At 64.6% G+C, this 57,671-nt stretch carries 42 protein-coding genes and 1 riboswitch (2 of these 43 cut by a window edge); of the genes, 24 read left to right on the top strand and 18 right to left on the bottom strand.

The window, feature by feature from the left end; genetic code table 11:
• A protein-coding gene (locus AXW84_RS07345; RefSeq protein ID WP_068230753.1) for a prolipoprotein diacylglyceryl transferase family protein crosses the window boundary here: on the top strand, positions 1-684 show its 3' end. The gene continues 1,245 nt to the left of window position 1, outside the view; only the last 684 of its 1,929 coding nucleotides appear in the window; its start codon lies beyond the left edge, outside the window; the stop codon is at positions 682-684.
• 18 nt (positions 685-702) lie between these two features.
• Here the strand turns inward: AXW84_RS07345 and AXW84_RS07340 are convergent, their stop codons facing one another.
• Positions 703-3,273, bottom strand: a complete 2,571-nt coding sequence (locus AXW84_RS07340; RefSeq protein WP_068230750.1) for a type IA DNA topoisomerase — start codon at positions 3,271-3,273, stop codon at positions 703-705.
• 128 nt (positions 3,274-3,401) lie between these two features.
• Positions 3,402-4,286 (bottom strand): CPBP family intramembrane glutamic endopeptidase, encoded by an 885-nt coding sequence (locus AXW84_RS07335; RefSeq protein WP_068230747.1) that lies wholly within the window; start codon positions 4,284-4,286, stop codon positions 3,402-3,404.
• 358 nt (positions 4,287-4,644) lie between these two features.
• Between AXW84_RS07335 and AXW84_RS07330 the strand changes: the two genes are divergently transcribed.
• The 3 genes from AXW84_RS07330 to AXW84_RS07320 all read left to right on the top strand — a co-directional run bounded on the left by AXW84_RS07330 (position 4,645) and on the right by AXW84_RS07320 (position 6,676).
• Positions 4,645-5,073: a YsnF/AvaK domain-containing protein gene (locus AXW84_RS07330; RefSeq protein ID WP_068230743.1), complete on the top strand. Its 429-nt coding sequence runs from the start codon at positions 4,645-4,647 to the stop codon at positions 5,071-5,073.
• Between the two features lie 57 nt (positions 5,074-5,130).
• Complete coding sequence (locus tag AXW84_RS07325) at positions 5,131-6,021, top strand: YsnF/AvaK domain-containing protein (RefSeq protein ID WP_068230740.1); 891 nt, start codon at positions 5,131-5,133, stop codon at positions 6,019-6,021.
• Positions 6,022-6,238: 217 nt separating this feature from the next.
• The gene (locus AXW84_RS07320; RefSeq protein WP_068230737.1) at positions 6,239-6,676 is read left to right on the top strand and encodes a hypothetical protein; all 438 of its coding nucleotides are present in this window, start codon (positions 6,239-6,241) and stop codon (positions 6,674-6,676) included.
• A gap of 76 nt (positions 6,677-6,752) precedes the next feature.
• Here the strand turns inward: AXW84_RS07320 and AXW84_RS07315 are convergent, their stop codons facing one another.
• Together AXW84_RS07315 and AXW84_RS07310 are read right to left on the bottom strand one after the other, a co-directional pair.
• Positions 6,753-8,216, bottom strand: a complete 1,464-nt coding sequence (locus tag AXW84_RS07315) for an amino acid permease (protein ID WP_068239033.1) — start codon at positions 8,214-8,216, stop codon at positions 6,753-6,755.
• 252 nt (positions 8,217-8,468) lie between these two features.
• Positions 8,469-8,562, bottom strand: a riboswitch (SAM riboswitch).
• A 58-nt stretch (positions 8,563-8,620) separates the two neighbouring features.
• Complete coding sequence (locus AXW84_RS07310; protein ID WP_068230734.1) at positions 8,621-9,355, bottom strand: GAF domain-containing protein; 735 nt, start codon at positions 9,353-9,355, stop codon at positions 8,621-8,623.
• Between the two features lie 111 nt (positions 9,356-9,466).
• Between AXW84_RS07310 and AXW84_RS07305 the strand changes: the two genes are divergently transcribed.
• From AXW84_RS07305 to AXW84_RS07290, 4 genes are all read left to right on the top strand, one after another.
• Positions 9,467-10,147: a response regulator transcription factor gene (locus tag AXW84_RS07305; protein ID WP_068230729.1), complete on the top strand. Its 681-nt coding sequence runs from the start codon at positions 9,467-9,469 to the stop codon at positions 10,145-10,147.
• A 228-nt stretch (positions 10,148-10,375) separates the two neighbouring features.
• A complete protein-coding gene (locus AXW84_RS07300; protein ID WP_068230727.1) occupies positions 10,376-11,782 on the top strand; it encodes a HAMP domain-containing sensor histidine kinase in 1,407 nt (468 codons plus the stop codon).
• A gap of 137 nt (positions 11,783-11,919) precedes the next feature.
• Positions 11,920-13,575: a SulP family inorganic anion transporter gene (locus tag AXW84_RS07295; protein ID WP_082773754.1), complete on the top strand. Its 1,656-nt coding sequence runs from the start codon at positions 11,920-11,922 to the stop codon at positions 13,573-13,575.
• Between the two features lie 180 nt (positions 13,576-13,755).
• Positions 13,756-14,496, top strand: a complete 741-nt coding sequence (locus tag AXW84_RS07290; RefSeq protein ID WP_068230724.1) for a carbonic anhydrase — start codon at positions 13,756-13,758, stop codon at positions 14,494-14,496.
• Positions 14,497-14,588: 92 nt separating this feature from the next.
• Here AXW84_RS07290 and AXW84_RS07285 read toward each other — a convergent pair whose 3' ends face one another.
• Together AXW84_RS07285 and AXW84_RS07280 are read right to left on the bottom strand one after the other, a co-directional pair.
• Positions 14,589-17,114, bottom strand: a complete 2,526-nt coding sequence (locus AXW84_RS07285; RefSeq protein WP_068230721.1) for a M1 family aminopeptidase — start codon at positions 17,112-17,114, stop codon at positions 14,589-14,591.
• 95 nt (positions 17,115-17,209) lie between these two features.
• On the bottom strand, positions 17,210-18,388 hold the full coding sequence (locus AXW84_RS07280) for a hypothetical protein (protein ID WP_068230718.1): 1,179 nt from the start codon (positions 18,386-18,388) through the stop codon (positions 17,210-17,212).
• Positions 18,389-18,554: 166 nt separating this feature from the next.
• On the opposite strand from AXW84_RS07280, the gene AXW84_RS07275 reads away from it, so the two are divergent.
• Both AXW84_RS07275 and AXW84_RS07270 read left to right on the top strand, forming a co-directional pair.
• Positions 18,555-20,537, top strand: a complete 1,983-nt coding sequence (locus tag AXW84_RS07275) for a TonB-dependent receptor plug domain-containing protein (protein WP_068230715.1) — start codon at positions 18,555-18,557, stop codon at positions 20,535-20,537.
• A gap of 204 nt (positions 20,538-20,741) precedes the next feature.
• The gene (locus tag AXW84_RS07270) at positions 20,742-21,164 is read left to right on the top strand and encodes a hypothetical protein (RefSeq protein ID WP_068230711.1); all 423 of its coding nucleotides are present in this window, start codon (positions 20,742-20,744) and stop codon (positions 21,162-21,164) included.
• 3 nt (positions 21,165-21,167) lie between these two features.
• On the opposite strand, the gene uvrA is transcribed toward AXW84_RS07270, so the two are convergent.
• Both uvrA and AXW84_RS07260 read right to left on the bottom strand, forming a co-directional pair.
• A complete protein-coding gene (uvrA, locus tag AXW84_RS07265) occupies positions 21,168-23,705 on the bottom strand; it encodes an excinuclease ABC subunit UvrA (RefSeq protein WP_068239026.1) in 2,538 nt (845 codons plus the stop codon).
• Between the two features lie 287 nt (positions 23,706-23,992).
• Positions 23,993-24,346: a hypothetical protein gene (locus AXW84_RS07260; protein WP_068230708.1), complete on the bottom strand. Its 354-nt coding sequence runs from the start codon at positions 24,344-24,346 to the stop codon at positions 23,993-23,995.
• Between the two features lie 335 nt (positions 24,347-24,681).
• Here AXW84_RS07260 and AXW84_RS07255 point away from each other — a divergent pair, with 335 nt between their 5' ends.
• From AXW84_RS07255 to AXW84_RS07245, 3 genes are all read left to right on the top strand, one after another.
• Positions 24,682-26,856, top strand: coding sequence for a bifunctional alpha,alpha-trehalose-phosphate synthase (UDP-forming)/trehalose-phosphatase (locus AXW84_RS07255; RefSeq protein WP_068230706.1), 2,175 nt, complete (start codon positions 24,682-24,684; stop codon positions 26,854-26,856).
• A 314-nt stretch (positions 26,857-27,170) separates the two neighbouring features.
• Complete coding sequence (locus AXW84_RS07250) at positions 27,171-29,687, top strand: TonB-dependent receptor domain-containing protein (RefSeq protein ID WP_068230702.1); 2,517 nt, start codon at positions 27,171-27,173, stop codon at positions 29,685-29,687.
• 333 nt (positions 29,688-30,020) lie between these two features.
• Positions 30,021-32,699 (top strand): TonB-dependent receptor domain-containing protein, encoded by a 2,679-nt coding sequence (locus AXW84_RS07245; RefSeq protein ID WP_082773753.1) that lies wholly within the window; start codon positions 30,021-30,023, stop codon positions 32,697-32,699.
• A 97-nt stretch (positions 32,700-32,796) separates the two neighbouring features.
• Here AXW84_RS07245 and AXW84_RS07240 read toward each other — a convergent pair whose 3' ends face one another.
• Both AXW84_RS07240 and AXW84_RS24635 read right to left on the bottom strand, forming a co-directional pair.
• The gene (locus AXW84_RS07240) at positions 32,797-34,602 is read right to left on the bottom strand and encodes a glycoside hydrolase family 15 protein (protein WP_068230696.1); all 1,806 of its coding nucleotides are present in this window, start codon (positions 34,600-34,602) and stop codon (positions 32,797-32,799) included.
• A gap of 129 nt (positions 34,603-34,731) precedes the next feature.
• Complete coding sequence (locus AXW84_RS24635) at positions 34,732-34,887, bottom strand: hypothetical protein (protein ID WP_157886874.1); 156 nt, start codon at positions 34,885-34,887, stop codon at positions 34,732-34,734.
• A 233-nt stretch (positions 34,888-35,120) separates the two neighbouring features.
• Here AXW84_RS24635 and AXW84_RS07235 point away from each other — a divergent pair, with 233 nt between their 5' ends.
• Positions 35,121-35,507 (top strand): response regulator, encoded by a 387-nt coding sequence (locus AXW84_RS07235; RefSeq protein WP_068230692.1) that lies wholly within the window; start codon positions 35,121-35,123, stop codon positions 35,505-35,507.
• Between the two features lie 4 nt (positions 35,508-35,511).
• On the top strand, positions 35,512-36,558 hold the full coding sequence (locus tag AXW84_RS07230; RefSeq protein ID WP_068230689.1) for an adenylate/guanylate cyclase domain-containing protein: 1,047 nt from the start codon (positions 35,512-35,514) through the stop codon (positions 36,556-36,558).
• Between the two features lie 133 nt (positions 36,559-36,691).
• Here AXW84_RS07230 and AXW84_RS26295 read toward each other — a convergent pair whose 3' ends face one another.
• From AXW84_RS26295 to AXW84_RS24630, 5 genes are all read right to left on the bottom strand, one after another.
• Positions 36,692-39,916 (bottom strand): cyclic nucleotide-binding domain-containing protein, encoded by a 3,225-nt coding sequence (locus AXW84_RS26295; protein ID WP_068239023.1) that lies wholly within the window; start codon positions 39,914-39,916, stop codon positions 36,692-36,694.
• A gap of 220 nt (positions 39,917-40,136) precedes the next feature.
• On the bottom strand, positions 40,137-41,003 hold the full coding sequence (locus tag AXW84_RS07220) for a YitT family protein (protein WP_068230686.1): 867 nt from the start codon (positions 41,001-41,003) through the stop codon (positions 40,137-40,139).
• 156 nt (positions 41,004-41,159) lie between these two features.
• Positions 41,160-42,896, bottom strand: coding sequence for a tetratricopeptide repeat-containing sensor histidine kinase (locus AXW84_RS07215; RefSeq protein WP_068230683.1), 1,737 nt, complete (start codon positions 42,894-42,896; stop codon positions 41,160-41,162).
• Positions 42,897-43,418: 522 nt separating this feature from the next.
• Complete coding sequence (locus AXW84_RS07210; protein WP_068230680.1) at positions 43,419-43,898, bottom strand: hypothetical protein; 480 nt, start codon at positions 43,896-43,898, stop codon at positions 43,419-43,421.
• 521 nt (positions 43,899-44,419) lie between these two features.
• Positions 44,420-44,563 (bottom strand): hypothetical protein, encoded by a 144-nt coding sequence (locus tag AXW84_RS24630; protein WP_157886873.1) that lies wholly within the window; start codon positions 44,561-44,563, stop codon positions 44,420-44,422.
• A 626-nt stretch (positions 44,564-45,189) separates the two neighbouring features.
• Here AXW84_RS24630 and AXW84_RS07200 point away from each other — a divergent pair.
• From AXW84_RS07200 to AXW84_RS07190, 3 genes are all read left to right on the top strand, one after another.
• Complete coding sequence (locus tag AXW84_RS07200; protein WP_068230672.1) at positions 45,190-46,338, top strand: XdhC family protein; 1,149 nt, start codon at positions 45,190-45,192, stop codon at positions 46,336-46,338.
• A gap of 156 nt (positions 46,339-46,494) precedes the next feature.
• Positions 46,495-47,592 (top strand): alkene reductase, encoded by a 1,098-nt coding sequence (locus AXW84_RS07195; RefSeq protein WP_068230670.1) that lies wholly within the window; start codon positions 46,495-46,497, stop codon positions 47,590-47,592.
• 102 nt (positions 47,593-47,694) lie between these two features.
• A complete protein-coding gene (locus tag AXW84_RS07190) occupies positions 47,695-48,336 on the top strand; it encodes a nucleotidyltransferase family protein (RefSeq protein ID WP_068230667.1) in 642 nt (213 codons plus the stop codon).
• A 108-nt stretch (positions 48,337-48,444) separates the two neighbouring features.
• Here the strand turns inward: AXW84_RS07190 and argH are convergent, their stop codons facing one another.
• From argH to argB, 3 genes are read right to left on the bottom strand one after another with little or no spacing between them, the layout of a single operon-like run.
• Positions 48,445-49,758 carry an argininosuccinate lyase gene (argH, locus tag AXW84_RS07185; protein WP_068230664.1) on the bottom strand — a complete coding sequence of 438 codons (1,314 nt, stop codon included), beginning with the start codon at positions 49,756-49,758 and terminating at the stop codon, positions 48,445-48,447.
• 24 nt (positions 49,759-49,782) lie between these two features.
• Positions 49,783-50,847, bottom strand: coding sequence for a M20 family metallo-hydrolase (locus AXW84_RS07180; RefSeq protein WP_068230661.1), 1,065 nt, complete (start codon positions 50,845-50,847; stop codon positions 49,783-49,785).
• Positions 50,835-51,614, bottom strand: coding sequence for an acetylglutamate kinase (gene argB, locus AXW84_RS07175; RefSeq protein ID WP_068230653.1), 780 nt, complete (start codon positions 51,612-51,614; stop codon positions 50,835-50,837). The genes AXW84_RS07180 and argB overlap by 13 nt, the downstream gene beginning before the upstream one ends.
• A gap of 475 nt (positions 51,615-52,089) precedes the next feature.
• On the opposite strand from argB, the gene AXW84_RS07170 reads away from it, so the two are divergent.
• From AXW84_RS07170 to carA, 6 genes are all read left to right on the top strand, one after another.
• Positions 52,090-52,719 carry a GNAT family N-acetyltransferase gene (locus AXW84_RS07170; protein ID WP_204248434.1) on the top strand — a complete coding sequence of 210 codons (630 nt, stop codon included), beginning with the start codon at positions 52,090-52,092 and terminating at the stop codon, positions 52,717-52,719.
• Positions 52,716-53,909, top strand: coding sequence for an argininosuccinate synthase (locus AXW84_RS07165; protein ID WP_068230650.1), 1,194 nt, complete (start codon positions 52,716-52,718; stop codon positions 53,907-53,909). Before AXW84_RS07170 ends, AXW84_RS07165 begins: the two co-directional genes overlap by 4 nt.
• Positions 53,902-54,879: an N-acetyl-gamma-glutamyl-phosphate reductase gene (gene argC / locus AXW84_RS07160; RefSeq protein WP_068230647.1), complete on the top strand. Its 978-nt coding sequence runs from the start codon at positions 53,902-53,904 to the stop codon at positions 54,877-54,879. Before AXW84_RS07165 ends, argC begins: the two co-directional genes overlap by 8 nt.
• A gap of 11 nt (positions 54,880-54,890) precedes the next feature.
• Positions 54,891-55,259: a hypothetical protein gene (locus tag AXW84_RS24625; RefSeq protein WP_157886872.1), complete on the top strand. Its 369-nt coding sequence runs from the start codon at positions 54,891-54,893 to the stop codon at positions 55,257-55,259.
• Between the two features lie 39 nt (positions 55,260-55,298).
• Positions 55,299-56,438 (top strand): aspartate aminotransferase family protein, encoded by a 1,140-nt coding sequence (locus tag AXW84_RS07155; protein WP_068230644.1) that lies wholly within the window; start codon positions 55,299-55,301, stop codon positions 56,436-56,438.
• Positions 56,439-56,976: 538 nt separating this feature from the next.
• Positions 56,977-57,671, top strand: partial view of a glutamine-hydrolyzing carbamoyl-phosphate synthase small subunit gene (gene carA / locus AXW84_RS07150; RefSeq protein ID WP_068230641.1) — the 5' portion only. The gene runs 400 nt beyond the window's last position; the window shows 695 of its 1,095 coding nt (coding positions 1-695); the start codon lies at positions 56,977-56,979; its stop codon lies beyond the right edge, outside the window.

The raw sequence follows: 57,671 nt of genomic DNA, 5'->3' as shown, positions 1-57,671 counted from the left end.
CACCGCTACCAAACCGTGGGCGGGCAGGTGGCGGTGCAACTCAAGCCCGAAGGCAACAGCCCATTAGGCACCGTGGGCGTGGCTGTGTGGGGCGGCACCGACCGGGTAGCCTTTGCGCCGCAAACGCCCGGCAGTGGGTCGTTGCAGACCAGCGCCCCAACGAGCACCCGCACGTACAACCTATTGGATGTCAACCCTTATGTAGAAGGCAATTTTCAAACCATACGGAACATCAGCGTGGGTTACCACGTGGGCTTCCACGCGGGCCGCTTGCTGAATAACCAGGCCTACCGGAATGACTCGACGCTGGAAGCCAAGCCCTTGCTGCCCGACCTGCAGGTGTGGGTAGGCAACCGCTGGCTGCTGTTTGCCCAGGCCGATGCGGGCTACGGCGCGGGTGGCGTCGGCAACTACCTCTACCGCGTCGGCCTGGGTTCGGGGCTGGGTTCGCGCAAAGGCGGCAGCGTAGTAGCCGGCGTGGCGTTCAGCAGCGTCGATCCACACAGTTTTTCCGTGGGCGACATCGCCAGCAATGAGCGTCCGGCCAGCACCACCATGGGCTTCGCGGCGGCCAATATCCGGCTGGCTAACAGCGGCTTCGCCCTGGAGCCCACCGCCGCTACCGATTTTGGCCGGCGCCACCAACTCAGCCTGCGCCTGCACTACCGCATCGGCCTCAAATAGGGCCCCGGGGCCCTATTCTTAGCTGAATACCGGCACCACGCGGCCCTCGTCCACCTTTAGAGCGGCGTCGTACTTCTTACCGGTTTTGGCTGAGACAAAGCCCTTGATGACGCCCGTTTCGCCGCGGCGCAGCAGCTGCTTTAGTTGCGTGTCGGTCAGCTCCTTACCGCCCCAGGCGAAGGGCACGCGGAACTGGCAGTCCTCGCGGAAGCGCGAGCAGCCGTAGGCGCTGCTGCCGCGCAGCATGGTGCCGAGCTTGCACACCGGGCACGGAATCTGGCCGGGGTCGGTGGCGGTGGTGGGCTTGCTTTCGGCGGCGGGCAGCAGCACCGGCTGGTGCTGCGCGTCGAGGCCCAGGGCGGCGTCGAATTTCTGCCCGTCGGGCCCCACGAAGCCCTTCATGATGGGCGTGCGGCCCTTGGCCAGCAGGGCTTTAACCTGCAGGTCGCTGAACTTCTTGCCCTGCATTTCCGTGGGCAGCCGGAACTGGCAGCCCTCGCGGAAGCGGGCGCAGCCAAAGGCCGTTTTGCCGCGCAGGATGTGGCCGGTTTTGCAGGCCGGGCAGGGCCCCAGGCCGGCCGGGGCATCGGCGGTTTTTTTGGCAGCTGGCGCGGCGGCGCTGGCCTTGCCGACTGCCGCCGGGGCGGGGCCCTGGGGGCCCCGGGCGGCGGCTTGCTCCGCGCTGCCGCTCGTCACGGCGCGGCCGCTGCTGTCGGTTTTTACCTCCTGCACCATCTCGCGCACCAGGCCCGTGAGCTCGCCCAGGAACTGCTCGCTGGTGAGTTCGCCGCGCTCAATCTGGCGCAGCTTGTGCTCCCACTGGCCGGTCAGCTCCGCCGATTTTAGGGTTGGGTTGCGGATGAGGCCGATGAGCTCCACGCCCGTCGGGGTGGGCAGGATGCGCTTTTTCTCGCGCCGGATGTAGTTGCGCTTGAACAGCGTTTCGATGATGGCGGCGCGCGTGCTGGGGCGGCCGATGCCGTTCTCCTTCATCGCCTGGCGCAGCTCCTCGTCGTCGATGTTGCGGCCGGCGGTTTCCATGCCGCGCAGCAGGCTGGCCTCGGTGTAGTCCTTGGGCGGCTGGGTGGTTTTGCTGTCGAGGCGCGGTGCGTGGGGCCCGCTTTCACCCTTGGCGAAGCTGGGCAGCACGGTGCTCACCACGTCGTCGTCCTCGGCGGCGGGGGCCCCGGGCTTTTCACCCGCGGCGGGCGCGGGCTTGGGCGCCGCCTGTTGGGCCGGGTCGCCGTACACCACGCGCCAGCCGGGGCTGAGGATCTGGCGGCCGCGCACCCGAAACGGGCGCTCGGCGGCCTCGGCCAGCACGGTGGTGTTGCTCACCTCGCAGTCGGGGTAAAACGCGGCGATGAAGCGCCGCGCGATGATGTCGTACACGCTGCTCTCCATCCCGCCGCCGGGGCCCGCCGCACCGGTCGGGATAATGGCGTGGTGGTCGGTTACCTTGTTGTTGTTGAACACCTTGCCCGTCTTCGGAATCTTGCCCGCCAGCAGCGGCGCCGTCAGCGTGGGGTACGCCAGGCCGCGCAAAATGCCCGGGATTTTCGGGTACTGGTCGTCGGGCAGAAACGTGGTGTCCACCCGCGGGTAGCTCACGGCCTTCTTCTCGTACAGGGCCTGCACCAGCTTCAGCGTGTCCTCGGCCGAGAGGCCCAACTGGTTGTTGCACTGCACTTGCAGCGAGGTCAGGTCGAACAGGCGCGGCGGCGACTCGCGGCCTTTTTTAATCTCCACGTCGGTAATCACCAGCGGCGCGGGGCGCACGGCCTCCAAGGCCTCGTTGGCTTCCTTCTCGGTCACGAAGTAGCCCAGGGCCTTCAGGCGCTCCTTTTCGTCGGGCGCATCCTCAGCAGCTTTGGCCTGCTTGGGCGGGGCGATGTGGGCGAACATCGTGCCCCGGTACTCCGTCCGCAGTACCCAATAAGGCTCGGGCTGGAAGTTCTGGATTTCGTGGTGGCGGGCCACCAGCAGGGCCAGCGTGGGCGTCTGCACCCGCCCGATGCTCAGCAGCTGCTTGTCCTGGTACGTCGTGTATTTCAGCGTGAACAGGCGCGTGGCGTTCAGGCCCAGCAGCCAGTCGCCCACGGCCCGGCTCTTGCCCGCCTGGTAGAGCTTATCGAACTCTTTACCATCACGCAAGTTGTTGAACCCCTGCCGAATGGCTTCCTCGGTGAGCGACGAAATCCAGAGCCGCTTCACCGGCTTGCGGCACTTGGCCTCCATTAGCACCCAGCGCTGAATCACCTCCCCTTCCTGCCCGGCGTCGCCGCAGTTGATGACCTCCGTGGCCTCGTCCACCAGCCGCTTGATGGTATGGAACTGCTTCACCACGCCCTCGTCGCGCCGCATGAGCTTGATGCCGAACGAGTCGGGCACCATCGGCAGGCTGTGCAGGCTCCAGCGCTTCCACTGCGGGTCGTAGTCGTCGGGCTCCTTCAGCTGGCAAAAGTGGCCGAAGGTCCAGGTCACCTGGTAGCCGTTGCCTTCCATGTAGCCGTCCATGCGGCGGGTGGCGCCCAGCACGGTGGCAATTTCGCGGGCCACGCTGGGCTTTTCGGCAATGCAGACAATCACGGATTCGGGGCGGTTTGGATTGATTCGACCATTTTTCGGCGCGAATAATCAACAAAGGTAACCGCGGAAAAGGTCGGTGCTTGGGCCCCCAGGCCCGGGCAGCGCCGGGGTTCGCCGCCGCGGGGGCCCTACGCGGCCGCCGCGTCCAGATTCACCGCCGTTGCCACTTCGCCGGTCAGTTTGCCCAGGGCCCAAACTGGGGGCGAGGTCGTGCGCTGCACCCACCACAGCACCGCGGCCACTATTAGCGCGCTTAGCCCCACAGCCCCCGCGTACACCCAGGCTGAGCCGAAGGCTTTCGGCAGCGGGTCGGTTTGCCAGGTTACGGGGCCCCAGCGCATCGCAATGAATGCCAGCGAATTATTGAGCGCGTGCATGGCCACGCACACGCACAGCGACCGGGTGCGGTAGTACAGCCAACCCAGCAATAGCCCCGAAAAAAAAGCGTGCGCACTTTGCGCCGGGTTGAAGTGCATCAGACTAAACAACAAGGCCGATTGCCCAATGGCCACCCAGGGCCGGCGGCTGCGCAGCAGGCCTTGCAGCACCACGCCCCGGCACAGCATTTCCTCCAGCACGGGCGCGGCTACGGCCATCCCCACCAAAGCGCTGGCCGGGTTTTTCATCATTTTTTGGAAAGCGCCGTGGGCCCAATTAGGTAAATGCAGGAAATCGAGCAGCGAGAGCACCACAATCGAGGCCAGCACCAGCGCCGGCAGCACCGCGTACAGGCCGGGCGGCGCCTGCCCTTGCGGCCGCAGCGGCAGCCAGCGCTTGCCCGCCCGCCAGCGTAATACCCCTAGCAGGGCCAGGTTGGGCACGGTTGCTAGCAAAACCGTTGCGCTACCCGGGGACGAGGCAAGCGCTTTTTCGACGCCCAAATAAAGCGGCACGCCAACCACCAGCGCTACCAACAGGTACCACCCCAAAATGCCCCAGCTCTCGGCCAGGGTGGGGTACGCCGGAGCGGGGCGTTTGGCAGGGACGGGCGTTTCGGATATGAGTAGTGCCATGCAAGGCGGCGGGCTGAAAGAGAAGGCTGGGCTTTTCGGCAATGCAGACTATCACGAGTTATGCTAAATAATATGCTAAATAAACTGAGCCGCTGATTAACTGAGCAGCGAAGCAACCAGTAAAAGTAACCGCGAAAAAGTCAGTTAGAACCCACCGGTGGGGCCCAAAGGAGAAGTAAAAGCAGCACCTTACCGACAACAAATAATTGATTTACAAAACCTAATGCCGCGCCCACCGGGGCCTATTGCCTGGGGCCTTAACATTTCGATAATATTATGAATGCCAGATGATTATAATATAATTCGGGCTTTTGCGCGTACTACTGAACCCTACTGTAGGCGCCGCGTACTAGCGCTTATGCAGCCCACCGATCCTACCAACGACCCGCTACCGCTCGACTCCGTGCCCTTAGTGGTGCCCGTGATTGAGGAGGTGGTCCGTCTGGAAAAACAAACGGTGGAAACGGGCCGCGTGGTCATCCGCAAGCACGTGCACACGGAAACTCAAACCGTCGACGTGCCTTTGCGCGAGGAACAAGTCAACGTGCAGCGCATTGCCGTGAACCGCTACGTAGACGAGGCTCCGGCCGTCCGCTACGAAGGCGAAACGATGATCCTGCCCGTATTACGGGAAGAAATTGTTATCACCAAGCGCCTGCTGCTGGTCGAAGAACTGCACGTGCGCACGCAGGTATTCAACACCCACACTCCCCAAACCGTGGAGCTGCGCCGCGAAGAAGTGCATTATGAGCGGGTGGCCTCCCCGCCCGCACCTCCGCAGCCCTAATCCTTGCATCGTTTTCACCATTTCCACTTTCCACCCCTTTCCCATTCCTTCTTTCCCATGGCACAAACAGTAGTAGGCTTATTCAACAGCGCTTCCGAAGCGCAGCAGGCCGTTCAGCAACTCACCAGCGCCGGCTTCGTGCGCGACAACGTAGACGTGGCCGCCCAGCAGCAGGGCGGCGCCAGCAGTGCCGGCAGCGGCCGCAACAACGACCCCTCGGATTACCAGAACGCCAGCGGCACGGCCACCGAAGGCGCCGTCGATGCCACGGCCCGCGTGGCCGGCAAGGCCGAGGACGGCATCGGCAACTTTTTTAGTAACCTGTTCGGGGGCGACGACAACGACGACGCCCGGGCATACACCGGGGTGGCCCGCAGCGGCAGCTCGGTGGTGACGGTGCACGCCGCCACGGCCGACGAAGCCGAGCGCGCCCGCGACATCCTCGACCAGTACGGGGCCATCGACGTGCACGAACAGGCCGCCGCCCAGGGCTATGCGGCAACCGGGTCCCAACAGGCCACCGGCGGCACCGCCGAGGGTACCCAGAAGCTGAACATCATCGAGGAGAACTTGCAAGTTGGCAAGCGCGTAGAGCAGACCGGCGGGGCCCGCATCCGCACCCGCATCATCGAACGCCCCGTGGAAGAAAGCGTGCGCCTGCGCGAAGAACACGTGAACGTGAACCGAACCGAAGTGAACCGCCCCGCGACCGAAGCCGATTTTGCGGCCTTCAAAGAAGGCGAAATCAGCGTGACGGAGCAAGCTGAGCGCGCCATTGTGGCCAAGGAAGCCCGCGTGGTGGGCGAAGTCAGCATTGACAAAACCGCCACGGAACGCGTGGAAACCATTCACGACACGGTGCGCAAAACCGATGTGGAGGTGGAAAACCTGGGCGGGGCCCGGACCGCTGCGGACAACGACCAGAACAACAGCACTGGCAAGTTATAAGCTGCTGCGTAAGGCCCCAGGGCCCCAGCAAAAACGGCTGCCAGAAATCTGGCAGCCGTTTTTGCTGGGGCTCGCGCTTTAACCGGTAAATGCCGGCATTGGCGGGCTGGGGAAATCAATTCGTCGGACTGGGCCCACTCCTCGGTGCCCGAGGCCGTACCTAGGTGCAGGCAAAGCAGGCCCGGCGTTTGCATTTTCCCTGGTTTGCTTTTTTATTATGTCCGACGTTGTTCTCATCGCCGAGCCCTACGGCTCCATGCTGTTTGCCCCCGAGGTGCCGTGCCTCATCGTGCAGTGGCACGGTTTCGCAAGGAGCGTCGAGTTGCGCTCCTTGCTGGACCGCGGCTTGGCGCTGTACGAAGCCAAAACCCGCCAGTGCAAGCCGCTGGGATGGCTGGCCGATACTCGCCAACTAGGCGCCGTGCGCGCCGAAACGCAGCAGTGGCTGAAGGACGACTGGAACCCGCGGGCCGCTGCCGCGGGCATCCGCCACGTAAGCTTAGTGGTACCCGAAACGGTGTTCGGGCAAATTTCGGTGGGCACGTATTCCGCCAATGCGGCCGCCGCCGAAGCCTACTGCCTCACCTCCAGCCAACACCACACGCTCGACGTTGCCAAAGCGTGGCTGCGCGAGCAGTTGCAGCAAAAGAAGTGAGCCCCCTGGGGCCCCCGCGCCGCCGAACAAGGCCGCGTGGGGCCCCTGGAAAAGGCAACGCGCGGCCCGGCGCCGGCTACTGCGAATCGGCGTCGCCGCGCTCCTGGGCCTGGCGCAGCTTGCTGTTTTTCTTGCCGTAGCCGAAGTAGATGGCTAGGCCGATGGCCAGCCACACGAACAGGCGCAGCCAGGTTTCCCAGGGCAGCGAGGCCATCATCACCAGGCACACCACGATGCCCAGGATGGGTACCACCGGCACCCACGGCGTGCGGAAGCTGCGGGGCGCGTCGGGGTTGGTGCGGCGCATAATCATCACGCCCAGGCACACCATCACGAAGGCCAGCAGCGTGCCGATGCTCGTCATTTCGCCCACCACGGAGATGGGCACGAAGCCCGCGAACACGGCAATGAACGAGCCCAGCAGCAGGCTCGACTGGAACGGCGTGTTGAACGTGGGGTGCAGCTTGGAGAACACCGGCGGCAGCAGCCCGTCGCGCGACATCGAGAAAAACACCCGCGACTGCCCCAGCAAATCGACCAGAATGACGGACGTGTAGCCAATGAGAATGGCCAGGATCACGGCCGAGCTGAGCCAGGCGTAGGGCGTTTTTTCGATGGCGATGGCCACCGGCGCGGCGCTGTTTTTGAACTCCGAGTAGTTGGCTAAGCCGGTGAGGACGTGGCCGAAGAGCACGAACAGCACCGTGCAAACGGCCAGCGAGCCGAGGATGCCGATGGGCATGTTGCGCTGCGGGTTCTTGGTTTCCTGGGCCATGGTGGCCACGATGTCGAAGCCGATGAAGACGAAGAAAATGACCCCCGCCCCGCGCAAAATGCCGCTTAGGCCAAACTCGCCGAACTTGCCGGTGTTGGCCGGGATGTAGGGCTGGTAGTTGGCAGGGTCGATGTACTTCCAGCCTAGGGCGATGAACACCAGCACCACGGCCACCTTCAGGGCCACCACCAGGGCGTTGAACCAGGCCGACCCTTTCGTGCCCCGCGTGACGATGGCCGTGATGGCCAGCACCACCAGCATGGCCGGCACGTTTACGTAGCCCGTCACGCTGGAGCCGTCGGCCAGCTTGGCCGACTCGAAGGGCGACATCACCAACTGGGCCGGCAGGTGCAGGCCGTACTTGCCCAGGAACTTGATGAGGTACTGCGACCAGCTGATGGCCACCGTGGCGGCCCCCACCGAGTATTCGAGCACCAGGTCCCAGCCGATAATCCAGGCGAACAGCTCGCCCATGGTGGCGTAGGAATAGGTGTAGGCCGAGCCCGACACGGGCACCAGCGCGGCAAACTCGGCGTAGCACAGCGCCGAAAAAGCGCAGCCCACGGCCGCCACCACGAAGGAGAGCGTGACGGCGGGCCCGGCGTTGTTGGCCGCCGCGATGCCGGTAAGCGAAAACAGGCCCGCGCCGATGATGACGCCGATGCCGATGGCAATGAGGCTGAAGCCGTTGAGGGTACGCTTGAGGGTATTGCCCCCGGTTTCGGCCGCTTCGCGCTGCAACAGGGCCAGTGATTTTTTCAGCATAACTAAAAACTCGGGGCCCAGCGCGGGCCGGGCGGTAAACAAGGGGACGGCCAGGGCCCCGGGGCCCCATCCAAACCACTCCCCACAAAAAAGAAAGATTAATGCAAGGCCAGCCCTGGGCCGGCCGGGGGCCCTACCCGGCGGCCCGGCACCCCGCGCGGCAACAACAGCCGACGGGTACGCGCATGGGGCGGCGGCCGGCTACGGCTGGCAAAAGGGGCAACAAAAGGGGTAGGTATAGCACGGCAGCGCGTTTTATAGAACCAGGCCTTGGCACCGGGCCCGCCAAAGGCGGGGGGTTGCCGGCGCGTCAACGAGCCTGTCTCTCGGCGCCTCTTTATAAAAACAACCCGCGGCGCACCGCAGCGTTGCCGGGCAAAGGTACGGCGGCGGGGGCCCCAGCGCTAGCGGTGCAGGTCGGCCAGGGTTTGGCGCAGCTCGGCGTGCAGCACGCGCACTACTTGGGTGGCCTCTTCGCGGCTGGAGCGGCGGTAGCCGAGAGCGGCCTCCGTGTCGGGCGTGGCTTCCCATTGCTGGAGCGAGGCCAGGGTGTCGATGCGGGTGAGCGACTGGTCGATGCGCGCGTCGACGCGCTGGCGCAGGGCGGCAGCCAGGTCGGGGTCTGTTTCCAGGGCCACGCGCAGGTCGAGCAGGGCCGTGGCCACGTCGCCGAGGCTAGCCAGCAGCACGCTTTCTTCGGCCGAAAACGTGCGCGGGGCGTGGTCCATCACGCACAGCGTGCCGATGGCAAAGCCGTCGGCCGAGCGCAGGGGCTGGCCGGCGTAGAACTGCAGGTCCAGCGCCGCCGCCGCGCCAGGGTTGGTGAGTTGGCAGGGGCGCACCAGCAGGTTTTCGTACACCGTCACGCCGTCTTGCAAAACGGCCACCGAACACAGGCTGTCGGGCCGCGCTACCCGCTCGAGGCCGGGTAGGCCCACGTTGCCGGCGAAGACGACTTCCTCGGCCTCCACCAGCGACACCAGGGCAACGGGCACGCCAAAAAGCTTGGCCACGATGCTCACCAGGTCGTTGAAGAGCTGCTGGCCGGGTACGCTCAGCACCTGGTACTGGCGCAGGGCCTTCAGGCGGTGGGGCTCGTAGGTGGGAATCAGGTCGGGGTACGCAGATAATTCAGCCATGTATTTTCGTCCGCAAACGCAAAGTCAATTCAAAAGTTCACCGTTAAGCTGAGCTTATGACCGGTCTTAAGCGGCCGGCACGTTCCTTTGGGGCCCCCATTTATCGATTCCATGCGCATTCTATTAGTCGAAGACGAACCTTCCGTGGCCGCGTTTCTGCACCAGGGCCTCAGCGAGCAGGGCTACACCGTGGACCTGGCCGCCGATGGCCTGCTGGGGCTGACCCGGGCGCAGGCCACGCGCTACGACTGCCTCATCCTCGACCAGTTGCTGCCCGGGCTGGGCGGGCTGGAGGTGTGCCGCCAGGTGCGGGCCCACGACGCGGGCGTGCCCATCCTGATACTGACGGCGCTGGGCGAAACGGACGATAAAATCCGGGGCCTCGACGCCGGGGCCGACGACTACCTCGTGAAGCCCTTCGCCTTTGAGGAGCTGCTGGCGCGCCTGCGGGCCCTGGTGCGCCGCCGCACCGAGGCCCCCGCCCCCGCCGCGCCCCTGCACCTGGCCGACCTCACCCTCGACCCCGCCGCCAAGCGCGTAACGCGCGCCGGCCAGGCCGTGCAACTCACGGCCCGCGAGTTTGCCCTGCTCGAATACCTACTGCGCCACCAAAACCGGGTGGTGGGCCGCGCCGACTTGCTGGAGCACGTTTGGGACCTGAGCTTCGACACCGGCTCGAACGTGGTGGACGTGTACATCAATTTCCTGCGCAAAAAAATCGACAAAGGCTTCGACACCAAGCTCATCCACACGCTGGTGGGCATGGGCTACATGATGAAAACCGAGGACTGATTTTTTAATGTGGGCGAATGTGGCGATGCGCGGAGTGTGGTTCTGTGAATGAAATCGGAATGCCAAAGGGCCGTCATGCAGCGCGCAGCGAAGCATCTTTCCCGCGCCAGTAATCCTGATTAGTTACGCGGGAAAGATGCTTCGCTGCGCGCTGCATGACGGCCTTTTGATCGGTTGGGGGCCCCATTTCCCACATCCTGCACATCCTGCACATTTAAAATCCCTGCCGTGTCCATTCGCCTGCGCTTGGCGCTCCAATTCGGGGCTATTCTGGCCGTTACGCTGCTGCTGTTTGCGCTGGTCATTTACGTGGCCACGCAGCAGTCGCGGCGCACGCTTTTTACCCAAAGTTTATTCAAGCGCACGCTGGTGGTGGGCCACGCCTACGCCGCCGGCCAGGAAGAAGCCGCCGACGCCGGCCACCGCGCCGCCTACCGCCGCTACTTGCAGCAACTCTACCGCACGCTGCCCGCCGAGGAAGGCCGGGTGTACGACGCCGCCGGCCGCCTGGTGTTCCGCGAGGGGCAGGGGCCCGGGCGCGCGGTGCCCGCCGCTTGGCTGGCCGAGGTGCGCCGCACCGGCCGCGCCGTGCTCGAGCCCGAAACCAACTACCACGAAACCGTGGGCCTGCTCTACCGCGACGCCCGCCTGGGGCCCCTGGTGGTGGTGGCCTCGTCGGTAGACGAGGACAGCCGCCAGCAGCTGGCCCAGCTGCGGCAGCTGCTGGCCGCGGGCCTGCTGGCGGCCCTGGCCGTGACGGGCCTCGGCGGGTGGGGCTTTGCCGGGCAGGCCCTCCGCCCGTTGCGGCGCATGGTGCGCGAAGTGGACGGCATCACGGCCACTGACCTGGGCCAGCGCCTGACGCCCGCCGCAGGCCGCGCCGACGAAATTGGCCGCCTGGCCCAGCGCTTCAACCGCCTGCTCGACCGGCTCGAATCGGCCTTTGCCGGGCAGCGCACCTTTGTGCGCGACGCCTCGCACGAGCTGCGCACGCCGCTCACGGCCCTCATCGGCGAGCTGGAGGTGGCTCTGCTGCAAGCCGAGCGGCCCCCGGCCGAGTACCGCCGCGTGCTGCAACGCACTCTCGACTCGGCCCGGCGCCTCAACGAGCTGACCAACGGCCTGCTGCAAATTGCCCGCGCCTCCGACGACCCCTCGCAGGTGCCCATGGCGGCCGTGCCCCTCGACGAGCTGCTACTGCTGGCCCATGAGCAGGTGCTGCGCCGCTACCCCACCTGCCGCGTCGATTTGGCCTTTGGCGACGCTGACGCGGCCGACGCCTTCGCCGTGCGCGGCAACGAGGCCCTGCTGCTGGCGGCCGTGCTGAACGTGCTCGACAACGCGTGCAAGTTTTCGGCCGGCGGAGGCACCGTTACGGCCACGCTGGCGCCGGGGCCCGCTCGCCTCACCCTGCTGGTGGCCGACGAGGGCCCCGGCCTGCACGCCGCCGATTTGGCGCAGGTGTTCGTGCCGTTCTTCCGGGCGGCGGCGGCGCGGGCCGTGCCGGGCCACGGCATCGGGCTGCCCCTCACGGCCCGCATCATGGCCCTGCACGGCGGCACCGTGCGCCTGGCCAGCGAGCCGGGCCAGGGCACCCAGGTGTGGCTGGAATGGCCCCTGGAAGCCCCAGCTTAGCCCTTTTTCTGCTTTTAATTTCCTTTTAACGTGGCTTTAACCCGGTCTTAATAGCCCCCCCGTACTCTTGTGGTGAGTTTTGCCCGCGCTCGGCAACCCCTTGTTTTTCGAGCAGCTGGCGGCGCTTCCGCAAGCACATGTCGCAAGTTGTTTCGTCGCCGGCCCGCACCGGCACCCCCATTACCCCCGCCGGGGGCCCCACGCCGCCCGTCGCTAAGCCGTCGCTGTTCGGCACCCTGGGGCAAGATGCGCCGGCCGGGTTGGTGGTGTTTCTGGTGGCGCTGCCGCTGTGCCTGGGCATTTCGCTGGCCTCCGGGGCCCCGCTGCTGGCGGGCCTGGTGTCGGGCATTGTGGGCGGGCTGCTGGTGAGCGTGCTCAGCGGCTCGGCGGTGAGCGTGAGCGGGCCGGCGGCGGGCCTCACGGTGATTATGCTGTCGGCCATTGCGACGCTGGGCTCGTGGCAGGCCGTGCTGGCGGCGACGGTCGTGGCGGGCGTTATTCAGCTGCTGCTGGGCGCGGCCCGGGCGGGCATCATCGCGCTGTACTTTCCGGCGGCCGTTATCCGGGGCATGCTGGCGGCCATCGGCATCATTTTGATTATGAAGCAGATCCCCCACTTCCTCGGGGCCGACACGGACTACTTTGAGGACATGGACTTTTTGCAGTTTAATGGCCTGAACACCTTCTCGTCCATTGCCGCGGCGGCCAAGGGGCTGAGCCCCGGCTCGGTGGTAGTGGGCGCGGTGTCGCTGGCACTGCTGCTGCTCTGGGATACGGCCCCCGTGCGCCGGCAGCCCTGGGCGCGGCTGGTGCCGGGGGCCCTGGTGGCGGTGCTGGTGGCCGTGGGCCTCAACCAGCTGCTGCGCGCGGTGGCCCCGGCCTGGCAGGTGCGCCCCGAGCACCTGGTGAAGCTGCCAGTGCTTTCGTCGCTCGGCCAGCTGGCAAGCGTGATGACCTTTCCCGACTTCAACGCCCTGCGCAACCCCGCGACCTACGGCGTGGCCTTCACCATCGCCGTCGTGGCCTCGCTCGAAACGCTGCTCAGCGTGGAGGCCGTGGACAACCTCGACCCCCAGAAGCGCCACACCCCCACCAACCGCGAGCTGATGGCCCAGGGGGCCGGCAACCTGGTGAGCGGCCTGCTGGGCGGGCTGCCCCTCACGGCGGTTATCGTGCGCTCATCCGCCAACATCGCGGCCGGCGCCCAAAGCAAGGTGTCGGCCTTTATCCACGGCATCCTGCTGCTGGTGAGCTTGTTGTTTCTGGGCTCGATCCTCAACCTGATTCCGCTGGCGGCGCTGGCGGCAGTGCTGCTGCTGGTGGGCTTCAAGCTGACCAAGCCGGCCCTGTACCGCACGCAGTGGCGCCTGGGCTGGGCGCAGTTTGGGCCGTTCATCATCACCATCGCGGCCGTGCTCTTCACCGATTTGCTCAAGGGCGTGAGCATCGGGCTGGTTATCGGCTTCTTCTTCATCCTGAAAGACAACGCCAAGGCCGGCTCCTACCTGCGGCGCGACCCGGCCACCAGCGGCGACGACCCAGCCGACGGCGAAGGGGCCGCCCCGCTGCACCTGCGCCTGCCCGAGCACGTCTCGTTCCTCAACAAGGCCAGCATCGTGACGACGCTGGAGCAGTTGCCCACCGGCAGCCGCGTGGTGCTCGACGGCACCCGCTCCGACGTCATCGACCACGACGTGCTGGAAGCCATCGAGGCCTTCCGGCAGGCGGCCCCGGCGCGCGGCATCGAGCTGGAGCTGCGCGGCATCCGCCGCGTAGCGCTGGCCGGGCACTAGGGGCCCAAGGGCCATTTCACGCAATCTTTTTCCGGCGGGCATTTCCGCTTTACCTTCGGCGGGGCGCCGCGGTACGCAGCCCCCTCCTTCACCGGAAAGCCGGCCGGTGGGGCCCCGGCCCGCTGCTCTGTTGGGGCGGCGGGGGCCCCACTGGTTGGTTTTTCGTCAATACCTTTTTTTATGGCTGGCATCAGCGAAATTCTCGAAAACAACAAAAAGTGGGTGTCGAGCCGCAACGCGGAAGACCCCGAATTTTTCCAGCGCCTGGCCAACGGCCAGAAGCCCAAATACTTGTTCATTGGCTGTTCTGACTCGCGCGTACCCGCTTCGGGCATCACGGGCACGGGCCCCGGCGAAATGTTCGTGCACCGCAACATCGCTAACCTGGTGGTGCATTCCGACATGAACCTGCTGAGCGTGCTGCAATACGCCGTGGAAGTGCTCGGCGTGCAAGACATTTTGGTGGTGGGCCATTACGGCTGCGGCGGCGTGGCCGCGGCGGCCGCCAACAAGCAGTACGGCCTGATCGACAACTGGCTGGTGAACATCCGCGACGTGATCCGGCTGCACGAAACCGAGTACTTACGCGTCACGGACGAAACCGAGCGCCTGCGCCGGCTGGTGGAGTTGAACGTGATTGAGCAGGTGCGCAACCTGGCCAAAACCAACATTATCCAGAATGCCATGCGCGGCGACAACCCGCCCCGCCTGCACGGCTTGGTATACGACATCGCCGACGGTGTGCTGAAGGACTTGGAAGTGGACGGCGAGGACGTAATGACCGATATGGAGCACATCTACGCAACCGAAGCGTTGCCCCAAAGCCAAGACGACGCCAATGCTTACGGGGGCCCCCAGCACAACCCCACCGAGCTGGCCCAAGCGGAAGCCGAATCTGTGGCGCAGGGCCAAGCTACCTAGCCGCGCCGGGCGCTTCGGCTCCACGAAAAAGGGACCACCGGCCGCGGCCAGTGGTCCCTTTTTCGTACCGGCTTTTGCCGTGCGGCGGGGCCCTATTTGGCCTGCTGAATTTCCTGCACAGCGCGTTCCAGCGTCTGGCGGTTTTCGGACACGCCGGCGCTGGCTGACTTCTGGACGGGCTCGCTTTGCAGCAGGCCGATGATGGCCTGGTCGGCCCCCTGCGACTTGTACTGAATGCCAATGGCCTTGAGGCGGTCCACGTCTTCGGCGAACAGCTTGGGGTCGCTCAGGCGGGGCAGCATGGCGGCCATGCCTTCCAGCAAGCTGGCCTTGCCCGAAATGGGGGCCGCGTCGAATTTGTCGCGGATGAAGGGCCACTGAGCGGGGCCCCCGGCCACGGCGTAGGTAGTGGCCACGGCCCGGACGAGGGCGGCGTGGTCGTCGTTTTCCAGGGCTTGGGCTTTGGCCAGGGCCTGCTGAGGCGCTACTTCGGCCAGGCCTTGCAGCGCCGCGCCCTGCACGCCGTACGAGCGGCTCTCGGCCAAGTACTTAGTAAACGTGGCCGCGTCGCGCTTTTCCTTCAGGTGGCCCAGGGCCCCCAGGATTTCCAGCTGCACGTTGGGGTCTTTTTCGGTGGCCAGCAGCTTGCGCAGGGCAGGCGCGGCGGCCTTGGCCACGGCTTTGTTTTCCAAATCCAGGCTTTGCACGGCGGCCCGGCGCAGGTTGTAAAACTTATCGTTGAGGGCGGCCAGCAACAGGGCGCGGGCGGCGGGCTCCTGGGCCTGGGCGTCTTTGGCAGCGGCCACGGCCTCGCGGCGGTCCACGTACAGGGGGGCGTGGGCGTACTGGTAGGCGAAGGCGCTGAACGGCTTGTTGTCCTTCTTCAGCCACACGAGCTTCTTCTCGGCGTCCACGTTCACCAGGGCGGGCTGGGCGGCCAAAGGCATTTCAAACGTCTGGCTGGCCTGCGTCATCAGCACGCGCTGGCGCTGGGCCTTGCCGTTCACGTAGTAGTCGATGGCGAACGGCAGGCGGAACGGGGCCCCGTCCTGGGTTTGCTTCACGGTGACCAGCTCCGTTTTGCGGGCCGCGTCCCAGGCGTAGTCGATGGTGACGACCGGGTGGCCGGCCCCGAAGTACCACTGGTTGTAGAACCAGTTCAGGTCCTGGCCCGACACGGCTTCCATGGCCAGGCGCATCTGGTGGGCCTCACCGTTGCCCAGGGCGTTGTCCTTCAGGTATTTCTGCAAGCCGGCAAAGAATACGTCGTCGCCGAGGTAAGTGCGCAGCATGTCCACCACGGCCCCGCCCTTCTGGTAGGTCACCAGGTCAAACATCTCCTCCTTGTCGCCGTAGTGGAAGCGCACGAGGTCCTTAGCCGCGTCGGCGGGGTTGGCCAGGTAGCGGCGCAGGTTGGTGTAGTTGTGGTAGTCGGCGGCCTCGCGGCCGTACTTGTGCTCGGCGTAGAGTCCCTCCGAAAAGTCGGCCATCGACTCGTTCACGGTCAGGTTGCTCCAGCTTTCGCAGGTAACGTAGTCGCCAAACCACTGGTGAAACAGCTCGTGGGCAATCACCGATTCTTCCTGGTACTCGCGGTCAATGAGTTCGCGGTCGGTCATTTGCACCTGCTCGCCGTGCAGCGTAGCGGTGGTGTTTTCCATGGCCCCGCTCACGTAGTCGCGGCACACAATTTGGGCGTACTTGTTCCACGGAAACTCCACGCCCAGGCGGGTCGAGAAAAACTCCAGCATGTCGGGCGTGTTCCCGAAAATCTGCTTGGCGAAGGGTGCGTACTTGGGTTCGAGGTAATAGTTCACCTCCTTGCCGCGCCAGGTGTCTTTGTAGATTTTGAAGTCGCCCACCGCCATCATGAACAGGTAAGGCGCGTGGGGCATATCCATTTTCCAGGTGTCGGTGCGCAGGCCAGGGCCCGCGGGCGTTTGGCTCACCAGCTGGCCGTTGCTGAGCGTCACGTACTTACTGGGCACGGTCATGGCAATTTCCTCGGTCGACTTCTGGTTGGGCCGGTCGATGGTCGGGAACCAGGCCGACGAGCCTTCCGTCTCGCCCTGCGTCCAGACTTGCACCGGTTTGCCCTTGGTCGTGCTGTCGGGGTTGATGAAGTACAGGCCCTTGGCGTCGGTGATGGCAGCCGAGCCCTTCACCTTCAGCTCGTTGGGCTTGGCTATGTAGTCGAGGTACACGGTGTAGGCCTCGCCGGGCTTGAAGCTGCGGCCCAGGCTGATGTAGAGGTTGTTCTGGTCGGTGTAGGTGAACTTGAGCGGCGTTTGCTGGGTGCCGCTCATCAGGGCCACGGCCTTGATGTCCATGCCTTTGGCGTCGAGCCGCAGCGAGTCGGTAGCGTAGCCGTGGGGCTTGAGCGTGACCCACGCCTGGCCGTAGAGGTAGCGCTTGGCGTAGTCAAATTTCACGGCCAGCTTGGTGTGCACCAGGTCGTTAATCTTAGTGGCCGAGGCGCGGTAGGGCCCCACGGGGTCGGGGGCGGCGTCGCGCAGGGGCAGCGGCGGGGCGGGTGGGGCCGGCGGCGGGGTGGGCGTTTGGCCCAGGGCGGGGCCGGCCAGCAGGCCCAACAGGCCCAGCGTGGAAGCGTATTTCATAAGGGGGAAGCGGGGGTAGGGAGTCAGGGCCCAAAGATGCAGGATTCGGGCCGGCCGTTGCGCGGCGGGGGCCCCCGGAGCCGCGGCCGGGCGGGCTACCCGCCCGCCAGCACCTGCCGCGCCCGCTTGCGCATACCGGCCTCGAACGAAGCCCGGGAAACGCCGACCTGCCGCTTCACTTCCGGGTCTTTCAGTTCCTGCCGGGCCGCTGCGGGCAGCAGGGGGGCGAATTTTTCCAGCCCCCCCGCGCCGTGCGCGAAGCCACTGACGGCGCGGTAGTAGCCCACCTGCCCGCGGATTTTTTTGCAGCCGGCCAGCAGCGCGGCCAGCACTTCCGCCCGCTCCTCCGGGGCCAGGGCCGGGTGGGTGGCAATCAACGCCCCCCAAGCATCAAGAAAGGGGCCCAGCGGCAGCAGGAAATCCGGCGAGCGGCGCAGGCAGCGCACCTCGCGCAACGGGTAGTGCCGGTGGCCCTCGGCCGCGAGCAGGTTTTTGTAGAGCCGCGCCGCCACCTGAAACGCGCCGCCGTAGGGCGCGGCGTTGTCGTGCGCGAGGCGGCCAAAGCGGGCTCGGTAGGGCTCATACGCCGGGCCCGGGGCCCAGGACGCGAGGCCCTGGTCCGTGTCGCCGCAGTTGTGGGTCAGGCTCATGGCCAGCTTCAGCACGTCGATTTCCTGGCCGGGCCGCTGCCGCGCGAAGTCGAATTCGTGGACTTCGCGCCGCAGCTCCGCGTCGATGGTTTCGGCGGCGAGCCGGGCGTATTCGGCGTCGTCGTGCCGCACGAACGCGCCCAGCGCCCCGGCCAGCACCCCCAGCAGCTCGCCGTCGTGCCCGCTGACGGGCCCCACGCCGGCCAGCGCCGTGGTGCGGGTGGAGATGCGCGCGAGGTCCCAGGTTTGCGCGTGGCGCACGAGGGCGAACATGCGCCGCCGGCTGGCGGCGGGCAGGCGCTCCTGCCAGAGGCCCCCGCGGATTTTGCCGTCCACGTCGGTGGGCACGAACGTGGCCACCGTGGCGTGGTGGGCGGCCAGGCAGAGCGCGAAGTAGTCTTCAAGCTCCTCGGCCGTGGGCGCGGGCGTGGCGGGCAGCGCGTCGGCCGCCCGTAGGATGTCGAGCCAGCCGTAGGGGTGCCCGCCCAGGTCGATGAGCCGGCCCCGGGCTCTGGGCCCGGGAAAGCCGAACGCGGGGTCGAACAGAAAAGGGGCCGTGTTGCGCACCTGGCCGAGCAGGTTGGCGGGGCCGATGGTGCCGTTGAATTGGGCGAATTGGGTCATGGAAGCAGCAGGGGGCGAAGCGGCCAGGGGTTGATGGCCGGATTTTGGGCAGGGCTTATACGCAGCCTCTTCGCGGCGCGGGCAGCCGGGGCCCAAAGGAGGGCCCAGCGGAGGGCCCAGCGAACCCGGGGTCCCTAGCTTTGCGGCCGTAATCTCACGCCCAACCATGCTTTCTATACGCGCCACCGCTACGCTTCTCGGCAGTTTATTCACCCTCAGCGCCCTGGCCCAGACGGCCCCGGCCGACAGCGCCCGCGCCCTGCGCGAGGTGACGGTGTACGGCTCGCGCCTGGGCCAGTCGGCGGGCCAAACGGGCCGGGCCGTAACGGTTGTCCCCGGCAGCCGGCTGAACGAATACCCGGTGCTTTCGCTTGATGATTTGCTGCGCGTGCTGCCGGCGCTGGAGGTGCAGAGCCGCGGCAGCTTCGGGGCCCAGGCCGACGTGACGATGCGCGGCTCGACCTTCACGCAGGTACTGCTGCTGCTGGACGGCATGCGGCTGAACGACCCGCTCACGGGCCATTTTGCGGGCTACCTGCCCATCAGCCCGGCCGAGATTGAGCAGATTGAGATTGTGCGGGGCCCCGGCGCGGCCCTGTACGGGCCCGACGCGGTGGGCGGCTTCATCAACATCGTCACCAAAACCTTCGCCGCCACCCACCGGCCCGACGGCACCCAGCTGGCCGCCACGTTCCAGTCGGGCGAGTACGGGTTGAAGAGCACCAACCTGGGCTTTTACGGCCAGGAAAAGGGCCTGCGCCTGGCCGGGGGCCTGCTGAACAACACCGCCAGCGGCCAGCTGCTCGACGCGCCCGGCGGGGGCCGCAACGACGTCAAGCTCAACACCTACTCGCTGTCGGGGGCCTACGACATCACCCCAAAGCTTAGCGCCGCCGCCCGCGCCAGCTTCGACCGGCGCGACTTCAACGCCCAGAACTACTACACCACCAACCTCGGCGACCGGGCCCGCGAAACCTTCACCCGCGACTGGTACCAGGGCCAACTGCGCTACGAGTGGAGCACCAAGGCCCGCACCGAATTGCAAATCGTGGGCACCTCCAGCACGGATTACTACGTGTATACACCCACGTCGGTGCCCAGCGACCACCTCATGCACTACCTCAACGTGCAGGGCCAGCACCAACTGCAAATCAGCCCCAAGCTGCGGGCCACGCTGGGCGGCCAGGCCGACCGCCGCGCCGTGCAGAGCAACGACCGCGGCGACCACGCCGTGTGGCACACGGGGGCCTTCGCCGTGGCCGCCCTCGCCCCCACCCCCGGCCTGAACGTGACGGGGGCCCTGCGCCTCGACCACGACCAGGCCTACGGCACCGAGCTGGTGCCGCAGCTCAACGCCAGCCAGCAGCTGGGCGAGCACCTGACCGTGCGCGGGGCCCTGGGCAAGGCCATCCGGGCGGCGAATTTCACGGAGCAGTACAATTCCAACGTGCGGCCGGGCATTACGCCCGCCGGCTTCAACGTGGGCGACCCGAACCTGGCGGCCGAGCGCACCTTCAACTACGAAGGCGGCCTGGACTACCAGCCCACGCCGGCGCTGCTGGTGCGCGCCACCTACTTCCACCGCGACGGCCGCAACCTGATTGACTACGTGGCCCAGTCTGGGGCCCAGGTAATTGCCGCCACCGGCCTCGCCAACCTCAACCCCAACAGCAGCTACCGCTTCGCCCAAAACCTGTTCGACGTGACCACCCAGGGCGTGGAAACCGAGGTGCAGGCCCAGGCGCAACTCGCGGCCGGCCTGCGCCTCAACGGCAACCTGGGCTACACCTACGTGAACCTCGACAACCGGAGCGGCGTGGAATCGCAGTACCTCTCCAACGTGGCGCGCCACCTCGCCACGGGGGCCCTGAGCCTGACCCACCGCCGGGCCAACTTTGCGTTCAGCGGCGTTTTCAAGCAGCGCGCCGCCCAGCAAACCGACCCGGCCAGCACCACGGCCCTGCCCAGCGTGCTCACGCCCACCTACGCCGTGTTCAACGTCCGCCTCGAGGTGGCGCTGCTGCCCGGCCGCCTCTGGGTGCTGGGCCAAGTCCAGAACCTGTTCGACGCCCGCTACGCCGACCTGCTGGGGGCCCAGATGCCCCGTCGCTGGAGCATGCTGGGGGCCCGGCTGGCCTTGGGGAAATAGCACATTTAGGAGTTGCCTCAGGTGCTGGGGCCCCAAACCAAAAGTCACGAGTAAAGGACTTTTAGTTTGGGGCCCCAGTACTTTTTGCGTACTGAATCACAGAATTTTAAACACCCAAAATCAAGACATTTGGGTAATTTATCTTCGCATTGTTGAAGCGCAGTTGGTGTCGTATTTCGTGGCGTCAACTTTTTCATTTCTCCTATGCGTTGCTATTTACTTCTTTTGGTGTTGTTGCTTGCTGGCAGTACAGCCTTTGCCCAGGCCCGCCCGCCCGTTTCCCGGCCCGATTCCGCGGTTGCTGGGGCCCTGGCACCGGCCGCGCCTGACACACTGGCGGCCATCCACAAGCTGTTTGCCACGCGGCGACGGCAGCAAACGTTTGGGGCCCTGGGCATTGTGGCGGCGGCAGTAGCGGGTATCGCCATCGAGCAGCTCTCTTCCGACACCGACAAAAACCTTAACGCGTTGGGCACCGGGGTTCTGGCCGTCCCGGTGCTGGCAGTCGAGTTGTTTGCTTTCGATGCATTCAACCGCAAGCACGAGCGGCAAGCGGCGAATGACTTCAAAGCGCACAAGCCAGATAAGTGGTTGAGGCGCAAGCTAAAATCCAGGTTTTTTCACTGAAACTTACCCCGCCAGGAACCGCCGCAGGTACGGCGCAATCCGGCTCGCCGGGGCCCCCGCCACCTCGGCCGGGGACGCGGCAATGACCACGTGGCCGCCCTCGTCGCCGGCCCCGGGGCCGATGTCGATGAGCCAGTCGGCGGCGGCCACCACCCGCATTTCGTGCTCGACTACTACGACCGTGTTGCCGTCTTCGACCAGGGCATTCAGTTGGAGGAGCAGGCGCTCCACATCGGACGGGTGCAGGCCGGTGGTGGGCTCGTCGAGCACGTAGAGGGTGTGGCCGCGGGCGGGGCGCTGCAGCTCGGTGGCGAGCTTGACGCGCTGGGCCTCGCCGCCGCTTAGCTCGGTGGCGGGCTGGCCCAGGCGCAGGTAGCCCAGGCCCACGTCGCGCAACACGGCGAGGGGCCGGCGCACGGCGGGCTCGGCGGCGAAGAAGGCCCAGGCGTCGTCCACGGTCAGGGCCAGCAAGTCGGCGATGCTCTTATCCTGGTACTTGATTTCCAGGGTTTTTTCGTTGTAGCGGGCCCCGTGGCACACCGGGCAGGGCGCGTACACGCTGGGCAGAAACAGCAGCTCCACCATCACGAAGCCTTCGCCCTGGCAGTTTTCGCAGCGCCCCTTGGCCACGTTAAACGAGAACCGGCCGGCGTCGTAGCGCCGCTGCCGGGCCGCCGGGGTGCTGGCAAACAGCTGCCGCACCGGGTCGAACAAGCCCGTGTAGGTGGCCAGATTCGAGCGCGGCGTGCGGCCGATGGGGCGTTGGTCGACCTGCACCAGCCGGCGGATGCCGGCCAGGCCGCTGGCCAGGTGGCCGCCGGTGGCCTCGGACGCGGTGCGCTCCAGGGGGTCGCCTTCCTCGTCTTCGGCGGGCAGGGCCTGGCCGAGCTGGGCGGCCACCAGCTCCACCAGCACCTGGCTCACGAGGCTCGACTTGCCCGAGCCCGACACGCCCGTGACGGCCGTGAACACGCCCAGCGGAATATCAACGTCCAGGTTGTTAAGGTTATGGCGCGTGACACCGCGCAGTTGCAGCCAGCCGACGGCGGGGCGCGGGGCGGGCAGCGCGGGCTTGGCGGCGTCGAACAGGTAGCGGCGGGTTTGCGATTCGGCCACGGCGGCCAGGCCAGCGGGCGGGCCGCTGTAGAGGATGCGCCCGCCCAGGGCCCCGGCCTGGGGCCCCACGTCCACGAGCCAGTCGGCCTGGCGCACCACGTCGAGGTTGTGCTCGACCACGAACAGTGAGTTGCCCGCTTTTTTCAGGCCGGCCAGGGCCGTGAGCAGGGCCTCGGTATCGGCCGGGTGCAGGCCGGCGGAAGGCTCGTCGAGCACGTACACCACCCCGAACAGGTTGGAATACAGCTGCGTAGCCAGCCGCAGCCGTTGCAGCTCGCCGGGCGAAAGCGTGGGCGTGCCGCGCTCCAGCGACAGGTAGCCCAGGCCCAAATCGAGCAGCACGGCCAGGCGGGCCACCAGGTCGGCAGCGATGCGCTGGGTGACGATGGCCTTCTCCGGCGCGGCGGCTTCGGCCTTTTTGCTCAGCACTTTACTGTCGGCGTAGGGCCCCAGCACCTCGGCCAGGCGCTTGAGGGGCAGGCGCGAGAAATCGGCGATGTCGAGCCCGGCGAAGGTCACGGCCAGGGCTTCCCGGCGCAGACGCTTGCCGTGGCAGGTGGGGCACTCCTGGCTGCGCATGTACTGGGCCACGCGCTTCTTCATCAGGGCGCTTTGGGTGGTGGCGAAGGTGTGCAGCACGTGCCGCTTCACGCCCGTGAAGGTGCCCATGTAGTTGGGCGGCTCCTTGCGTTTCAGGGCCCGCTGCGTCTGCTCGGGCGAGTAGCCGGGGTACACGGGCACCACCGGCTGCTGGTCGGTGAATAGGATCCAGTCGCGGTCTTTTTGGGGCAGCTCCTGCCAGGGCGTGTCCACGTCGTAGCCCAAGGTCACCAGAATATCGCGCTGGTTTTGGCCGCCCCAGGCCTGGGGCCAGGCCGCAATGGCCCGCTCGCGGATGGTGAGCGTGGGGTCGGGCACCATCGTCTGCTCCGTCACTTCGTACACGCGGCCCAGGCCGTGGCAGGTGGGGCAAGCGCCCTCGGGCGTATTGGGCGAAAATCCCTCGGCGTACACAATACCCTGGCCCTGAGGGTAATCGCCAGCCCGCGAGTACAGCATCCGCAGCAGGTTGGCGAGCGTCGTGACCGAGCCCACCGACGAGCGGGTGCTGGGGGCCCCGCGCTGCTGCTGCAAGGCCACGGCCGGCGGCAGCCCATCGATGCGGTCCACCTCGGGCACCGCCATCTGGTGGAACAGGCGCCGCGCGTAGGGCGACACCGACTCCAGGTACCGCCGCTGGGCCTCGGCGTAGAGCGTGCCAAACGCCAGGCTCGATTTACCCGACCCCGACACGCCGGTGAACACCACCAGCGCGTCGCGCGGGATGTCCACGTCCACGTTTTGCAGGTTGTGCTCGCGGGCGCCGCGCACGGTCACGAAGCCGGCAAGCGGCTCATTAGTAGTTTTTTGGAAAGCGTCGGCCATGAAAAACAAAGCGAAAAGGTGCCACCGGGTAGTGGCGGCGCGACCTTCCCATACGCAGCCGGGGCCCCAGCATCTGGGTTCAGGGCCCTACCTTTTGGCGCCCGGGGCCCCAGCGCGGCTTACGGTGGCGCTTAAAACCGCTGGTTTATTTCCGAATAAAAACGCACAAAAAAGGCCGTCATGCGGCGCTTGTCGAAGCATGACGGCCTGTTATCCATGCAAACGGCCGCGGCGGGAATTGCTCCCACCGCGGCCGTTCAATGATTATGCTTGGCCGGGGCCCCGGGCTACCGCCCGCGGCCGCCCCGCCCACCGAAGCCACCGCGCGGGCCACCCCCGCCGCGGGGGCCACCGTTGAAGCCCCCGCGCGAGCCACCGTAGCTGTGCCCTTCGTTGTAGTGGCCGTAGCCGCCGCGGTAGCCGCCGCCACGGTTCGGCACCACGATGACGTTGGTGCGGGGGCCGTAGTAGGGCCGCGCGTAATAGCCAGGGGCCCCGTAGCCGTAGCCGTAGCGGGAACCGCCGTAGCCGTAGCCATAGCCCCCGTCGCCGTAGTAGCCGCCGGCCCCAAGGGAGGCGGTGCAGCCGCTGAGCAGCACCACAAACAGCCCCAAAACGAATAACATGGATTTAGCTTTCATATCGAAAAGCGCCGGAGCGCGTCAGTTAAAAGTGACAGAAGAACGTTGTTATACTATACAAAATACAGGCCAGAATAATTACCTGAACCCGTAGCTACTGCCATTTGGAGGGGGCCCCACGGCCCGTATTCTGCGCCCCGCGGGGCGGTATTTAAGCGGTTTGGGGCCCGGTATTTTCAGGTCCCCAGCCGGGGCCGAGGGAGGCCGCCGGGTGGCGTTGGCAGGGGCCCCGGGGGGCGGGAGGCACCTCAAAACATGAGGGAAGAATGAGCACAATGCCCCGTTTTCGGTGTTGTGTCCGTATACCATCGGATTCTACCCTCCGCACACCCCGCATGCCAAGAACCATTATTGTCTCCAACCGCCTCCCCACCAAAGTACAACGCACCGACAACGGCCTTACCTTTCAGCCCAGCGAGGGCGGCCTGGCCACCGGCCTGGGCTCCATCTACCGCAAGGACGGCAACGTGTGGGTGGGCTGGCCGGGCTTGTTTCTGGAAGACGCCACCGAGGAGCAGTACATCACCGAGGCCCTGCAGGGCGACAGCATGGCCCCGGTGTTCCTCACAGAGGCCGAAATCCAGGATTATTACGAGGGCTTCAGCAACTCCACGCTCTGGCCCACTTTCCACTACTTCCCGCAGCTGGCCACCTACGAGCCCGCCCACTGGGCTGCCTACGTGGCCGTGAACGAGAAATTTTGCCAGGCCGTGCTGGCCCAGGCGGGCCCCGAAGACACGATTTGGGTACATGACTACCAGCTGCTGCTGCTGCCGGCTATGCTGCGCGTGGCCCGGCCCGAGGCCACCATTGGCTTTTTCCTGCACATCCCGTTTCCATCGTACGAACTGCTGCGGGTGCTGCCCTGGCGCACCGAGCTGCTGCAAGGCCTGCTGGGGGCCGACCTCATCGGCTTCCACACCTTCGGCTACATGCGGCACTTCCTCAGCGCCGTATCGCACTTGCTGGGTTACCCCACCACCAACGGGCTCATTGAGACGCCCACCCGCACGGTGCTCGTCGACGCCTTCCCGATGGGCATTGACTACGAGCGGTTTGTGGAGGCCGCCGCTTCCGACGAAGCCATCCAGCACGAAGCCGTGTACCGCCAGGCCTTGGGCACGAGCCGCGTGGTACTTTCCATCGACCGGCTCGACTACACCAAGGGCATTGCCCAGCGCCTGCTGGCCTTCGAGCTGCTGCTGCTGCGCTACCCCGAGTGGGTGGGCCAGGTGAGCCTGATCATGGTGGTGGTGCCCTCGCGCGACCAGGTGCCGCAATATGCTGCGCTGAAACAAGAGATTGACGAGCTGGTGGGCCGCATCAACTCCCAGTACCGCACCATCGGCTGGAACCCGATCCACTACTTCTACCGCTCGTTTCCGCTCGAAGAGCTGGCCTCCCTCTACCGCCTGGCCGAGGTGGCCTTGGTGACGCCCGTGCGCGACGGCATGAACCTGGTGGCCAAGGAGTACATCGCCAGCAAGGCCGACGGCCACGGCGTGCTCATCCTCAGCGAGCGGGCCGGCGCGGCGCGCGAACTCTCCGATGCCCTGCTCATCAACCCCACCGACCTCGTGGGCCACGCCGAGGCCCTGCACCAGGCCTTGGTGATGCCCGCCGAAGAGCAGGCCCAGCGCCTCGACGCCATGCGGGCCCTGGTGAAGCGCTACAACGTGTTTTCGTGGACGCGCCTGTTCATGAACCAGCTCACCTACAGCAAGATCAAGCAGCACACGCTGGCCACCGACTTCCTCAGCCCCGCCGCCATCGGCCGGCTGGTGGCCGACTACCGCGCCGCGCCCCGGCGCCTGTTGCTGCTCGACTACGACGGCACGCTGACCGGCTTCCACCCCAACCCCCAGCGCGCCGAGCCCGACCACGAGCTGCGCCTGCTGCTGGGGGCCCTGGCCGCCAACCCCCAGAACCGGGTGGTCGTCATCAGCGGGCGCGACCGGGGCACGCTGCAACAGTGGCTCGGCGACCTACCCCTCGATTTCATTGCCGAGCACGGCGTGTGGCTGCGCCCGGCCGGCCAGGAGTGGGAGCTGTTCCAGGCCCTGCGCAACGACTGGATGCGCGAAATGCGCCCGGTGCTCGACCTGTACGTGGCCCGCACCGCCGGCTCGTTTGTGGAGGTGAAGGACTACTCGCTGGTCTGGCACTACCGCCGCGCCGACGCCGACCTGGGGGCCGTGCGCGCCCGCGAGCTGCTCACCCACCTCACCTTTATGACGTCGAACACCGACTTGCAGGTGATGGAGGGCAATAAGGTCATCGAAATTAAGAACGCCGGCATCCACAAAGGCGCCGCTGCCAGCCGCTGGCTGGCCCAGTACCCGGCCGATTTTGTGCTGGCCCTTGGCGACGACCGCACCGACGAGGACACCTTCCGGGCCCTGCCCGCCGCGGCCTACACCATCCGGGTGGGCACCGGGGCCCGCTCGCTGGCCCGCTTCCACCTGCCGGGCGTACCGGCCGTGCGCGACTTGCTGCGCAAGCTGCTTTAAACCAATTTGGCCGCTAAACGCAACAGCGGGGCCCCGACCAATCGGTTGGGGCCCCGCTGTTGCGTTTAGCGGCCCCGCTGAGCTTGCTCGGGCACGCCGGGGCCCCGCGCGTTTGGGGCCCCGACGCGCCGGAGCCGGTGGCAGATTCGGCTGCTAATTCCTATCTAATTAACATGAATTTCTGTTAAAATTAAATCAAGGCAATATATCAGTGCAGCTGCTGGCGGCGTTTACATTTGGCGGTAAGGAGAGAATCTGGACTGCAACTAATTAGATCCAAATCGTCTCTTTAAGCCGTTCTTTCCCTACCTTCTATGAAGCATCTTTTCGCTGTGGTTTACCGGCTGCTGCCGCTGCTATTTTTTATAGTGCTCGGCCAGCGGGCGGCGGCGCAGGCCCCGGGCAGCGGCTCGGTTACGGGCACGGTGCTCGACTCGCTCACGCGGCAGCCGGTGCCGTTTGCCTCGGTGGTACTGCTGCTGCCGGCCCCGTCGGAGAAAGCCGCGGCGGGGCAATCGGCCGATGAGCAAGGCCGCTTTGCGCTGACCAAAGTGAAGGCGGGCAGCTACCGGCTGCGCATCAGCTTCGTGGGCTACGGCGTGCGCACCCAGGCCGTGACGGTGGCGGACGGGCCCCTGGCGCTGGGGCCCATCCGGCTGCCGGCCACGGCCCAGCGGCTGGGCGAGGCGGTGGTGGTGACCCAAAAGCCGCTCATGGAAGTGAAGCCCGACCGCCTGGTGTACAACGCCGAGCAGGACGTGACCAACGCCGGCGGCACCGCCCAGGACGTGCTGCGCAAGGCCCCGCTGCTGGCCATCGACGGCGACGACAACGTGACGATGCGCGGCAACAGCAACTTTAAGGTACTGATTAACAACAAGCCTTCGCCCACGCTGGCCGCCAACCTGAAGGAAGCCCTCAAGAGCATTCCGGCCAGCCAGATCAAATCGGTGGAGGTAATTACCACACCGCCGGCCAAGTACGACGGCGAAGGCACGGCCGGCATCATCAACATCGTGCTGAAAAAGGGGGCCCAGCAGGGCCTCAACGGCACCGTGGCGGCCAACGGCGGCACCCGGGGCAGCAACGGCAACGGCTCGCTCAACTTCCGCCAGGGCAAGTTCAACTTCACCTCCTCGCTCAACGGCGGGCTGAACTACAACAACCACAACGCATCGAATAGCGAGCAGGTAACCTACCGCAGCACCCGCAACGACACACTGCGCCAAGACGGCACTGGCAGCAGCCACGGCTACTACGGCTCGGGCTCGGTGGGCCTCGACTACGACCCGGCCGAGCACCACAGCTTGTCACTCAACGGCTCGTTTTTCAGTTACGGCGGCACCAACCAGTCGGGCAACCTGAACCGCTACACCACGCCGCTGCCGGGCTTCGGGGCCCTATTTTTGCGCGACTCCCGCTCGACCTACGGCGGCGGCAACGCGGAGGTAACCGGCACCTACACCCGCACCTACAAACAAGAGCGGCGCGAGTGGAGCAGCATCTTGCAGTACGCCTACAACGGCAACCGCAACGGCTACGAGTTCAACCAATTCAACAACACCGACCGGCCGCTCGACGTGGGCCTGGCCAGCTACCGCGAACGCAGCACCACGCGCCTACCGGGCCACGAATACACGCTGCAAAGCGACTACACCCTGCCCCTCGGCGAGAAGAAAACCCTGGAATTTGGCGTCAAAGGCATTTTGCGCCTCACCGGCTCGCAGGCGCAGGTCGATACGCTGTTTCCGGCGCAGGCCGCCGACTTTGCCACTTCCCGGTTCCGCGGCACTTCGTTCGACTACCGGCAGGACGTGGAGGGCGCGTACGCCACCTACAGCTTCGACGCCACGGAGAAGCTGCACCTGGGCCTGGGCGGGCGCGTGGAGCGCACGGGCCTTTGGGCCGAGTTTGCCAACACCAACACCGGCATCCCGTACCGCAGCTACGTCACGCCGCTGCCCAACGCCAACTTGAGCTACGCGCTGAGCAAAACCAGCAGCCTGCGCCTGGCCTACAGCCGCCGCATCAGCCGGCCCTACATCTACTACCTGAACCCCTACGTCAACCGCAGCAACCCCATCAGCTACTCCTACGGCAACCCCAACCTCGACCCGGAGCTGACGCATTCGGTGGAGCTGAGCTATAATAACTTCGTCAAAACAACTTCCTTCAACGTGGCGCTGTCGGTGCTGCGCACCGGCAACTCGATTGAGCAAGTGAGCTTTGCCAGCACCCAGCCGCTGCTGCCCGTGCCGGACGAGATTGTGCCCGCCCCCAACCTGGTGCTGACCACCAGCGCCAACGTGGCCAGCAATACTGCCTTCCAGCTCAACGGCTACGCCTCGGCCAAGCCCACCGAAAAATGGAGCCTCAGCGTGGGCGGCAACGTGGAGTACTTGCTGCTGCGCAGCACGGCGCTGGATTTGTCGCGGAGCGGCTTCGCCGGCAACTACAACGTGAACACCTCTTATAAGGCGACCAAGACGCTGACGCTGCAAGGCAACCTGTACCACAGCCTGGCCCGGCCCACGCTGCAAGGGCGCAACAGCGGCTTCATCTACTACGGCCTGGGCCTGCGCCAAACGCTGCTCAAGGGCCGGGCCGATTTGTCGTTCAACGCCCAGTACCCTTTCACGGCGCAACGCACCTTCGAGTACGCGACGGCCACGCCCGCCTTCGCGCAGAACAGCCGCTACACCAACCAGCAGCGGCAGTTTCGGGTGGGCTTCACCTACCGCTTTGGGCAGCAGCAGGCCTCGCGCCAGCGCAAAAGCATCCGCAACGACGACATCAAGGGCGGCGGGGGTGGCCAGGGCAGTGGCAGCTAAGCGGTTGACCAGACAGGGGTTGTCATTCCGACGAAGGAGGAATCTGAGAATTGTCATTGCCTGGTTTTACCCAGATTCCTCCTTCGTCGGAATGACAACCCCTTATTCAAATAGGCCCTAAGTTACCGGGCCCCAGCGGTCAGTTGCACGCACTCAACCCAGCCCCGTTGCTTCGAAACCCCGGTTGCTTCCGCAGCCGGGGTTTCAGCTTTTTAAGCCTAACCGTGCACCGTGCTAAAAGCAGTCGCAGTAAAGCAGATTCAAGGCATTGTGAGCAAAAGGTGAAACAACCTTTTGTCGCTGGCGGCGCCTTTCGGGGGCTACTGAATTGCTATGCCCCCACGGATTACCCCCACCCGCTTGCTGCTGGCCTCGGTTTTGGCTTGCCTTATTTCCTTCAGCTACGGCCAGCAGGGCCCCGCGCGGGGCCCCGGCCCGCTCCCGCTCGGCCGCGCCGCCGGGCCCCTGACTGGCACCGTGGCCGACGGCGCAACGGGCCAGCCCATTCCCTACGCTTCGGTGGCGGTGCTGAACGCGGCCGGCGCGCCCGTGAGCGGCGGCGTGTGCGGCCGCGACGGGCAGTTTGCGCTGCCGGGCATGCCGCCGGGCACCTACACCCTGCGCGTCAGCTTCCTGGGCTACCAGGATTTCGTGCGGCCGGGCGTGGTGGTGCCGGCCGGCGGGGGCCCCGTGGCCCTGGGGGCCCTGCCGCTGGTGGCCGCGGCCCAAAAGCTGGGCGAAGTGGTGGTGACGGCCCGGCAGCCGCTGGTGGAAGAGCGGGTGGACCGCACGGTGTACCACGCCGAAAACGACCTGACCACCCGCGGCGGCGACGCCACCGATGTGCTCAAGCGCGTGCCGCTGCTCAGCGTGGACCTCGACGGCAACGTGAGCCTGCGCGGCAGCCAGAACATCAAAGTGCTCATCAACAACAAGCCCTCGACCATCATGGCCAACAGCGTGGCCGACGGGTTGCGGCAGCTGCCGGCCGACCAGATCAAGGCGGTGGAAGTCATCACGTCGCCCTCGGCCAAATACGACGCTGAAGGCTCGGGCGGCATCATCAACATCGTCACCAAAACGAACACCCTGCGCGGGGGCCAGTTGGGCCTGGACGGCAGCGGCGGCACCCGCTCGGGCACCCTGAACCTGAACGGCGGCTACCGCACCGGCCGCATGGGTTTCGCCCTCGGCGGCTTCGGGCGCGCGGGCTACAACACGCCCGGCAGCTTCACCAACGACCAGCTGACCACCAACCCCACCACGGGCCCCCAAACCCGCACCACGCAGGCTGCCGCCACGCGTCAGAACCAGCTATTTGGCCGCTACACGCTGGGCTGGGACTACGACCTCGACCCGCGCAACTCGCTGGCGGCCACGCTCACCTACGGCACCCGCAACGCCACCAACTACCAGGACGCGCTGGCCACGGCGACCGCCGCGCTGGGCTCGTCGGGGGCCCCTATTACCTCGGTGCGCAACGTGAAAGCCACCGACGAATCGGGCACCATCGACGCCAGCCTGAGCTACACCCACGCCTACGATGTGCCGCAGCGCGAGTTGAGCGCCCTGGCCCTGCTGAGCCGCAACAACCGCACCTTCGCCTTCAACAACGACACCTTTGCGGCCAGCGACGCGGCCCAAACCGGTGCCGCGGGCAACGACAACCGCAGCTCGAACCAGGAGCTGACGGCTCAGGTGGACTACCAAACCCCCACCGGCCAAAACCAGCTGCTGGAAGTGGGCGCGAAGGAAATCCAGCGCACCGTGCGGAGCGACTACCGCTACTACGGCCAATTGGCTAATTCCCAGGCCGACAACTCCTTTCAGTACAACCAAAACGTGGCCGCCGGCTACGTGGCCTACACCATCGGCCTGCCCCAGGGCTTCACCCTGAAACCCGGTGTGCGCTACGAGTACACCGCCATCGCGGCCGACTACGGCCAGGGCCCCGTGGGCAAAATTCCCGACTACGGCGTGCTGGTGCCCAGCGTAAACGTACTGCGCAAGCTCACCAACGGCAACGTGCTGAAGCTGGCCTACAACCGCCGCATCCAGCGCCCCTCGCTGCAATTCCTGAACCCGAACGTGCAAGCGGCCAACCCGCTGATCCAAACCCAAGGCAACCCCCTGTTGGGCCCCGAGCACACCAACAATTACGAGCTGGGCTACAGCACGTTGCTCAAGCAGGCCAACCTGAATTTCACCACCTTCGTGCGCAACACCACCGGCTCCATCCAGTCGGTGCGTACGCCGCTCGGCGACGCCAGCTACCCCGGGGCCCTACGCATCACCTACGCCAACGTGGGCCAGGAAGACGCCTACGGCGGTAGCGCGTTTGCCAGCCTCGACGTGGGCCCCAAGCTCAGCCTCAACGGCGGCGTGGACGCCTACTACGCCGTGCTGCGCAACAACGTGCCCGACCCCCGCTACGCCGCCCGCAACGCCGGCCCCGTGCTGAGCGGCCGCCTCTACGGCAGCTACGCTTTGCCCCGGCACTGGGGCTTGCAGGTATTTGGCTTTTACCGGGGCCAGCAGGTGCAGCTGCAAGGCTACCAAAGCAACTTTGCCGTGTACAGCATGAGCTTGAAGCACGACTTCGCCGCCAAAAAAGGCAGCCTGGGTTTCGGGGCCGAAAATTTCTTCTCGCCCAGCAATACCGTTCGCACCGAAATCAGCGGCCTGCTCCTCGCCCAAAGCAGCCGCAGCGTACAGCACCTCACCAGCTTCAAAATCTACTTCAGCTACCGCATCGGCCAACTAACCGCGGAGCCCCGCGCCCACAAGAGCGTGCAAAACAACGACCTGAAGCTGGACGAAAACGGCGGCGGCAGCCAGGGCAGCGGCGCCGCGCCGGCTGCCACCCGGCCTACCCCGGCCGCCAGCCCCATCCCAGCTACGCCCACCGCCCCGGGGCCCCCGGTGGCCCCCGCACCGGCAGATTCGACCGCGCCGGGCACTGCTACGCCGAGCAGCCGCCCACCGGCGGGGGCCCTAGGCAAGCAGCCGTAGGGCTGGGGCCCCAGTGCTTACAGAACAAAACGCAAAAGGCCGTTTGGAGTGCACTCCAAACGGCCTTTTGCGTTGCAGATTTAGCTTACGAAGCGGCTTAGCGCTCGGGGCTCACGGGGCCAATGAAGTTGGGTAAATCCAGCTTTTTGGCGATGCGGTAGGCGGCGTTCACCAGGCCCACGTGGCTGTAGGCCTGGGGGAAGTTGCCCCACTGCGAGCCGGTTTTGGCGTCCACGTCCTCGCTGAGCAGGCCCAGGTGGTTGGTGTACTTGGCCAGCTTGTCGAACTCCACGATGGCCTCGTCGACGCGGCCCACGCAGGCCAGCGCGTCCACGTACCAGAACGAGCAGATGAGAAACGTCGTCTCGGGCGTGCCGAAGTCGTCTTCGTGGCGGTAGCGGTAGAACAGGCCCTCGGGCGTTTTCAGCTCCTTTTCCAGGGCCTCCAGGTGGCGGTGGGCCCGGTCGGAGGTGGGGTCGAGGTAGCCCATCATGATGAGCTGGATGGTGCTGGCGTCGAGGTTTTCCGAGCCGATGGCGTTGGTGTAGGCCCCCTGCTCGGGACTGAAGCACTCCTCGATGTGGGCGGCGGCGGTTTCGCGCAGCTGATTGGCTTGGGCCTCTAGGTCGGGGCGGCCCAGGCGGCGGGCCACCCGGGCGGCGGCGTGGCTGCCGGCCCAGTGGAACAGGTAGGTGTAGCAGTGCTTCTGGGCGATGTGGCGGAACTCCCAGAGGCCAGCGTCGGGCTCGTCCATCGTCTTGGCAATCATCTCCAAGGCGTCGGTCACCAACTGCTCGGCGTTGCGGCGGTTGGGGTCCTGGAAGCGTGCATCGACGTAGAGCGGCAGCAGGGCCACCAGCACCTGCCCATACACGTCGTTCTGGACGTGGGTGTAGGCGTCGTTGCCGATGCGCACCGGCTTGTTGCCCAGGTAGCCGGCCAAATCCAGCTCCTGTTCCACCAGCTTGGCTTCGCCGCTGATGCCGTACAGCGGCTGGTAGCGGGCCTGCTTGGGGCGCGGCAGGTTGGCGATGTACTGGAAGTAGCGGTCCATTTCCTCGAAGTGGCCGATGTTGTTGAAGGCCGTGAGGATGTAGTAGGTGTCGCGCATCCAGCAGTAGCGGTAGTCCCAGTTGCGGGTGCTGCCGGGGGCCTCGGGCAGGCTGGTGGTGGTGGCCGCGATGATGGCACCGGTGTCCTCGTACTGGTGGATTTTCAGGGCCAGCGCCGAGCGGATGACCTGCTCCTGGCGGAAGTTGCCGATGCTGGTGCTCTTCACCCAGCCACGCCAGTAGGCCAGCGTACTGCGCAAAAATTGCTCGGCCGTTTTTTCCAGCGGCGCCTCCAGCGGGGCCCCGTAGGTGAGCACCAGGTACTTGGTTTCGTTCAGCAAAAACTCTTGCTCATCAAGCACATAGGTGAGCGGGATGTTGGTGGTGAGGCGGATTTCTTCTTCCAGGCCCAGGTAGGCCACGTGGTTCGAGCTGCGGCGGCGCGTGAGGGGCAGGCGGCCGTAGTCGCCCACCGGGCGGCAGGCCACGCGCACGCGGGGCGTGCCGCCGAGCGGCTCCACCTTGCGCACAAACATCAGCGGCTTGTAGTAGCGCTCGTACTGGGCAAAGCGGGGCGCAAAATCCGTGACGCGGTAGCTGCCTTCTTCGGTGGTAATCTCGGTGCAGAGCACGTTGGTGTTCTCCTCGTAGTACTGGTGCGAGGTGAACGGGGCCCCGGCCGCCGGCCGGATGCTGTACTCGCCGCCTTTCTCCTCGTCGAGCAAGCTGCCGAAAACAAAGCTGCTGTCGAAGCGCGGCCAGCAGAGCCAGCGCACGGCGGTGTCGGTCCCAATCAGGCCCAGAAAGGCGCAATTGCCGATCAGGCCCATGTCATAGGTGTGTTTGCTCATCAAAATCCGTCGGTTGGTGGGCCGGGCCGGGGCGGCCCGGGGCCCCCGTGTACCCCGTTTGGGGCCCCATAGTTGCCCCGGCCACCGGCGCCAACGGCAAAATTTACCGCGCTACGCTCTAATCATTAGTTACTTACCGGCTACGTTAAAGTTTTCCGGGGCCCCACCGGCGGCGGGGGCCCCGGGCAGCGCGGCGGCCGGGGCCAGGCGCGTGCCCAGGGCCAGCAGCGCGGCTAGCGCCAGGGCCAGGTAATAGCGGAAGTAGCGTTGAATATTGGTGAGCACGGCCCAGCTGAGTTAAGTGCTTCAAATGTAAGCGAAAACCCCAGGCTAGGGTTGACTTTACACATCTACGGCGGGGGCGGCTGAGCCAACGGCCGCCCTTGCCGGGTGAACATTCAGATAATTATATTCATTATGTACTACATTCCATATCTCATCGCCTCTTTCGCATCCTGCCCGGGTGCGGCGGGGCACAGCCGGGGCCGGGGCGCTGGTCATCTTTTTTCCATTGTGTGATGAAAATCCTGGTAGTTGACGACGAGCCCGACGTGCCGCTGCTGTTTGAGCAGCGCTTCCGTCACGAAATCAGCAGCGGGGCCCTAGCGTTTGCCTTTGCCCACTCGGGCGCGGAGGCGCTGGAATATTTGCAGCAGGCCCACCACTACTCGGAGGTGGTACTGATTCTGTCCGACATCAACATGCCCGGCATGAGCGGGCTGGAGCTGCTGCGGCGCATCAAGCTGGCCCACGCCGTGCCCCCGCCCGCCGTGATGATGGTCACGGCCTACGGCGACGCCGACAGCTACCGCCAGGCCATGCAGCTGGGGGCCCAGGATTTCCTCACCAAGCCGCTCAACTTTGCCGACCTGCGGCAAAAACTCGCCCCGCTGCAAGCCGCCTAACTGTATGACGACCAAGATTCTGGTGATAGACGACGAGCCCGACTTGGAGCTGCTCATCAAGCAAAAGTTTCGGCGCAAAATCCGGGAAGAGGCCTACGAATTCCGGTTTGCGCGCGACGGCGAGCAGGCCCTGGTGCGCGTGGGCGAGTGGCCCGAACTCGACGTGGTGCTCACCGACATCAACATGCCGGGCCTCGACGGGCTGGCACTGCTGCCCCGCCTGGCCGCCGCCAACCCCGTGCCGAAGGCCGTGATGGTGTCGGCCTACGGCGACATGGCCAACATCCGCACGGCCATGAACCGGGGCGCGTTCGATTTCGTGTGCAAGCCCGTGGACTTCGCCGACCTGGAGCTGACCATCGACAAAGCGGCCCGGCAGGTAGCGCAGCTGCGCCAAACGCTGCGCGCCATCCAGGAAAACAACATTTTGCGGATGTTCGTGGACGAAACCGTGCTGAACGTGATGACGCGGCCCGACTTCCAAACCACTTTCACGGCCAGCGAAACGGTGGCGGCCACGGTGGTGTTCATCGACATTTGCGGCTTTACGGCCCTGGCTGAAGTGCTGGCCCCCGCCGACGTGGTGACGCTGCTGAACACGTATTTCGACCAGGCGGTGCGCGAAATCATTGCCCAGGGCGGCCACGTCGACAAGTTCATCGGCGACGCCATCATGGCCGTGTTCCGGGGCGAGTACCACCTCGACCGGGCCGTGGACGCGGCCCTGTCCGTGCGCGCCGCCGTGCAGGCCAACGCCACCACCCTGCCCGACGGCACCACCTACCAGCCGCAGCTCTCCATCGGCCTCAACGCCGGCGAAATGGTGTCGGGCAACATCGGCTCGGCCTCCCTCAAGCGCTTCGACTACACCGTCATCGGCGACGCCGTGAACCTGAGCCAGCGCCTGCAAGCCGCCGCCAAGCCCGGCCAAATCATCATCAGCGCCGCCGTGTTCGAGCAGGTAAAAGAATCTTTCCAGTGCCTGCCGCTAAAGGAAGTCAGCCTCAAGCACAAGGCCAAGCCGGTGATGATTTACGAGGTTGTGGCTTGATTAAGGAAGTCATGCAGAGCGCAGCGAAGCATCTTTCCCACGGCACTAATCAATGAGTTAGTCAGCGGTAAAGATGCTTCGCTGCGCTCTGCATGACGGCCTGGCGGGTTGGGTGTACCGCCAAGCCTACCGTTCACGCCGCCACGGGCGGCATCTTCTCGTTTTGGCGGCGCAGGCGCTGGCAGAGCACGCGCAGCACGTTGCGGCCCACTTCGGCGCACTCCTCCATCACGTCGTAGAAATCTTCCTGGTCGACGCGGAAGGCCGCCACGGGGCCCTGGGCCACGGCGGAGGCCGAGCGGGCCTCGGCGTCGAGCAGGGCCAGCTCGCCAAAAAAGTCGCCTTGGCGGAAGGTAGCCAGCTGCCGGGGCCCGTCGAAAATACCCACCTCGCCGGCGCACACAATGAAGAGCGAGGTGCCCAGGCTGCCCTTGGCAAAGATTTCCTGGCCCGGCGCAAAGGCCATTTCCCGCATAATGGGCTCGATGGTGGTCAGAATGTTTTCGGGCGTTTGGGCAAACAGCGCGGTGCCTTTGAGCAGGCGCACGCGCGCGAGCGCCGAGGTGCAGGGCGACGGGGAGGATTCGGGGGAGGAGGTCATGGGCAGGGCGGCAACGTCGGGAAATTCGGCGAGCAATACATCGTAAGCGGCGGGGCGCAGCACCGGCAATTGGCGCAGCAGGGCCCGGGCGCTTTCCTGAATCAGCAGGCCCTCGGCCAGCAGGTGCGGGTAGAGGTGGGCCACGGTGGCCAGCTGGGGGTGCCAGCGGCGCAGGGCCACGCCCACCGTCCAGGCCGAAAACGCGCCCAAGCCCCGGCGCACCACCATGGCCGGGAGGGTTTCGGTGGCCGTGGGGGGCCCCAGCAGGCCGTCGAATACCAGCACTTTGTCGCGCAGGCGGCCCGCATCGAGCATGGCTTGCAGGCCCTGGTAGAGCGGCCGGGGCAGCAGGTTATCAAGCATTTCGAGGGCGTTGGCCTGCCGCTCGCCGGCGGTGTGGGCCGCCCCGCGCTGCGCGTCGAGGATGGGCTGACGCTCGTAAAGCTGCGCCAGGGCCCCAAACAGGCGCTGCTGGCCCTTGCGCAGCTCGTAGCGCAGGGCGGCCCGCAGCTCGGTATCGGCCGCGGCCATGCCGTGCAGCAGGTGCTGGGCAAAGCGCAGCTCCTCTTCCACCAAGTGCTGAAAGACGGGCGCATCGGCCAGCTCGGAGGCGAAGCCGGTGAGGGCCCGCAGCGCAGCGGCACGCCCTGGCAAGTGGGGGCCCCGGGCCGTGGCCACCAGCAGCTGCCGGGCCCCGGGCGTGCCCTGGTGGGCGCAGGCCTGCGCCACGCGCTGCAAGCGCCGCCCGTCGGTCTCACGCGCCAGCACGTCGCGCAGCACGGGCAAAGCAGCGGTGCCGGCCCCGGCCAGGGCCGTTGCCGCCAGCGCCTGCACTGCTGTGGTGTGCAGCAGGGCCACGAGCTGCGCCAGCACGGCGGGCGTGGGCGCCACCGCGGCCGCCCGCACGGCGGCGGCCACCAGCTCCGGGCCGGGGCCCCGCAGGCCGGCCACCACCACCTGCGCCTGATGCGCGGGCTCTAGGAACGCCACCAGCGCGAGCAGGGCCAGGCGCGCGTCGGGCCGGGGGTCGGCGGCCAGCGTGGCCAGGCTGGCGCGGGCACGGGCGTCGGCCGGGGCGGCTTCGAGGCGGCCGCGCAGGGCCCCCTGGCGGGCGGGCCAGTCGGGGTGGTCGAGCAAGGCATCGGCCACCGGGTGCGGGCCGGCCAGGTGGGCGGCCAGCTCGCGCAGCGCGGGGTCGGGGTCGGCCAGGGCACGGCGGCAGAGCAGGGCAGCGTCGGCGCGGGGGCCCAGCAGGGCCAGGGCCCGGCCGCGCACCCGGCCGTCGGGGTGGCCGAGCAGCGCCTCGGCGTGGCGGGCCAGGGCCTCGGGCCCGGCGTACTGGAGGTGGGCGAGGGCTTGCAGCGCCGCGTCGGGGGCGGGCGCTTGGGCGTCGGAGCTGCTGGGCGCGGGGCCCGCATCCTCCCCGTCGCGCCCCGCGCCTACCGGGGCCCCGGCGGCCCCCGGCCGTTCGGCAAAACGCAGGCCCAGCGTGGCCCGCAGCTCGTTGAGGTAGTGGCCGTAAGCGCGTTGCAGCAGCACTAGGGCCCCCAGCAGCAGCGCGGCCATCCAGGCCAGCGGCAGCCACTGGCCCAGCGCCGCGGCCCGGGGCAGCACCAGCAGCAGCAGGGCCCCCAGGCCCAGGCCCAGCGGCTCATAAAAGCCCTTGGCCTGCGTGTGGCCGGCCAGGCGCGCGGGCGGCGACAAGGGCTGAAACAGCACCAGAAACACGGGCTCGAACACGGCCCGGCGCAGCACTTCCAGCCCCAAGTACAGCCCGCAGAAATACGCCAGCTGCGCAGACGGCCCCGCGTGGGCCGCCCGCAGCCCCCCAAACAGGCCGATGCCCGCCAGCGCCGCCAGCGGCAGCACCAGCAGCGCCCGGCGCACCCCCAGCCAATCGAGGCCGTGGCGCGCAAACAGCAGCTTGAGGCCCGTGGCCAGCAGGTAGGTGAGCACCAGCACGCCCCCCACGTACTGCAGCACGGGGCCCTGGGCCTGAAACTTGTACTTCACATTCACCAAAAACAGGTACTCCACCCCCACCGCCGCCGCGGCCAGGGCTAGCAGGCTGAGGCCCAAGGCCTGCACCAGCGGACTAGTTTTGGCCGCCGGGGCCCCGGGCACGTGCGCTTCTTCGGCGGCCCGGGGCCTCGGGTGGGCCGCCGCCTGCGCCCGGAACGTGGCCCGCTGCACCACCAGCGCCAGCAGGTAGGCGGCGAAGGCCGTGAGCAGCAGCCCGTACAGGGCGTGCTGGGCGTGAACAAATACGGCCAGCCCGGCCCCCAGGGCTTTGGCCGGCAGGTCGCCGGCGCTGATGACGCCGAACAGCCGCCGCCCCTGCCGCACGTTGAACACCACGGCCGACATCCCCCAAAACTCCAGGCTCGTCAGCAGATAAATCAGCCGGTAGCCCGCCATGATGGCCACTGCCACCCCCACCGTGGGGCCCCACCACAGCAGGGCCCCCAGCACCAGCACCAGCACGGCCGCCGCCGCCAGCGCCCGCCCCGCCAGCCGCTGCAGCGCCCAGTGGTGCTCGCAGCGCGCGTACAGCCCGCCCACCGCCAGCGTCGCCAGGGCCCCCACGCCGTAGGCCAGCGGCAGGGTGCGCACCGGGTCGTACGCGAGCAGCAGCACCGTGGCCGCCACGTACACAAGGATGGTGCCCGTGCCCAGCAAGAAATTATGGGCAGCAAACAGCCCCACGGCTTTCATCTCGCCCGGCCGCACCCCCAGAAAACGATGCCATCTTTCCATTGGTAATCTGCTGGTTGGGAAGTGTTGGGTGTTAGTGAAGCTAGTTTTTTCGTAGGCCTTCATGCAGAAAATTAGGCCGTCGTGCTGAGCGAAGCCGAAGCATCTCGCCCACTTACTAGTCAATAATTACCGCTGCGGGAGAGATGCTTCGACAGGCTCAGCACGACGACCTAAGGCTTTGACGTTCAATTGTCTCTATCTCTAATCTTACCAAAATCACCTAGTGCAAGGCGCGCTTCTTTATCAGCCCGCCCTTGATGTCGTTCACGCTGTGCTGCACGATGAAAGCGCGGGGGTCAATTTTATTGATTTCGTCAGTCAACGTCATGATTTCCAAGCGCGTGATGACCGTGAAAATGGCTTCTACTTTCAGGTACTGGGCCCCGTGCGAGCCGTAGCCCTGGGTAACTTCGTAGACGGTGGCGCCGCGGTGCAGGCGCTCGGTGATGAACCGGCGGATTTCGGGGCTGTGGAACGAGATGACGGTCAGGCCGATGTATTCTTCGATGCCCACCAGCACGAAATCCACGGTTTTGGCCGCCGCCAGGTAGGCCAGGACGGAGTACAGCGCCGTTTCGACCGACAGCAGCCAGGCCGCCACCCCAAAAATTATTACGTTGATAATCAGGACAATGTCGCCGATGGACGCGGGCAGCTTGCGGGTGAGGTACACGGCCAGGATTTCGGTGCCGTCGAGCACGCCCCCGCCGCGCATGGCCAGCCCCGAGCCGGCCCCGAGGAAAAAGCCCCCGAACACGGCAATCAGCAATTTGTCGTGCGTGAGGGGCGGCACCGACACCACCGCCACGGCCCCCGCCAGCGCCAGGATGGCCGCCAGCGTGCGCGCCGCAAACGGGCCCCCGAGCTGGCGGTAGCCCAGCAGCACAAACGGCACGTTGATGACCACAATCAGTAGCGACAACGAGATGTGCGTCAGCTGGCTAGCCAGCAGCGCTATGCCCGTCACGCCCCCGTCAATGAAGCCGTTGGGCAGCAGAAACCCCTTCAGCCCCACCGCGGCCGAGGCTACGCCGGCCAGCAATAGCCCGGCCCGGAACACCGCGGCCCCCACCACCCGGGGCAGCACGGGCGCAGCGGGGGCCCCCGCTGCTGGCCCCGCGGGGGGGGCGGGCGAAAGCGCGTTGAAAGCGGTGGTTCGGGCAGCATAACAACCGGCGTAATGCCCGCAACAGAGCAATTAATTTAGGTTAATATATGAATAAATATTTTCAACTTGTTTAGCCTATACTTCCGCGGGAAGGCTGATGGTGAACTCCGTAAATTCGCCTTCCTGGCTGGCCACGGCCAGGGTGCCGCCGTGGCCCTTCGTCACAATGTCGTAGCTCAGCGACAGGCCCAGGCCGGTGCCCTCGCCGGTGGGCTTGGTGGTGAAAAAGGGCTGGAATATTTTTTCGCGCACCGCCGCCGGGATGCCGTTGCCGTTGTCGCGCACCCGGATGCGCACCGTGTCGCCGGTGCGCCGCGTGGCCACGGCTACCTGGGGGCGGTAGGCCGGGCCGGCGGTTTTGGCCTTCTCGGCCACGGCGTAGAAGGCGTTGGTGAGCAGGTTGAGCAGCACCCGGCTCAGGTCCTGCGGCACCACGGGCACGGGCCCCAGGCGGGGGTCGAAGTCGGTTTCCAGCGCGGCGTTGAAGTCTTTGTTTTTAGCCCGCCAGCCGTGGTAGGCCAGGCGCAAGTACTCGTCGGCCAGGGCATTGAGGTTGGTGGGCTGGCGCTCGCCGCTGCGGGTGCGCGCGTGCTCCAGCATGTTCTTCACGATGCGGTCGGCGCGGTGGCCGTGCTGGTGAATTTTGGCCTGGTTCTGGGCCAGGGCCTGCACCAGGGCCCCAATGGCCGGCCGCCCCGCGGCCGAAAGCGACTCTTTGGCCAACTCGGCTTCGAGCTCGGCCACTAGCTCCACGCTCAGGTCGGCGAAGTTGGTGACGAAGTTGAGCGGGTTCTGCATCTCGTGGGCCACGCCCGCCGTCAGCTCGCCGAGCGAGGCCATTTTCTCGCGCTGAACCAGCTGGTTCTGGGTGCTTTGCAGCTCGGTGAGGGTGCGGTCGAGGTCGTCGCGGTGGGCGGCAATCTGCACGTTTTTCTCGCCTAAGCGGCGGTTGGCGCGCTGCTTGAGGAAGATGTTGCGCAGCAGCAGGGCCACCACCAGCACCACGCCGCCCAGCCCGGCCAGCGCGGCAAGCATCTGCTGGCGCTGCCGGTAGGCTTTTTGGCCCGCAATTTCCCGGTCTTTCCGAAGCAGCACAATCTGGGCCTGCTTCTTGTCCAGCTCGTAGCCGTAGCGCAGGGCGCTGGTGCGGCGCTGGGTGTCCTCGCCCGAGAGCGTGTCGTTGTAGGCCATCTGCAGGTTGCGGTAGCGGTAGGCCCGCGCGTAGTCGCGCCGCTGCGCATAGGCCTGCGCCAGGATGTCGCCCGCGTTGCGGATGTTCTCGTTGCTGCGCGACTGCTGGCTGAGCGCCAGCGCGTGCCGGGCCAGGGCCACGGCGCTGTCGGGCTGCCGGGCCAGCACGAAGCCGCGGGCCAGCATCAGCTCCACCGAGGGCATGTTATAGCTGTCGTGCGTGGCCCGCACCAGCGCCCGGGCCCGCCGGCCGTGCGCCAGCGCCTCGGCCTGGTTGCCCTGCAAGCCGTACACCTCCGCCAGGTTGGTTTCGTCCACGGTTTCGCTCGATGCATCGCCCAGCTGCCGACTCAGCTTCAAGGCTTGCTGGTGGTAGAACAGGGTTCGGGGCCAGTCTTTCAGTAATTGGTATGCGGCCCCCAGGCTGTTGAGCGCCTGCGACGCCACCTGCCAATCGCGGGCCCGCCGGGCATTTGCTAGGGCGGCGCGCAGCATCGGTAGGGCCTCGTCATAATTACCCATGTCCGAATAAATACCGCCAATGACGGCTTGCAAGCGCATACGGGTCTGCTCGTCGCCCGTTTGCTCGGCCAGGGTCAGACCTTTAAAAGCAGAGGCCAATGCTGGCGCGGGGCTGCCCTGTAATCTGTCAATCCAACTCAGTTGCAGCAATGTTTTGGCAAGTCCCCGGCGGTCAGCACGGCGCAAAAAAAGCAGTTGCGCCCGCTGCGCGTAGTCCCGGGCAGCTACATAATTGGTCTGTCGACGTTGCAGTACACTAAGAGCCAGCAATGCTTTTCCTTCACCCGTGGCGTCAGCTAGGCGCAGGGCCAAGCGCAGGGCCTGGTGGCTTAATTGAATGGCCTGCGGCGCATCGACAGTTAATAGCTTTTGCGATAAAGCCTGTAGCCGGCGTACCCGCGTGGTATCGAGCCGGGGCTGTGCGCGTAGCAATAGGCGCAGGCTATCGGCTGCAGGGGTTTGGCCCATTGAGGCAGGTGTGCCCAACGCGTAGCGTGCGAGCAAGAGCAGTAAAACGGCAAAGAGCTTCATGCTGGCAGACAGTAACAGCAAGGTCGCAGTAACGGTACCATCTTAGCCCCTGCTGGGGTACTTGCTTCGCTGGGCTCTGGACCAAAACTTTTATATGGGCGGGTTATGAATTACGCAGCACAGAATGTCGGCCTTACCGGCAAGTTCGTACCCTTCCCGTTTGCCATGCCCACGGTTTATGTAAAAAGCCTTGAAATTGATGATTATGATTTTTTTAGGCCCAAGGAGCGGGTCGGTATGTTCTTCAATGGGATTGAACTGAAGTTCTGCTTCTTCTGGATAAATCTTTTTGATTTTTGCGGATAACTCCTCGAAAGCGTGCCGCGTGTCGCACTTGAAAAAGGTACTGCTACCCACCGCTACTAGTTCTGCCCCCTTATCCCCCCGGTGCAAATGCACTTCGGCCTCGCCATGGCCCCAGATGGCATCCGTTGCCTTTTCTACAGAATCCACGGGTGCCCCATCCCGCGACAAATGGGGCTTGCCCAGGCGCTCGGTAAATAGGTTTACCGTTTCGACCCATTTAGCGTCGGGTACGGGCGTGGGATCGGCATTCAAAGGCTTTTCCATCGGGCGAGTGGTTAAGTGGTGAGCACATGGCAAACATAATAATTTATATTTAATTTTTACAATATTAATTATATTTGGCTGGCCATTCGGCAGCGGCGGACAAAAAGTTGCGGGCAACGCTAGACGTTCTGGGAGTAACGCCCGGAATAGTACAGCAAACGGACCAGGGCCGTACCGTTGAGCCGCCACGCCAGTAGGACCCATCGCATTGAAGCACTAAGTACGAGCAGGGGGCATACGAACACGAAAACGTGTCCTTATGCCCCCTGGAGCCTAGTACTTTAATACCCCAATTTTACTTTGTGGGGGGATTGTGATCCACACCTAAAAAAGTGTTACGATGATTGCAGTCAATTCCATGGTTGAAAAATGTTAAGGGTTGAACATATATAGAGCAAATGTATCAAGATTATAAACGTTACTATATTTTAAAAAATATTTTATTATATATTTTACTATAATTAGCTGGTCACCGCGCTTTATCTGCGGTGGTAGAAGCATGGGCCGGTGTTCAGCAGAATTTAAACGGGCGGGTTGTGGCTCACCGCGGCTTGCGGAGCCTCTTCGCCCGCAGCTTCTTCGGCGGCGGAAGCTGCGGATTGAGGCGCGTGTTCTTCTTCAGCTTCCTGCGCGTCACTGGCTTCGGGGTCCCGGGGCTTTTCCATAAATGAGCTAGTTGAGGTAGGGAAACAAAAAAATTGAATACCTAAATATAAAAAAATATTTAACAAATGTGATATAAACGATTAGCGCGTCCACACCATCACCACGGTTTTACAAGTCGCCCCGGTGAGGCCGGGGCCCGGTGGTCCAGCCCGCTCGCTGCCGTACGCGAGAACCCACACTTCACCGGCACTGCCAACACGGCCTGCCACCCCGAGGCAGCAAAAAGGTATCCGCGGCTAAGCCAGACCATTGCCACCCCGCCCACCATACGCCTGGATTCTGATGTTATCGGCAAGCCCCTCAGCCGTCCCCAAAAGCGCGGCCGAGGCATCGGGCGCTGCCGCGCAAGCAGATGCCAATTTTGTAATAGTGGCTGCGGTACGGCAGGTCGATGGGGAGCTGAACCGGCGCAGCACCGGGCCCTAGAAAGAAAAAGGCGATTGGCTTGCTGGCGGCCTCAGTGAAGGCATATGATTGATAAACGGGATAGCAGCGTTCATAAAAAGCAAAGTGCGCGCTGTTGGCCGGGGGCCAGGCACTGGCGCAGAACCTTGCTTCCTGGCAGGCGGTTCTTACAACCCCGCTCCGCCCTGGGCGTACTGCCAAAGCGAACCTTTTTCCTGCAATGACTGAATTACAACGCCTGTTCCTCGCCTACGACCAGCACCGCGCCGCTAGCCGCCCCTGCGCCCTGGCCACGGTGGTCGAAGTGCTGGGCTCGGCCTACCGCCGTCCCGGGGCCCGGATGCTGGTGACGGAAGACGGCGAGCTGACCGGCGCCATCAGCGGCGGCTGCCTGGAGGGCGATGCTCGGCAGCGGGCCCGGCGGGCCATTTTCCAGGGCGAGCCGGCCTTGGTAACCTACGACACCCGCGACGAGGACGACCCACGCCACGGCCTGGGCCCCGGCTGCCAGGGCGTGGTGCGCATCCTGCTGGAGCCGCTGAACTTTGCCGACGGCCACAACCCCTTGGAGCTGTTGCGCGGCTTTGCCCAGCACCCCGCGCCGGCCGTGCTGGCCACCGTGTTCGAAGCCGACACCACCGGCCTGAAAGCAGCCGTGGGGCAGCGCCTGCTGCTGCCAGCCGCCGGGGCCCTGCGCGGCACGCCGCTGCTAGCCGCCCCGCTGGCCGAGGCGGCGCGTGCCACGCTGGCCTACGGCCAGTCGCAGGTGCTGGATATTGAAACCGACGGGGGCCCCGTGCGGGCGCTGCTGGAAGTGCTGGAGCCGCCGCTGCGCCTGGTAGTGTACGGCGCCGGCAACGACGCGCAGCCGCTGGTGCACCTGGCCGGCTCGCTGGGCTGGCACATCACGGTGGTGGACGGCCGGCCCAACCTGGCCACTGCCCTTCGTTTTCCCGAAGCGGCGGAAGTACGCATTGTGTCGGTGCGCGAGCTGGAAGCCCAGCCCTCCGACCCCAGCGCGTACCACGTGCTGCTCAGCCACAACTACGCCTACGACCTGGCCGCGCTGCAAGCTCTGTTGCCCTCGCCCGCGCCTTACATCGGCCTGCTGGGGCCCCGCCTGAAAGCGGCCCGCCTCATGGAGGAGTTGGGCTTGAGCGAAGCCGAACGGGTCCAATTGCTGCGCGAACGCCTGCACAGCCCCATCGGCCTCGATTTGGGCAGCGAAACCCCGGAGGAAATTGCCCTGGCCATCGTGGCCGAAATTCAGGCGCAGCGCAGCGGCCGGCAGGGCCGGCCCCTGCGCGAGCGGGCCGGCACGGTGCACGTGCCGGAAACTGGCTACGCCGACGTGGCCAGCGCGTCGTAAGGCATTCTGCGCCAGCCGCGCAACAAACCGGGCAGGCCCCCTTGGCAATGCCGGAGCCCCAGCTTCTGCTGCCGGCGTGCAAACAAAGCGTGGGGCCCCGGGCTTATTGGGCGCTTTCCGATTGAGAGCGTTCCAATTAATTCATGAGACATAGCAATGGCTGAGCAACCGCTTCTGACCCCTTTTCACTCCGATAAGCTGAACTTGAGAAACCGCGTCGTCATGGCCCCCATGACGCGCAGCCGCGCCGACAACCCCGGCGCCGTGCCCAACGACCTGATGGTGACCTACTACGACCAGCGGGCCTCGGCGGGCCTCATCGTGACGGAGGGCACCTACGTGAACCGCGAGGCCGCCGGCTACATCAACGTACCCGGCATCTACACCCCCGAGCAGGTAGCGGGCTGGCAGAAAATCACCAGCGCCCAGCACCGGCTGGGTGGCCAGCTGTTCGTGCAGCTGTGGCACGTGGGCCGCATGTCGCACCCCGATTTGCTGGACGGGGCCCTGCCCCTGGCCCCCTCGGCCATCAACCCCCACGAGAAAGTGTACACGCCCACCGGCTTTAAGGACACGGTGACGCCCCGGGCCATGACCCTGGACGAGATTAAGTACACCGTGGCCGACTTCGCCACCGCCGCCCAAAATGCGCTGGCCGCCGGCTTCGACGGCATGGAAGTGCACGCCGCCAACGGCTACCTGTTCCAGCAGTTTTTTAACGGCCCCAGCAACACCCGCACCGACGCGTACGGCGGCTCGATTGAGAACCGCGCCCGGATTTTGTTCGACGTGCTCGACGCCATCAAAGCTGCGGGCGTGGACCTGGGCAAGGTGGGCGTGCGCCTCAACCCCTCGCTCGAAGGCCCCTTCGGCACGAAGATGGATGAACAGACTATCCCCACGTTCGACTACATCGTTAAGCGCCTCAACGACTACAACTTGGCCTACCTGCACCTCTGCGAGCCGTTCACCGACGTGAGCAAGATTCCGTTCGCCGAGCCGCACATTGCCAAGCACTACCGCCCCATGTACCAAGGCACGCTCATCATCAACGCTGGCATGACGCAGGAGAAAGGCAACCAAGTCATTGCCGACGGCGACGCTGACCTCGTGGCCTTCGGCACGCTCTACATCTCCAACCCCGATTTGGTGGAGCGCTTCGCCCAGAACGCCCCCCTGGCCCCTAGCGACAAAGACACGTACTACGTGCCCGGCGCGAAAGGCTACACCGATTACCCCAAGCTGAACGCCTAACCGGCAGCAGCTAATTTAGGCCGGTGGCCGGGTGGTAACGCGTTGCATTCGCAATGCGCAACCACTCGGCCACCGGCCTTTTTTGCGCTAATTTCTGAAAACATGCCCCCGTCACCGCCGCCGCTCAACCCACCGGCCGCCGCCCTGGTTTTGGCAGCCGGCAATTCCAGCCGCCTGGGCCAGCCCAAGCAACTACTTATCTACCAAGCCGAAACCCTGCTGCACTGGGCCGTGCGCACGGCCCTGGCCGCGGGCTACGCCCCCGTCGTCGTCGTGACGGGGGCCCTGGACGCCGAGCTGCGCCACGCCGTGGCCGACCTCCCCTGCCAAACCGTGCACAACCCAGATTGGGCGGCCGGCATGGGCGCCTCCATCCGGGTCGGCCTGGCCGCGCTGGGCCCCGCGGCCACCGCCGTGCTCGTCATGGGCTCAGATCAGCCACTGATAGCAGCCGAGCAGCTGGCCGCTTTAGCCCAGCACCAGCAAGCCACCGGGGCCCCAGCGGTGGCGGCCGCCTACGCCGATGCGTTCGGTATCCCAGCCTTGTTCACTGCCAGCGCGTTGGCCGATTTGCACAACATCCGCCCGGAGCAGGGCGCCAAGCCCCTGCTGGCCCGCTACGGCCCCGCCCTGGCCCTGGTGCCCATGCCCGACGCGGCGTTCGACGTGGACACGCCCGCCGCTTACCGGGCCCTGCTGGCCCACCGGGGCCCTACCCCGGGGCCTAAGCACCTATCCGAATAGGGATTCTTATGCTGAGCTTGCGAAGCACCTTATCACCGCTGAACGACCTGTTCTACCCTGATAGGATGCTTCGCGAGCTCAGCATAAGAATCCCTATTCGGATAGCTTTTAAGCGGGGCCCCTACCCAGCACCCGGCTGTGCGCTTTCAACTGTTGAATTTTAGCTGCGATTTCTACCAGCCCGGGGTTGTGCACGCTGCCCAGGTGCGTGGTGCGAAACTCCCGGTGGGCACGGTAGCTGCCATCCTCCACCGATTGGCCTACTTGGCGGTAGGCTTCGCGGAACGGCACGCCGCTTTGAATGAGCTGGTTGATGTTTTCAACCGAAAAAATTAGGTCGTATTTCGGCTGGTCGATGATGCCGGGGACGACCTGAATTTCGGGTACGGCGAAGAGCAGCATGTCCAGCAAATCGAGGAACTGGCGCAGGGGCCCAAACAGGATTTCCTTGAGAATCTGGAAGTCGCGGTGGTAGCCGCTGGGCAGGTTGCTGGTGGCCAGAATCAGGTCGGTGGGCAGGGCCTGGAGGCGGTTGGCGTGGGCGCGCACCAGCTCGAACACATCGGGGTTTTTCTTGTGCGGCATGATGCTGGAACCGGTCGTAAACTCCTTGGGCAGCTTTACAAACCCCATGTCCTGGCCGTTGTAGAGCACCAAGTCGTAGGCCATTTTGGCCAGCGTGGCGGCGGCCCCGGCAATGGCAAACGCCACCGTGCGCTCGGTTTTGCCGCGCAGCATCTGGGCCCCCACGGCACTCACGGCCACGCTACTGAAGCCCAGCGCCGCCGTCGTCTGCTCGCGGCTGATGGCGAAGCTGCTGCCAAAGCCCGCACCCGAGCCCAGCGGGTTCTGGTCGGCCACGGTGTGGGCGGCCTCAAACAGCGCCACGTCGAGCAGCAAGTGCTCGGCGTAGGCCCCAAACCACAGCCCGAAGCTGCTCGGCATGGCTGCCTGGAAATGCGTGTAGCCGGGCAGCAAGTCGTGGCGATGCACGGCGGCTTTTTGCAACAGCACCTCAGCCAGGGCCACCAGCTTAGTCGCCGCTTGTTCCGTATAATCCTTGATGAACAGCTGAATAGCCGTCAGCACCTGGTCGTTGCGTGAGCGAGCGGTGTGGATTTTCTTGCCCGCATCGCCAAACTTTTCGGTCAGGTACGACTCAATTTTGGAATGCACATCCTCAAACTCGGCCTCAATTTCGAACGTGCCGTCCTCAATCTGCTGCTTCAACTCGTCCAATCCTTGCGCTAATTGTTGCTGCTCTGCGGCAGTGATTAATCCCGCGACGGCCAGCATATCGGCGTGGGCCCGGGAAGCCAGCACGTCGTAATACGCCAGGTACAGGTCCAATTCCCGGTCGCGGCCCACGGTAAATTTTTCGATTTTCTCGTTCACCGAGAAGCCTTTTTCCCAAATTTTCATACGCACCCTGAAGGCAATAATTAATTAAATTACTAAGTCCGTCAGCAGGGCCACGTAGTCGCGCACCCCGCTAATTATTTCGCTGCGCAAAATAAATTCGTCCGGTGTATGCGAGCGGGCACTGTCGCCAGGCCCTATTTTCACCGTCGCAAACGGCATCAGGGCCTGATCGGAAAGCGTGGGCGAGCCGTACGTTTGCTTGCCCAGGGCCCGGCCACGCTGCACAATGGGATGGTCGGCCGCAATCCGCGACGAGTTCAAGCGCAGCGAGCGGGGCGTAATTTCCGACCGCAAATTTTGCTGCAAAATCTCCACTACTTCGGCATTAGTGTACAGCTCATTGGTGCGCACGTCCACCACGAAGCGGCACTCGTCGGGCACCACGTTGTGCTGCTGCCCAGCGCTAATTTGCGTGGCCGTTGTTTTTACGGGCCCCAGCATCGGCGATACGCGCGGCAACTGGTTATTCCGCAGCCAGGCAATATCGTCCAAGGCCTTATATAAGGCGTTTTCGCCTTCGTCGCGAGCCGCGTGGCCGGTTTTACCGCGGGCTACACAGTCGAGTACTAACAGGCCTTTTTCGGCAATTGCCAATTGCATTTGCGTGGGTTCGCCCACGATGCCGAGGGCAATGGGCCCCAACTCAGGCAGTAATTTAGAGATGCCGTTAGCGCCCGAAACTTCTTCCTCGGCGGTAATCGCACAAATTAAATTATAGGCGCGCGGCCGGTCCTTCAAATACAGAAACGTCGCCAGCAAACTCACCGCCGAAGCACCCGCGTCGTTACTACCCAAGCCGGTCAATTTATCGCCCTCCCAGGTGGCCTCAAACGGCGGATACGTCCACGCTGCACCGGGTTTCACGGTGTCGTGGTGCGAGTTGAGAAGCACCGTGGGCTGCGTGGGCACGTAGCCCGGGGCTATGGCCCACACGTTGTTGCCTTGGCGTTGCGGCAGGGCCCCACGCGTCGTCAAAAAATCAAAAACCAACGCCGCAGTTGCTGCTTCTTCCCGCGAAAACGAGGGCGTTGCAATCAATTGCTCCAGCAGCCCTACGGCCGCCTGCGTAAGCGCGGCTAATTCAGGCATAGCACGGTTTTGAGCGAATCGTTGATCTTCAGGGCGTGGCCAATAATTATTTTGCTTACGCCTTGGCTCAGTGCATCAAACGAATTATCTAGTTTCGGAATCATCCCGTCGGCAATAATTCCGGCTTCTTTTAATTCCGCGTAGCTCGCCAGATTTATTTTTTCAATAACCGAATTGTCGTCGTTCACGTCGAGCAGTACGCCATCCTTCTCGAAGCAGTAATGCAACTCAACGGCAAATTGCTCGCTCAGCGCCACGGCTACGGTGGCGGCAATGGTATCGGCGTTCGTATTTAATAATTGGCCGTGGCCGTCGTGCGTAATGGCGCAAATTACTGGGGTGAGGCCCAGCCCGAGCAGGGCCCCCAGCAGTGCCGCATTGACACCTGCAGGCGTAAGTTCGCCCACGAAGCCGTAGTCAATCTCGCGCACCGGCCGCTTGATTGCCCGAATCACGTTGCCATCGGCGCCGCTGAGGCCCAGGGCGTTGACGCGGTTTTGCTGCAGGCCGGCCACAATGGCTTTGTTGGTTTTGCCGGCGTAAAACATGGTCACAATGTCGAGCGTGGCCGCGTCGGTGATGCGGCGGCCATTCACCAGCTGCGGCGCAATGCCCAGGGCCCGCAGCATTTCGCTGGCGCCTTTACCGCCACCGTGCACCAAAATCTTGGGGCCCTCCACGCGGGCAAATAATTGCAGAAACTGCGCTAAGCTCGCCGCATCGTCGATGATGCCACCGCCAACCTTAATTATTTTTAATTGCTTCATTTACCCTTAATGATTAATTAATCTCTCTTTCACTTGTGCGGAATTTGGGACAATTATTGTCCCTGCGCCGCATCTTCTACCCTGGCAAATAGGTAGCTTGCCAAAAAACTTCCCCAAAAGGTTGCGAACAAAAGTAGGGGGTTTTACTTTTGCAGCAGAATTGAACTCTGCGCCTCAGTGGCTCGCTTAGCCCCCGATTTCTCGTTTCTGCCATGACCGCATCCTTGCCCACTACCACGTTGTTTGCCGCAGCCGCTATGGCCGGGGGCTCGACGGTGTGCGTTCGGACTTCGTGGGTACGACGACCCTAGCGGCTACCGCAGCCGCTTGGTGCGCCCGCTGGGGCCACCTCCCCTTGGCGCTGGGCCGGGCCCCGCGCCGCTTACCGACTTTGGGTTTCCTGGCAATCATCAAACGCGGCCTGCGTTTGCACGAAATCCGCGCATCTCTCCCCAGGTTTTTCTCAATTCACGGAATGGAAATTCGGGTTGCAACGGCAGAAGATGCCATTTATGCCGACGCGCTGTGCCAGTGGTACATCGAGTCGGCCAAACAACGCGGCACGGGCATCGCCAAGCGCGAGCCAGCTTACGTGGCCAAAAAAATGGCCAGCGGCGACGGCATCTTAGCGTTCGTCGATGGCGAGCTAGCCGGGTTTTGCTACATTGAAACGTTCGACGACAAATCCTTCGTCGTCAATTCGGGCCTCGTAGTGAACGCCGATATCCGCAAGCACGGCGTGGGCCGGGCGATTAAGCAAGCCGTGTTCGACTTGTCGCGCACTAAGTACCCGCAAGCCAAGATTTTTGGCATCACGACCAGCTTGGCCGTGATGAAAATCAACACCGACCTGGGCTACGAGCCGGTTACCTTCTCCGAACTGACCCAAAGCGAGGACTTTTGGAAGGGCTGCAAAAGCTGCAAGAACTACGGCATCCTGATGGAGAACGAGCGCAAGATGTGCCTTTGCACCGGCATGCTCTTCGACGCGGCCGATAAACTCGTGCAGGTGCAGGTACCCGATTTCGCCGCCCTGGCTACGCCAGTATTGCCGGGCCCCCAAACCGTGGCCTCCGAACCTAAAATCGATTCTGCCTCCTCATGAAGAAAAAAGCCATTCTCGCCTACAGCGGCGGCCTCGACACGTCGTACTGCGCCGTGTATCTGTCGCGCGAACTCGACCTGGAAGTCCACACGGTCATCGTCAATTCCGGGGGCTTCACGGCCAACGAGCTGGCGGCCATCGAGAAACGCGCCTACGAGCTGGGCTCGGTCAAGCACGAAGTAATAGATGTAACGGAGCGTTTCTACCACGACTGCCTGCGCTACTTGCTGTTTGGCAACGTGCTAAAGAACGATACGTACCCGCTGAGCGTCAGCGCCGAGCGCATGTTCCAGTCGCTGGCCATTGCCGAGTACGCCCGCCAGAACAAGGCCGATTACATCGTGCACGGCAGTACCGGGGCCGGTAACGACCAGGTGCGGTTCGACGTGGCCTTCGCCGTAATTGCGCCCGATACCGAGATTATCGCCCCCATCCGCGACAAGAAACTCGCGCGCCAGGAAGAGATTGCCTACTTGCAAAAAAACGGCTTCGAAATGAGCTGGGAAAAGGCTAAGTATTCCATCAACGTCGGCATTTGGGGCACCAGCGTGGGCGGCGTCGAAACCCTGACCTCGCACCTGCCCCTGCCCGACAGCGCCTACCCGTCGCAGCCCACCGCCACCGGGGCCCAGCAAATCGAAATCACCTTTGAAAAAGGCGAGCCCAGGGCCCTAAACGGCGAAACGATGGACCCCGTAGCCCTGATTCAGCGCCTCAACGCGCTGGGGGCCAGCTACGCCATTGGCCGCGACACGCACGTGGGCGACACGATTCTGGGCATTAAGGGCCGCGTAGGGTTTGAGGCCCCGGCGGCGCTCATGCTCATCAAAGCCCACCACTTGCTGGAAAAGCACACCTGTTCGCGCTGGCAATTGTTGCACAAAGACAACCTGGCCAACTGGTATGGCACGCTGCTGCACGAGGCCCAGTACCTCGACCCGGTGATGCGCGACATGGAGGCTTTTCTGGCCTCGTCGCAGGCCCGCGTATCAGGCAAGGTAACGCTGCGCTTGCAGCCCTACCGATTTGATTTGCTGGGTGTTGTTTCGCCCTACGACATGATGCAGTCGAAAGCCGCCACCTACGGCGAAACCAACGACGCCTGGGACGCCCGCGACGCGAAAGGCTTCATCAAAATCTTCGGCAACCAGCTGAAAATTCACGCTAGCTTGCAGGATGGTAATGTTTAGGGCGGGCATTGTGGGCGGGGCCGGCTACACGGCCGGCGAGCTGCTGCGCATCCTGCTGCCCCACCCCCGCGTGGAAATCGCGGCCGTGGTAAGCAGCTCCCACGCCGGGGCCCCCGTGGCCCAGGTGCACGACGACTTGCTGGGCGACACCGAACTGGTGTTTGCTAGGGAGCTGACCGGGACGGAAGACGTGGTGTTCCTCTGCCTGGGCCACGGCAATTCACGGGCATTCCTGGAGAAAACCCCACTCCCGGCCACCACCCGCGTCATCGACCTGAGCAACGATTTCCGCCTCGCCGCCGACCGCGACGCCGCTGGCCGCCGCTTCGTGTACGGCTTGCCGGAGCTTAATCGGGCGGCAATCAAAGATGCCACCAGCATCGCCAACCCCGGCTGCTTCGCCACGGCCATTCAGCTGGCGCTGCTGCCGCTGGCCGCCGCCGGGGCCCTAACCGACGACATCCACGTGTCGGCCATCACCGGCTCAACCGGCGCGGGCCAAGGCCTGTCGGAAACGGTGCACTTCTCGTGGCGCACCAACAACGTGTCCGTCTACAAGCCCTTCACGCACCAGCACCTCGGCGAAATCGGTGAGAGCCTGGCGCAGCTACAGCCGCAGTCGGAGGCCGAGATTCACTTCATCCCCTACCGCGGCAATTTCGCGCGGGGCATTTTCGCCAGCGTCTACACGCCCTCGGATTTGACGCAGGACGAGGCGCAGGAGCTGTACCAGCAGTTTTATGCCGACGCGTCGTTCACCACGGTGTCGGACAAGGAAATTCACCTCAAGCAGGTGGTGAATACCAATAAATGCCTGCTCCACGTGCAGAAGCAGGGCAAGCAGCTCTTGATTACCTCGGTAATTGATAATCTGGTGAAAGGCGCCTCGGGCCAGGCGGTGCAGAATATGAACCTGCTGTTTGGCCTGCCGGAAACGACGGGATTGATGAGCAAAGCTTCGTTTTTTTAAACCAGAACGTCATGCTGCGAATCAAGTCTAGTGAAATTCGTCTACTGTCCGAAGTAATTCGCTGCGTTCCCTCTGGGTCTATCTGGCATATTTCAAGCGATTCTTGGGCTGGCATCAAAACAACTTTTGGTACACTGCTAATTGACAATGCTGGTGACTGGCAGATAATGATTACGGATAAGAATAGAAATTCTATAGTTCAACAGGCTGAAGAAGAGGAAGTAGCTGAAAAAGGAATTCACATGGATATTGAATCTAAAAATCTAACGATTCTATTCAGAAGCTACGACGTGATGGCATTCATTGGAATTGATAAGAGTTTATATGCGAGTTTGAATCCTGATAATATTCCGCCTGACTTAGAAATATCATTAGACTAGTTTCTTCTAAAATTTAGTCTTCGAGACAACATCCATAACATGGAGCTTTTCAACGTTTATCCCCTCGTCAACATCACGCCCGTGCGGGCGCTAGGCGCGAAACTTTGGGACGACCAGGGCCAGGAGTACCTGGATTTCTACGGCGGCCACGCCGTGATTTCCATTGGCCACAGCCACCCGCACTACGTGCAGCGCCTCACCGAGCAGCTGCAAAACATCGGCTTCTACTCCAACTCGGTGCAGATTCCGATTCAGACGCAGCTGGCGCACAAGCTGGGCCAGGTGTCGGGCTACGAGGACTACGCGCTGTTTCTGTGCAACTCGGGGGCCGAGGCCAACGAGAATGCGCTGAAGCTGGCCTCCTTCCACACCGGAAAAACCCGCGTGGTTGCGTTTAAAGGCGCGTTTCACGGCCGCACCTCGGGCGCGGTGGCGGCCACCGACAACCCAAAAATCGTGGCACCCTTTAACGCGGGCCACGCCATTTCCTTCGTCGATTACGACCTGCCGGCGGTGGCCGAAATCCTGCGCGGCGACGATGTGTGCGCCGTGATTATCGAGCCCATTCAGGGCGTGGGCGGCATCATCATGCCCTCCGATGAGTTTCTGCAGGGGCTGTCGCTGCTGTGCGGGGCCCACAACGTGCTGCTCATTGCCGACGAGGTGCAGAGCGGCTACGGCCGCAGCGGCAAGTTTTTCGCGCACCAGCACGCCGGCATCCGGCCCGATATCATTTCCGTGGCCAAGGGCATGGGCAACGGCTTTCCCATCGGCGGCATCCTCATTGCGCCCACGCTGCAAGCCTCCTACGGCCTGCTGGGCACCACCTTCGGCGGCAACCACCTAGCCTGCGCCGCCGCCCTTGCCGTGCTCGAAGTCATCGAAGACGAACACCTGCTGGCCCACGCCACCGCCATGGGTAACCACCTGCGCACGGAGCTGCTGGCCCACGCCGGGGCCCTGGAAATCCGCGGCCGCGGCCTGATGGTGGGCATCAAGTACGACTTCCCTATCAAGGAAACCCGCGACAAGCTGCTCACGGAACACCATATTTTTGTGGGCAACGCCTCGGACCCTGAGGTGCTGCGGCTGCTGCCGCCGCTGAATATTACTAAGCCGGAGGTTGACCGGTTTTTGGCGGCGCTGTACGCGCTTATTCCGGCAGAGGCAAGGAAATAAGCGGCTTGAGACCTAACTTGCGGCCCCAATGAGTAGCACGATGAAGTTTACGAGCCTGGCTCCCCTTCTGATTAGCTGCACGCTGCCATTGGCCACTGTTGCGCAGCCACCGGCTGGCTCTTTCCATGAAAGAGTTGCAACTGCTTCTTCTTTCCAGCAGTTGTGCCCGCCCGACTTCCCGATGCCTGACATCTGGAAGCGGCAGTGCGCGGGGCAGATTGATTTACACGCTTTCACTCCCGCTTGGCTTACCTCCTACTTCGGCTGGAACAGACCCCTGATTTACGGTCCTGTTCCAGCCGAAAATGTATTGGGGCGGCTGCAAAAGCTGGCTAAGACGACGCCGCGCGCCCGCCAAGCGCCCGGTCGCGGGGCTTCCCGAATCGTCGCCCTTCCTACCAATGGCCAGCTTCCCATCAGCGTTGATTGGGATGATGGGGAAACGCACCACTGCCCTGTAGCGCCACAAGCAGGGACGCGGCGTGCCTGATTACGGCAAAAAATTAACAACAGAATACATCCTTTTTCTCATAACAGAGTGGAAAACGCTAAACCGGTAAAACTCATCCTCGAAGACGGCACCTCCATCCAGGGCGAATCCTTCGGCGCGTTCATCTCCGCCGCTGGCGAAGTGGTGTTCAGCACGGCCATGACCGGCTACCCCGAGAACCTCACCGACCCGTCCTTCGCCGGCCAGATTCTGGTGCTCACCACCCCCATGGTGGGCAACTACGGCGTGCCCGGCGAGGAGCTGTACGAGTCGATTTCGACCATTTTCGAGTCTGACAAAATCCACATTGCCGGGCTGGTGGTGAACTACTACTCCGAGAAGCACAGCCACTGGAACGCCTCCAAAAGCCTCGGCGACTGGCTGAAGGAGTACAACATCCCCGGCATCTGCGGCGTCGATACCCGCATGCTCACCAAGAAGCTGCGCGAGAAAGGCGCGATGCTGGGCAAAATCGTGGCCGAGGATGACGTGCCCTTCCACGACCCCAACCTCGACAACCTGGTGGCGCAGGTGAGCCCAGCCGGCATCCGGCACTACGGCAGCGGCCAGCACAAAATCGTGCTCGTGGACTGCGGCACCAAAACCAACATCATCCGCTGCTTCCTGGAGCGCGACGTGGAGCTGATTCGCGTGCCCTGGGACTACGATTTTACGACCCTCGACTACGACGGCCTGTTCCTGAGCAACGGCCCCGGCGACCCCAAAATGTGCGAGGCCACCAT

Origin of the sequence: Hymenobacter sp. PAMC 26628, assembly GCF_001562275.1 — a bacterium.
Taxonomy (GTDB): Bacteria; Bacteroidota; Bacteroidia; order Cytophagales; family Hymenobacteraceae; genus Hymenobacter.
Note: the sequence above shows the minus strand (reverse complement) of the source record. Positions and strands in the feature narration are given on the sequence as shown.

What these genes read in the sequence shown, in the direction of transcription:
- AXW84_RS07285 (WP_068230721.1), bottom strand. Translation starts at nt 17,114, where the DNA reads ATGAAATACGCTTCCACGCTGGGCCTGTTGGGCCTGCTGGCCGGCCCC.
- AXW84_RS07315 (WP_068239033.1), bottom strand. Translation starts at nt 8,216, where the DNA reads ATGCTGAAAAAATCACTGGCCCTGTTGCAGCGCGAAGCGGCCGAAACC.
- AXW84_RS07165 (WP_068230650.1), top strand. Translation starts at nt 52,716, where the DNA reads ATGAAGAAAAAAGCCATTCTCGCCTACAGCGGCGGCCTCGACACGTCG.
- AXW84_RS26295 (WP_068239023.1), bottom strand. Translation starts at nt 39,916, where the DNA reads ATGGAAAGATGGCATCGTTTTCTGGGGGTGCGGCCGGGCGAGATGAAA.
- AXW84_RS07250 (WP_068230702.1), top strand. Translation starts at nt 27,171, where the DNA reads ATGAAGCATCTTTTCGCTGTGGTTTACCGGCTGCTGCCGCTGCTATTT.
- AXW84_RS07255 (WP_068230706.1), top strand. Translation starts at nt 24,682, where the DNA reads ATGCCAAGAACCATTATTGTCTCCAACCGCCTCCCCACCAAAGTACAA.
- AXW84_RS07240 (WP_068230696.1), bottom strand. Translation starts at nt 34,602, where the DNA reads ATGAGCAAACACACCTATGACATGGGCCTGATCGGCAATTGCGCCTTT.
- AXW84_RS07190 (WP_068230667.1), top strand. Translation starts at nt 47,695, where the DNA reads ATGCCCCCGTCACCGCCGCCGCTCAACCCACCGGCCGCCGCCCTGGTT.
- argC (WP_068230647.1), top strand. Translation starts at nt 53,902, where the DNA reads ATGTTTAGGGCGGGCATTGTGGGCGGGGCCGGCTACACGGCCGGCGAG.
- AXW84_RS07270 (WP_068230711.1), top strand. Translation starts at nt 20,742, where the DNA reads ATGCGTTGCTATTTACTTCTTTTGGTGTTGTTGCTTGCTGGCAGTACA.
- AXW84_RS07210 (WP_068230680.1), bottom strand. Translation starts at nt 43,898, where the DNA reads ATGGAAAAGCCTTTGAATGCCGATCCCACGCCCGTACCCGACGCTAAA.
- AXW84_RS07275 (WP_068230715.1), top strand. Translation starts at nt 18,555, where the DNA reads ATGCTTTCTATACGCGCCACCGCTACGCTTCTCGGCAGTTTATTCACC.
- AXW84_RS07320 (WP_068230737.1), top strand. Translation starts at nt 6,239, where the DNA reads ATGTCCGACGTTGTTCTCATCGCCGAGCCCTACGGCTCCATGCTGTTT.
- AXW84_RS07335 (WP_068230747.1), bottom strand. Translation starts at nt 4,286, where the DNA reads ATGGCACTACTCATATCCGAAACGCCCGTCCCTGCCAAACGCCCCGCT.
- AXW84_RS07310 (WP_068230734.1), bottom strand. Translation starts at nt 9,355, where the DNA reads ATGGCTGAATTATCTGCGTACCCCGACCTGATTCCCACCTACGAGCCC.
- AXW84_RS07305 (WP_068230729.1), top strand. Translation starts at nt 9,467, where the DNA reads ATGCGCATTCTATTAGTCGAAGACGAACCTTCCGTGGCCGCGTTTCTG.
- AXW84_RS24625 (WP_157886872.1), top strand. Translation starts at nt 54,891, where the DNA reads ATGCTGCGAATCAAGTCTAGTGAAATTCGTCTACTGTCCGAAGTAATT.
- AXW84_RS07200 (WP_068230672.1), top strand. Translation starts at nt 45,190, where the DNA reads ATGACTGAATTACAACGCCTGTTCCTCGCCTACGACCAGCACCGCGCC.
- uvrA (WP_068239026.1), bottom strand. Translation starts at nt 23,705, where the DNA reads ATGGCCGACGCTTTCCAAAAAACTACTAATGAGCCGCTTGCCGGCTTC.
- AXW84_RS07155 (WP_068230644.1), top strand. Translation starts at nt 55,299, where the DNA reads ATGGAGCTTTTCAACGTTTATCCCCTCGTCAACATCACGCCCGTGCGG.
- AXW84_RS07325 (WP_068230740.1), top strand. Translation starts at nt 5,131, where the DNA reads ATGGCACAAACAGTAGTAGGCTTATTCAACAGCGCTTCCGAAGCGCAG.
- argB (WP_068230653.1), bottom strand. Translation starts at nt 51,614, where the DNA reads ATGAAGCAATTAAAAATAATTAAGGTTGGCGGTGGCATCATCGACGAT.
- AXW84_RS07180 (WP_068230661.1), bottom strand. Translation starts at nt 50,847, where the DNA reads ATGCCTGAATTAGCCGCGCTTACGCAGGCGGCCGTAGGGCTGCTGGAG.
- AXW84_RS07195 (WP_068230670.1), top strand. Translation starts at nt 46,495, where the DNA reads ATGGCTGAGCAACCGCTTCTGACCCCTTTTCACTCCGATAAGCTGAAC.
- AXW84_RS07235 (WP_068230692.1), top strand. Translation starts at nt 35,121, where the DNA reads ATGAAAATCCTGGTAGTTGACGACGAGCCCGACGTGCCGCTGCTGTTT.
- AXW84_RS07295 (WP_082773754.1), top strand. Translation starts at nt 11,920, where the DNA reads ATGTCGCAAGTTGTTTCGTCGCCGGCCCGCACCGGCACCCCCATTACC.
- AXW84_RS07260 (WP_068230708.1), bottom strand. Translation starts at nt 24,346, where the DNA reads ATGAAAGCTAAATCCATGTTATTCGTTTTGGGGCTGTTTGTGGTGCTG.
- AXW84_RS07230 (WP_068230689.1), top strand. Translation starts at nt 35,512, where the DNA reads ATGACGACCAAGATTCTGGTGATAGACGACGAGCCCGACTTGGAGCTG.
- AXW84_RS24630 (WP_157886873.1), bottom strand. Translation starts at nt 44,563, where the DNA reads ATGGAAAAGCCCCGGGACCCCGAAGCCAGTGACGCGCAGGAAGCTGAA.
- AXW84_RS07245 (WP_082773753.1), top strand. Translation starts at nt 30,021, where the DNA reads ATGCCCCCACGGATTACCCCCACCCGCTTGCTGCTGGCCTCGGTTTTG.
- AXW84_RS07170 (WP_204248434.1), top strand. Translation starts at nt 52,090, where the DNA reads ATGGAAATTCGGGTTGCAACGGCAGAAGATGCCATTTATGCCGACGCG.
- AXW84_RS07330 (WP_068230743.1), top strand. Translation starts at nt 4,645, where the DNA reads ATGCAGCCCACCGATCCTACCAACGACCCGCTACCGCTCGACTCCGTG.
- AXW84_RS07290 (WP_068230724.1), top strand. Translation starts at nt 13,756, where the DNA reads ATGGCTGGCATCAGCGAAATTCTCGAAAACAACAAAAAGTGGGTGTCG.
- AXW84_RS07280 (WP_068230718.1), bottom strand. Translation starts at nt 18,388, where the DNA reads ATGACCCAATTCGCCCAATTCAACGGCACCATCGGCCCCGCCAACCTG.
- argH (WP_068230664.1), bottom strand. Translation starts at nt 49,758, where the DNA reads ATGAAAATTTGGGAAAAAGGCTTCTCGGTGAACGAGAAAATCGAAAAA.